Raw genomic sequence first — 56,785 nt, 5'->3', positions numbered from 1 at the left:
ACGACGCGCACGATTGAAGACCAGACACAGTATCGCAAGGCTGAAGAATGGGCTCTTCCGACGTCCAGGGGAGGCGATTGTGAGGACTTTGCCCTTTTGAAAAAGCATGAACTAATCCGATTGGGTCTTGATCCAAGGAAGCTTCTTCTTGCAACGGTGCTGGACACGCGCCGAAATTCACACGCTGTGCTGGTTTATCGGTCAGTGAGCGGGGATTTGGTATTGGATAACCTGACGAACCGGATCAAACCCTGGCGCCAAACTGGATATGTGTTCCTGCGAATGCAGGACCCAAGGCAACCACAGAAATGGGTGGCAATAAACAACAGCGGATAAAAAAGCGCGCCTTGGCGCGCTTTTTCGAGTTCGGTTTGTAATTGGAATATATGAGGCCGGTGGCGATCAGCGTTTCGAGCCACCATTTCCATTGCCGCCGGCATTTCCGTTTCCGTTACCGCCAGCGTTCCCATTTCCGTTGCCGTTCCCATTTCCGTTGCCGTTGCCGTTGCCACTGCCGTCGCCAGATTCGTCGTCATTGGCTCCGTGACCTTGACCGGGGCTAGACCCTTCGCTGCCATTGCCGCCGCCGTTGTTTCCTTTGCCTCCGCCAGTGTCACCGCCGGTATCGCCACCAGTGTCACCACCGGTATCGCCACCAGTGTCACCGCCGGTATCGCCACCAGTATCACCGCCGGTATCGCCACCAGTATCGCCACCAGTATCACCGCCGGTATCGCCACCAGTGTCACCGCCGGTATCGCCACCAGTATCGCCACCAGTATCACCGCCGGTATCGCCACCAGTGTCACCGCCGGTATCGCCACCAGTGTCACCGCCGGTATCGCCACCAGTGTCACCGCCGGTGTCGCCACCAGTGTCACCACCAGGGTTACCGCCGGTGTCACCACTGGGATCGCCGCCGGTGTCACCACCGGGGTTGCCGCCGGTGTCACCACCGGGATTGCCGCCGGTGTCACCACCGGGGTTGCCGCCAGTGTCACCACCGGGGTTGCCGCCGGTGTCACCACCAGGGTTGCCTCCAGTGTCACCACCGGGGTTTCCGCCCGTGTTTCCGCCAGGTGTGCCGCTGGTATCGCCACCAGATGGGGTGCCTCCGCCTCCGAACATTGATGATCCGTCGCCGTCACCACCTTCAAGGGAATTTCCTACCGACGCTGTTGGGAAGTCGACTAGCACAGCAGCGAAACTTGGGCAGGCGTTAGTGGTACGGGCAAGTATGTCTTCAAAATCAGACCGCTTTTGAAGGTAACGGAGCATCCGCGCCTCGACGACACCACACGAACACAGCGTTTCGGTGGATACCGAGTTCTTCGCGGTATTCAGTGTGCATCGTTCGCCGGCTGCGAAGCTGGTCGAAGCAATCGCTGAAATTGACGATGTCGCCAAGATCAGTGGAATAAGACGTGCCCGTGTTTTCATTTTGTACTCCAATCACTCTGTCCAAAATCAAGTCCCTTCCATCGGGCACATGATCGCCTCAAAGAGGCCAAAACATAATCTAGCTTTCGCCATAAAGTTGCCCCAAAGGCAAGGTTGAAAATTCTTAACGATCGTGTGAGGCTTTCAATTTTTCCAACAAAAATGGGCCCTGCGAGACGCGTAGATCTCGAGGGCCTTTGGTGTGAGTTGTCTTCTAATTGAATGAAATCAGAAGATTTTGAGTGGATTGTTGATTGAAGTCAGCTTGATTTTTTTAGCATTCAGGCTGATTTGGCCATCCTTTTTCGTTCATGCGGATCAAGGAAGCGTTTTCTCAGGCGAATGGCATTGGGCGTGACCTCGACCAGCTCGTCGTCGTCGACATAGGCAATGGCTTCTTCGAGCGAAAACTGAATATGGGGCGTCAGTCGTACGGCGTCATCTGAGCCAGACGCCCGGACGTTGGTCAGCTTCTTGCCCTTGAGTGGGTTAACCTCAAGATCGTTGTCGCGGGAATGCTCTCCGATGATCATGCCTTGATAGACATCCGCCTGGGGGCCAAGAAACATGCGTCCGCGTTCTTCGAGGTTCCAAAGTGCATAGGCCACCGCCTGACCATTTTCCATTGAGATCAGAACGCCTGCGCGCCGACCCGGAATCGGACCCTTGTGAGGGGTCCAGCCGTGGAAGACCCTATTTAGAACGCCCGTGCCGCGTGTGTCGGTAAGAAACTCGCCGTGGTATCCGATCAATCCGCGTGATGGAACATGCGCGATGATGCGCGTTTTGCCAACGCCCGCCGGGCGCATCTCGACCAGTTCGCCTTTGCGGGTGCCTGTCACCTTCTCGATTACGGCACCCGAGTATTCATCATCGACATCAATGGTGACTTCTTCGATCGGTTCCAGTCTCTGGCCATCTTCATGACGAAACAGGACCTGCGGGCGGGAAATGCTGAGTTCGAATCCTTCTCGACGCATGTTTTCGATCAGTACGCCCATCTGCAATTCGCCACGACCGGCTACTTCGAAGGCTTCACCGCCGTGGGTGTCGGAAACTTGAATTGCGACGTTGGATTCAGCCTCTTTCATCAGGCGGTCGCGGATCACACGGGACTGAACCTTCTTGCCGTCCCGTCCCGCCAGCGGAGAGTCGTTAATGCCAAACGTTACCGAGATTGTCGGCGGATCGATGGGCTGGGCCGGAAGTGCCTCGGTCACTTGTGGCGAGACCAGAGAGTCGGCGACGGTCGCCTTGCTCATGCCCGCAATTGTGACAATGTCACCAGCTTCGGCTACATTGATCGGTTGTTGGCTGAGGCCGCGAAAGGCGAGGATCTTGGAGGCACGGAAGTTCTCAATGAGCGCACCATTGCGGCTCAGCGCCTTCAGGGTTTCACCGGCCTTGAGTGTACCGCTTTCGACACGACCCGTCAGAATGCGCCCGATGAAGGGATCGTTGCCCAAAGTGGTTGCCAGCATGCGGAACGGCTCGCCCTTGTGCGCCGCCTGTTTCGGAGAGGGAACGTGGTGGATGATCAGATCGAACAGCGCCGACAAATCCTTGCGCGGCCCGTCCAGTTCCACATCTGCCCAGCCAGATCGGCCAGAGGCATACATGGCCGGAAAATCAAGCTGGTCGTCGTCCGCGCCAAGATTCGCAAACAGATCGAAACATTCGTCAAGCGCGCGGTCAGGTTCGGCATCGGGTTTGTCGACTTTGTTCAGAACGACGATCGGGCGCAGCCCGAGCGCAAGCGCCTTGGACGTCACGAACTTGGTCTGCGGCATTGGGCCTTCGGCAGCGTCGACCAACAGCACAACGCCATCGACCATGCTGAGGATACGCTCCACTTCGCCGCCGAAATCGGCGTGGCCAGGGGTGTCAACGATATTGATCCGGGTGCCCTTCCATTCGACCGAGGTCGCCTTGGCGAGGATAGTGATACCGCGCTCGCGCTCCAGATCGTTGCTGTCCATGGCGCGTTCGGCCACGGCCTGATTCTCCCGGAATGCGCCGGATTGTTTGAGCAGCTCGTCGACAAGAGTCGTCTTGCCATGGTCAACGTGAGCAATGATCGCGATATTGCGAAGGTCCATGAGAGGTCAGCCTTTGAACGGAAAGTTGCCGCGCGCATAGCGCGGCAGGACACAAGATACCAGCCCAAACGCGCCGTCATTGGCTTGTGGACTGCGAAAAAAGATGAATCACCAATATTCCGATGATGATCAGGCTTAGTCCAGCAAGGGCGGGCCAATCGAGTTTTTGTCCAAATGCAACGAAGCCGATCAGAGCAATGAGAACGATTCCCAAGCCAGACCAGATAGCATAAACGATTCCCACTGGCATCACCTTGAGAGTCAGCGCCAGCAAATAGAAAGCGATCCCATAGCCGACAACGACCAGAACAGAAGGCCACAGGCGCGTGAACTGCTGACTGGCTTGCAGGGCCGTCGTGCCGATTGTTTCGGCCATCACGGCCAGAAGGAGGATCAGGTAAGCTTTGGGCATCTAAACGAAACCGTTCTCGTCACGTTGGTCAGACGTTGAACACAATGAAGGTTTCCGCCGCAAGAGAAATCGAAGGTGCTGGCACGCACCCTAGGTTAACGCGGGGTCAGGGAAACCGGACTAGCGGCGAATGCCGGCAAGGTGTATCTGACGGGTTATTGGTGAGTTCAAATGTTGATGAGTTTTCAATGACTGCTTTTGCAAAAAAGATCATTTTGATTTCGGCCGTAATAGTGGCGCTTGGGTGGCTTGCAGACGGGGGGTCCGTCGACATAGATGCAGCCAGAAATGTTGAGCGAGTGGCTAGTGTGCCGGTATAGACAGCGCTATCGAGGTCAGGAAAAGGGGCTGAGAGGCCCCTTTTCCACTTGTGAAAGAACCCAGAACGGATTTTAGTTCACGGGTTCGATCACATCGAAGAACAGTTTCAGCTGAGGTTGCAGCCATTGCCACAATTCCGGCGCACCGCGCTTTACCGGATATCCGACCCGGGATTCTAGTTGATCAAAACTGACCTGATATTCGATCCACGTGCCGCCGCCGTTTTGAAGGTTTGCAATAGGGGTTTGAATTCGGTCAACCGCTTTGCCGAACAACGCGTCCTGTGTTTCGGCGTTTTCGAATTCAAGCCAGAGATCGGTAAATTCCTCTTTTTGCGCAGAAGGCAGGAGGCCAAACAGACGTGCGGCCGCGGCCATTTCTTTTTCGGCTTGGGCCGCATGATCAACCTGACCGTGAATAGGGTGGTCTCCGGCATCGATTTCGACAATGTCGTGCAGCAATAGCATGCGCAGAACCCGATCAATCCTAACTTCGGGGTGGGCATATTCTGCCAGCACCCATGCGTAGAGCATGATGTGCCACGAGTGTTCCGCAGAATTTTCGCAACGGGAGTTGTCCAAGAGCCTGGACGCCCTGTTGACCGATTTCAATTGATCAGCGTCCAAGAGAAAGGGCAGACGGCTGGAAAAAGAAGAGGAGTGATCGGGCTGTGAACCGTTCAGCAAATCCATTGCGTGCCGGTAGGCTTCGGGAAACTCGTGACGCAGATAGGCCGCTCGCCCGCCGTTCAGATTCTCCCGTACGATCCCCATGTGGTCGGGCCGCGGGACCGGAGCGCAAAGAACCTGAAACAGCGGCTGGCACCTGTCCAAGCGTTTAGCGAAGCGGGCGTCAAGCGTTTCGTCTGCCTCGAATTCGTTCCAGAGCGACAAGAACACCGCTTTTTGATCCATAGGAAGCAAACCAAACAAAGATTCGGCTGCCGCGCGTTCCTTGATTGCCACAGACTCCCAATCTGTTTCCAAATGAATGGGATGATCGCCAACTTCAACTTCCACAAGATCATGCAAAAGCAACATCCTGATGACCCTGTCTATGGACACCCCGGGTTCTGCAATTGGGGAAAAGACCAAGGCCCACAAGGCAAGGTGCCAACTATGCTCGGCAGAGTTTTCGGGACGAGACAGATCAAGGAGAGCATTCGCGCGTTCGACCGTTTTCAACCTGTCCGCTGCTTTTAGAAAGTCGATCTGCGCGGACAGGCGTTCGGTCATTGCTTTTCCTTGGCTTGCGCCTTGTCTCTGAACTTCGACAGTTTGCCGATCAGAAATTGCCGTGCCTTACGTTCAGCCATGCGTACGCGAATTTCGGTTAGAAACGCCTCTTCGAGAGTTTGGGAAGCCGCCCCCAATACCGCGCTGACCTCCATGAACAGGCGGTCCTCATTGGTTTCATCCATCACTTTCATCGTATCCTCGGCCAGTTTTGCGGCCAGCGTTTCAACGCTCGAAGACATCAGCGGGTATTTTCCGTCAGGCGGCGTTTTACGTAGTCGGACACGTCGGTGATCAACGTGTCCATATGCTGATCCTGGAAAAAGTGATCGGCACCCTCGACTTCGGTATGGGTGATGGTGATCCCTTTTTGCTCATGCAGTTTGTTCACCAGGGAAGTCGTATCTGCGGGAGGCGCCACGCGGTCCGACGTGCCGTTGATGATCAATCCGGAAGACGGGCAGGGGGCCAGGAACGAGAAATCATACATGTTCGCGGGCGGTGAGACGCTGATGAAGCCGGTAATTTCCGGGCGGCGCATCAGGAGTTGCATGCCGATCCACGCGCCGAAAGAGAATCCGGCGACCCAGCAATGTTTCGAATTGTTGTTCATGGACTGAAGATAGTCCAGCGCCGACGCCGCGTCGCTCAATTCTCCGATACCTTGATCATATTCGCCCTGGCTGCGGCCAACGCCCCGGAAATTGAAGCGCAGAACGGTGAACCCCATATTGTAAAAGGCATAGTGCAGGTTGTAGACAACCTTGTTGTTCATGGTTCCGCCAAATTGCGGATGTGGATGCAGCACGATGGCAATCGGTGCGTCTTTTTCCTTTTGCGGGTGGTAACGGCCTTCCAGGCGGCCTTCGGGTCCGGGAAAAATCACCTCGGGCATGTGTGCTTTTGTCCTGTCTGTTTTCATGCGGCGCCGGGATATTCTTGACGGTATTCGTCGGGCACCTTAGAGCGGTTCTAATTGTCGGGCGTTGCATTGCGACGCTGTCAGTGGGAGATACGCACTGGCCGCGAGAAGGTCAATGATTTCGCGCATGTCAGGCTGAGAGGAAAGCAAATGAAACTGTCGACCAAGGGTCGTTACGCGATGGTGGCGCTCGCGGATATTGCACTTCAGCCGGCAGATGCACTTGTTACGCTGGGTGAGATTTCTGACCGCCAGGACATTTCCCTGCCTTACCTCGAACAGTTGTTCGTCAAACTTCGCCGCGCCGATCTTGTCGCCTCCGTTCGCGGTCCGGGTGGGGGATACAGGTTGGCGCGTCCTGCATCGAAAATCCGGATCGTCGAAGTCCTGGCTGCCGTCGACGAAACCGTCGACGCAATGCACAAAGGGGCAGGCGCATCCGGTGCGTCTTCTGGTAGTCGGGCACAATCGCTGACGAACCGCCTGTGGGAGAGCCTGAGCGCGCATGTCTATGTCTTTCTGCACCAGACGCGGTTGTCCGACGTCATCGAAAACGAACTTGCCCCTTGTCCCGCGGTTCCGAGCCTGTTTTCGGTTGTCGATGACTAACTGGCAGTGGCGTGACTTTGGTCAATTCCCGCCGCATTGACTTTGGCTATCCGCGCCCGACATCCTATCTGCTGCTAGAAAAGATGCATCCATGAAACGTGTTTATCTCGACCACAACGCCACAACGCCGCTTCGCCCAGAAGCGCGCGAGGCAATGGTTTCGGCGATGGACGTGTGTGGCAACCCTTCTTCTGTCCATGCGGAAGGTCGCGCTGCGAAAGCATTGGTTGAAAAGGCGCGGGTGCAGGTTGCCGAGGCGGTCGGGTGTCGGCCGCAAGAGGTGGTTTTCACTTCCGGGGCGACCGAAGCAGCGCAAGTTTTGGCCCAACGTCCGCCGGAGTGTGACGTTTTTGTAGACAGCACCGCTCATGATGCTCTTTGGTCGCACTTTGACCTGTCCAACGTTCAGGAGCGGCCTTTCGGCCCCGGACATACATTGGCCATGGGGTTGGCGAATTCCGAGACGGGAATCATTACCGATCCGCTTCCAAAGGTCGAAGGGCAATGGCCTTATGGAGCGCGTCGCGCCGATTGGCTGTTGCTGGATATCACGCAAGCGGTTGGGCGAATTCCGTTTTCCTTTGCTTGGAGTGGCGCCGATATGGCTATCCTATCGGCGCACAAGATTGGCGGGCCTAAGGGAGTAGGGGCGTTGATCCTGCGGCAAGGCCTGGATATCGAACCGATCTTGACGGGCGGAGGTCAGGAGATGGGGCGACGTTCGGGGACAGAAAATGTCATTGGAATTGCCGGTTTCGGTGCCGCAATAGAAACCGCTGTCAGGGAACTTGCCGATGGAACATGGGGGCAAGTCGAAAAACTTAGAAACATTCTAGAAACTTGCCTTGTGGAATCGGCAAAAGAGACTATTTTTGTCGGGAAAGATGAGCGGCGCTTGCCCAACACATCCTGTATAGTTACCCCCGGCTGGAAAGGGGAAACGCAAGTGATGGCATTGGACTTGGCCGGCTTTGCCATTTCGGCGGGCTCGGCGTGTTCCAGTGGCAAGGTCAAGACCAGTCGGGTTTTGGCGGCGTTGGGATACAGCGAGGTCGAATCGGCAAGTGCCATTCGGGTGTCCCTGGGCCCGCAAACGACTGAAGATGAAATAATGCGCTTTGCCGAAACCTGGCTGAAGCTGCACAAGAAATATCGCACCCGCGCGGTGTGAACAGACAAGGAGAGGGCCATGGCGGCTTTGGACCAGACGCAGGTCAAAGATGGTGTCGACCAGGAAACCGTAGATGCGGTGCGCGAGGTCGGAACCTACAAGTACGGTTGGGAAACCGAGATCGAGATGGAATACGCACCCAAGGGTGTAAATCCAGATATCGTGCGTCTGATTTCAAGCAAGAATGACGAGCCGGATTGGATGACCGACTGGCGCCTGGCTGCGTTTGAACGCTGGTCCAAACTGGAAGAACCAACCTGGGCCATGGTCAAATATCCTGAAATTGATTTTCAGGACCAGTATTACTATGCCCGCCCTAAGTCGATGGAAGTAAAGCCCAAATCGCTGGATGACGTTGATCCCAAGCTGCTGGCCACATACGAAAAACTTGGAATTCCTTTGAAAGAACAAATGATTCTTGCGGGTATTGAAGGGGCCGAAAATGCGCCGGCCGAAGGCCGCAAGGTTGCGGTGGATGCCGTTTTCGACTCGGTTTCCGTGGGTACCACTTTTCAGGATGAACTAAAAAAGCATGGAGTGATCTTTTGCTCGATTTCCGAGGCGATCCGTGAACATCCTGAATTGGTGAAGAAATACCTTGGCTCGGTTGTGCCGGTATCAGACAATTTCTATGCGACGCTGAATTCAGCCGTGTTCTCGGACGGCTCGTTCGTCTATGTGCCGCCAGGCGTCCGGTGCCCTATGGAACTGAGCACCTATTTCCGTATCAACGCAGAAAACACCGGCCAGTTCGAGCGCACGCTGATCATCGCGGACAAGGGCTCTTACGTGTCCTATCTGGAAGGCTGCACTGCTCCTCAGCGTGACACCGCACAACTGCATGCTGCAGTTGTAGAGATCATTGTGGAAGAGGACGCCGAAGTAAAATACTCGACCGTTCAAAACTGGTATCCGGGCGACGAGAATGGCAAGGGCGGCATCTACAACTTCGTGACAAAGCGCGCGGATTGTCGGGGCGATCGCTCCAAGGTGATGTGGACGCAGGTGGAAACCGGCAGTGCCGTGACGTGGAAATACCCATCTTGTATCCTTCGCGGCGATGACAGCCAGGGTGAATTCTATTCGATCGCGATCACGAATAACTATCAGCAGGCCGATACCGGAACCAAGATGGTGCATCTCGGCAAGAATACCAAATCGCGCATCGTCTCCAAGGGTATTAGCGCGGGTCATGCCCAGAACACCTATCGCGGGCTTGTTTCGATGCATCCCAAGGCAAAGAACAGCCGGAACTACACGCAGTGCGACAGTTTGCTGATTGGGGGCAAGTGCGGCGCGCACACGGTTCCCTATATCGAAGTTCGTAACAATTCCTCACGCTGCGAGCACGAGGCGACCACATCCAAGGTGGACGACGACCAGTTGTTCTATTGCCGCCAGCGCGGCATGGACGAGGAAGCAGCCGTTGCACTGGTTGTGAACGGTTTCTGCAAGGACGTCCTGCAGGCATTGCCGATGGAGTTTGCCATGGAAGCGCAGCAGCTTGTCGCGATTTCTTTGGAAGGGTCGGTGGGTTAAACGAAGTCTTCGATCCCGACGGCGCCGCTCGCTAGATCAAGGAATGGATGCGTGACACTTCAGCCGCTTCAATCAGAACGCCCGCAGCTCATCCTGCCTCGGGACGAGGCGGATGCGTTGCGGTTGGCCTATGGCGAAGCGGATGTCATCCTTGAATACGGTGCCGGCGGGTCCACGGTTATGGCATCGGAGCTTCCCGGCACCCATATCACGTCGGTTGAAAGTGACCGGGAATGGGCGCGGACCGTGCAGGACTGGATTGATCAAAACCCACCCGCATTGGGAAGCACCGTGCAAATCATCTGGTCGGATATCGGGCCGACGGGCGATTGGGGGCATCCCGTGACGGATGAGGCTTGGAGACGGTTTCCCGGTTATGCGCTGGATGTTTGGACCCGTCCAGGCTTTCGTCACCCCGACGTCGTGTTCGTCGACGGCCGGTTTCGCATTGGCTGCGCCTTGGCAACGGCGTTCAACATCGAACGGCCCGTTACCCTGATCTTTGATGATTACGCGAACCGAAAATGGCACCGACAGGTCGAGGAGTTCCTTGGCGAGCCGGAGGTCATCGGCAGGCTTGGTGTATTTGAAGTCAATCCGACGCCGATCCCGGCAAACCGGTTGAAGAAAATCTTTCATTTCATGACCAAAGCTTGAAGACAGAACGAAAATCACACGCCCCTTGAGTGCGGGCTCGAGACGAGAACGAGGAAAACATGCTTGAAATCAAAAACCTGCACGTGAAACTTGAAGAAGAGGATAAGCAAATCCTCAAAGGCGTCGACCTGACTGTCGAAGCTGGCAAGGTTCACGCGATTATGGGGCCGAATGGGTCGGGTAAGTCTACACTCAGCTATGTTTTGTCGGGGCGCGATGGATATGAAGTAACCGAAGGGTCGGCAACGTTGGGTAGCGAGGACCTTTTGGAACTTGATCCCGAAGAACGCGCTGCGTTGGGTCTGTTCCTGGCCTTTCAGTACCCGGTCGAAATTCCCGGCGTTGGTAACATGACGTTCCTGCGCACGGCTGTTAACGCGCAACGCAAGGCGCGGGGCGAAGAGGAACTATCCGCCGCCGAATTCCTCAAGGTGGTACGCGCCAAGGCCAAGACGCTCAAGATCGACGCCGATATGCTTAAGCGTCCGGTTAATGTGGGCTTTTCGGGCGGTGAGAAGAAGCGCAACGAAATCCTTCAAATGGCCATGCTTGAGCCACGCATGTGCATTCTGGACGAAACCGACTCCGGTCTGGACGTGGACGCGATGAAATTGGTAGCCGAAGGTGTGAATGCGCTGCGGGATGAGGGGCGAGGGTTCCTTGTCATCACTCACTATCAGCGCCTTTTAGATCACATTAAACCCGATGTTGTGCACATCATGGCCGATGGTCGCATTGTCAAGACCGGCGGTCCGGAGCTGGCACTTGAAGTCGAAAATAACGGATATGCCGACATCCTGGCCGAGGTGAACTGATGGCGTTGCCCGAAGTTAAACATTCCGTCACCGTGGCTCGCTTGGCCTCTATGAGCCTTCCCGAAGCGGGGTGCACACAGGAAGCGCGGGTAGATGCGTTGTCCCGTGTGCACGAAATGGGTCTTCCAAGCCGACGGGACGAGTATTGGAAATACACACGTCCTGATACTTTGATTCAAACCGACGCCCCGAAAGCTGCAGTTTTCGTCTCGGACGAAGCAATGATGTTCGACGGGTTCGAACGTCTAAAGATTGTTTTTGTCGATGGCGTATTCGACCCAGAGGCCTCGGATAATCTGGAACTTGAAGGGGTCCGGATCGAGCGGCTGAAAGACATCTGTTGCAAGGACATCCATTGGGCCAAGGAGCTATATGGCGTACTTGAAGCGCGCGGGCAGTCACCCGTTCAGCGTCCTCTGGCAGCGCTCAATACCGCTTTTGCGGCCGACGGAGTTGCCATTCACGTCATTGGCAAGCCATCCAAGCCCATCAGCTTGATTTACACCCATAATTCAGAGGCTTCCGATGTGATTCTGCATCATGTGATCCGGGTGGAATCTGGAGCGGAAGCAACCATTCTGGAAAACGGGCCAGCGGCTTCGCGATTCAACAAATGTATGGAGATCGACATCGCGGACGGTGGCACGCTGCATCACGTTCGGGCGCAGGGGCGCGATCATGAACGCCGGGCGGTGACACATATTTTCACCCGCCTAGGCGAAGGTTCTATCTACAAGTCGTTTACACTGACCGTAAATGGTGTGCTGACCCGCAATGAACAGGTTATTGAGCTGACCGGTGACGATGCTGTCGCGCATATTTCCGGCGCATGCGTGGGCGACGGTGATTTCCACCATGACGACACTGTATTCATCACCCATGACGCCGTAAATTGCAAGAGCCGCCAGGTGTTCAAGAAAGTCCTGCGCAACGGTGCGACCGGGGTGTTTCAAGGCAAGATTCTGGTTAAAGAAGGTGCGCAGAAAACAGATGGCTATCAGATCAGCCAGTCTTTGTTATTGGATGGGGACAGCCAGTTTCTTGCTAAACCCGAGCTGGAAATTTACGCCGATGACGTGGCCTGTTCGCATGGTTCGACATCAGGTGCGATCGACGAAACGGCATTGTTCTATCTGCGGTCTCGCGGCGTTCCACACAAGGAAGCGACCAACATGTTGACGCTGGCCTTTCTAGCCGAGGCAGTCGACGAGATCGAAGACAAGGCATTGGCTGGGGATATCGTCGCACGTCTCGAAGCGTGGTTGGCTCGACGCAGCTAATGCCGGTCACATCTGACATAGTCGCCACCTACCGTGGTCCTGGACGCGTCATGCGTCGCCTCTTGGCTATGGGGCAGCGCGAGGATCGCGCCTTGGCATTTGTGATGGTCTTTTGCGCGGTAGCATTTATCGCGCAAATGCCCGGGCTTGCCCGGAAAGCTCACATGGAAGGGCTGGACCTGAACGCAACTATGGGAGGGGCATTACTGGGCTCAGTCATTCTGTTGCCGTTGCTGTTCTATGGATTGGCCTGGGTGTCACACCTGATTGCGCGACTGTTCGGGGGCGGTGGCACTGGTTATGGCGCGCGACTTGCTCTGTTCTGGGCGCTTTTGGCCTCGACGCCACTCGTACTTCTCAACGGTCTTGTTGCAGGCTTTATCGGACAGGGTGCTGCTTTGAACTTTGTTGGAATTGTTTGGCTGGTAGTATTCATGATGTTTTGGTTGTCTGGTTTGGTGCAAGCCGAGAGGACAACAGAATGAGCATGGGATTCTGGAGCGATCTGGCAAAGAAAACGGTCGTGGACCCGGCGGAGGCTGCCCGAAGATTGTTGGCGCTTGACTTGGGACGCGAGGTGCTGTGGCTCGCTCTGGCACTGGCAATCGTGCTCAACGCGGCCCTTCAGGCGACATCGAATCTAATCCTATCATCCATGGGGGTCGAGGTTCCCGCGCTTGTCGGCTCGGTGATCCCTTATGCCGCCGTAGTTGGCGGCGGTTTGATCGTGACCATTGTGGCATTTCACCAGATCGGTATCCGGATGGGGGGTACCGGGACGTTTAGTGACGTGATGGTTTTGCTTGTTTGGTTGCAGTTTCTCAAGGTCTTGGTTCAGGCCGCAGGAATGATTTTTCTGCTGACCGTCCCGATCCTGTCGGCCTTGCTGTCTGCCGTGGCTTTTCTGGTCGGCATTTACATCACCGTCCATTTTATCGATCAGGCGCATCGGCTGAACTCCCTGGCGGTTGCAACCGGCGTTCTGGTGCTTTCCATCCTGGCGATTGCCGTTTTGGCTATACTTCTTCTATCCCTCGTCGGAGGGCCAATTACGGGTACCCCTGCTTATGTATGACGTTCAAAAGATCCGCGCTGACTTCCCGATCCTATCACGGAAAGTGAACGGCAAGCCGCTGACCTATCTGGACAATGGCGCATCCGCGCAGAAACCTCAGGCTGTGATCGACGCGGTGACGCGCGCTTATGCCGAAGAGTATTCCAACGTCCATCGTGGGCTACACTTTCTATCCAATCTCGCCACCGAGAAATACGAAGCCGTTCGCGGCACGATCTCGCGTTTTCTCAACACGGGAAACGAAGACGAGATCGTAATGAATTCGGGGACAACCGAAGGGATCAACCTGGTCGCGTATGGCTGGGCGATGCCGCGTATGGAACCCGGTGACGAAATTGTCTTAAGTGTCATGGAGCACCATGCGAATATTGTGCCCTGGCATTTCCTGCGAGAACGCCAGGGGGTCGTCCTGAAATGGGTTGATGTAGATGCCGATGGTGGATTGGACCCGCAAGCTGTTATCGATGCGATCGGCCCAAAAACGAAACTGGTTGCGATTACCCAGTGTTCGAACGTGTTGGGTACAGTTGTCGATGTAAAAGCCATCACAAAAGGCGCACACGCCAAGGGTGTTCCGGTTCTCGTTGATGGCAGTCAAGGTGCCGTGCACATGCCAGTGGATGTTCAGGACATCGGTTGTGATTTTTATGCAATCACTGGTCACAAGCTGTACGGGCCGTCCGGATCGGGGGCAATTTTCATCAAGTCCGATCGCATGGCCGAAATGCGCCCGTTTATCGGCGGCGGCGACATGATCAGGGAAGTCTCCAAAGATCAAGTGATCTATAACGATCCGCCGATGAAGTTCGAGGCTGGAACACCCGGAATCGTGCAGACGATCGGTTTAGGGGTCGCGCTGGATTACATGATGGCCTTGGGGATGGAGAATATCGCAGCGCATGAAGCAGACCTGCGGAACTATGCCCTTCAACGTCTTGCCGGCTTGAATTGGTTGCAGGTTCAGGGCACACGGCCAGACAAGGCTGCCATATTCAGTTTCACGCTTGACGGGGCCGGACACGCTCATGATGTTTCGACGATCCTTGACAAGAAAGGGGTCGCCGTAAGGGCAGGGCACCATTGTGCCGGACCACTGATGGATCACCTTGGGGTCACGGCGACATGTCGCGCTAGTTTCGGCCTGTATAATACTCGCGATGAGGTCGATACGTTAATTGAGGCCCTGGAACTCGCGCATGATTTGTTCGCTTGAGTTCCAAACCACTCGCGGATTTTGGTATTGCACACGGGCTGGAACAAGGTTAGCTAACACCGCAGGCACCTGTAGCTCAGCTGGATAGAGCGCTGCCCTCCGAAGGCAGAGGCCAGAGGTTCGAATCCTCTCAGGTGCGCCACTTTTTCACTTAATGTATAGATTTTATTAAATAAAATAAAGATTCGCATTGAAGCCACCAAAGGGATTCAAACCAATCCCGTAACGTTTCCCGCAACACAATTCACAAAATCTGGTGCGCACTCCGGTACTCTCCACTTTACCTCGTCGGCTCATTCTGATTGCTTGCAAAGCAATTCACGGAAAGGGATTTTAATGCGCATTGAAATCAACTCAGAAGAGCGCGCTTGGGAAGTATTGGCAAACCTAGGGTCTGGACCCATTGATTTCAGAGGGGTGTCGTGATTCACGGTTCGAAAACGAGCGGTGAACATGTCTGATCTTTTCTGGCTGACCGACGCCCAGATGGCGCGTCTCCAGCCCTTCTTTCCCAAGTCCCACGGCAAAACTCGCGTCGATGATAGGCGTGTGTTGAGCGGGATTATCTTCATCAATCGCAATGGCTTACGCTGGCGCGATGCGCCCAAGGAATACGGTCCGCACAAGACGCTTTATAACCGTTGGAAGCGCTGGAGCGATAAGGGCATCTTCGCAAAGATGATGATGGGACTGGCAGCCGATCACGGCGAGGAGAAGACCGTGATGATTGATGCGACCTATCTCAAAGCACACCGTACGGCGTCCAGTTCGGGCGTCAAAAAGGGGGGCGTGGCCGTCTGATCGGTCGCACCAAGGGCGGGATGAACACGAAGCTGCACGCCATCTGCGACAGCCTGGGGCGGCCGCTCAACCTGTTCGTCACCGCCGGACAAGTCAGTGACTACATTGGCGCCCGAGCGTTGCTGAGCAGCCTGCCGAAGGTCGATTGGCTACTTGCCGACAGAGGCTATGATGCCGATTGGTTCAGAGAAGCGTTGAAAGACAAAGGGATACGTCCTTGTATCCCGGGTCGAAAGCAACGCAAGAAAACTGTCAAATACGACAAGCGGCGCTACAAGCGACGCAACCGGATCGAGATTATGTTCGGCAGGTTGAAGGATTGGCGGCGCGTCGCAACCCGTTACTACAGATGCCCAAAGGTCTTCCTTTCAGCCATCGCCCTAGCGGCAACCGTCATCTATTGGCTATGAGTCCTGACCCTTGGGCGATCTTCGGATCGCCCCTTTTTCTGTCCAGTGATTGCGACTATCTTGTAGGCTTGGAAAAGGACAAATCTCAACTTGAGCGCTTCAAGGAACTCGCCCGTGAAGTCGAGGCGGATGGAGATGAAGAAACGTTCAAGCGTGCATTGAAAAAGATGCGCGAGGAGCCGAAAGAGAAAAAGCCCGCCAAAGACTGAGCGGACACATGCCTTGGCGTGATAGGGTGAGTATGCTCAGGTTATTTGCAAAGTATACAATCGCCCGCGGTTTACAACCTGTTCAATTTGGAGCGCAGCCTCAACTCCAGACCAAATCTCAAGCTCAACCGCGCCGCCGCACTTGCCAATTGGCGCAGTCTCTGCGCCGAATAAGGGGCAGTGGTCCTGCCCTTGTAGAGATTAGTTAGCATTAGTTCGCCAGCACCGCTTGCTTCGCTTGTTCCGATGACATGTCTAGTATTTCGTAAATTCGAATCTTTGTTTTCGTAAAATCGCATTGAAACCATTTTAATAACACTAAGCTTGATGGGGTTGGGTTGCACATGTTTCACTTTTAGAACCTGGCTGAATAGGCTTATGCCACGCGACGAGAAACTGGAGCTGGGACAAAAATCATCGATGAGGGCGCGCAAACTGCCAAATGCCCAACGTCTTGAAAACCAACATGGAGAAATCAAATGGACAAAAGAACAGGTTTGCTGGCAAGTGTGGCCGCGGTTATGTCGCTTGTTTCAACGCCGGTCATAGCAGCTGACATTGTCATTGGGGTTCCAAACTGGCCCTCGGTGAACGCAACAGCGCACATCCTCAAGGTGGCGATTGAGCAAAACCTGGGTCTTGAAGTTGAACTTCAAAATGGGACCAATCCGATTGTTTTCGAAGCGATGGATTCCGGTGCGATGCATGTGCACCCCGAGGTGTGGATGCCGAACCAGCAAAATCTTCATGACACTTATGTCAAGGGAAATGGTACGGTTGTGATGAACCCGAACGGTGTTGAAGCGTTCCAGGGGATGTGCGTTGACAAAGGAACCGCCGAAAAACACGCGATTTCATCGATCGATGATCTGACGAATCCAGACGTAGCAGCGATATTCGATTCCAACGGTGACGGTCAGGGCGAGATCTGGATTGGCGCTCCCGGTTGGGCTTCGACCAATGTCGAAAAGATCCGGGCAAAGTCGTATGGGTATGACCAGACCATGGAGTTGGTGGAAATCGACGAAACAGTGGCCTATGCCAATCTGGATAATGCCATCAAGGCCGGCGACCCGTGGGTCGGGTTTTGTTATACGCCTCACTACGTCTTTGCGCTGCATGACATGACGGTTTTGGAAGAGCCTGCCTATGATGCTGCGAAATGGAAGGTTGTTCAGCCGACCGACAGCCCGGACTGGTTGGAGGAATCCGAGGCGGCCGTGGCCTGGGATTCTGCGTATCTGCACCTGCACTACGCAAAGTCACTGGAAGAAGAATACCCGGAGGTGGCGAGCCTATTGGCGAACATGGCGTTGGACACGGAAACAGTTTCCGCAATGACCTATGCGCTGGTCATCGACAAGAAAGAACCCCTTGCATACGCCGAAGAATGGGTAAGCGAACACGAAGACCAGGTTCTTGGGTGGATGGCGCAATAGAACGCGCTGGCGCTCAATGAGTCCACACAGGCCGCCAGGGCACAGCCTTGGCGGCTTGCTTTGCATGATAAGGGGCGGAAATGAACGAAACGGTCGTCAAGTTGACAGACGTCTGGAAGATCTTTGGCGCCCGCGCCGAAGAAGCGATGTCTGCAGTCATGAAGGAAGGGATCGGCAAACCCGAAGTCCTTGATCGGTTCAACTGCGTCGTTGGCGTACAAGGAGCGACGTTCGAGGTCTCACGAGGCGAGATATTCTGCATCATGGGATTGTCCGGGTCAGGCAAGTCTACATTGGTGCGGCATGTCAACCGCCTGATCGAGCCTACTGCAGGCAAGATCGAGATCCTGGGCCGCGATGTTTCGCAGATAGGGGAGTCGGAACTGCGCCGTATTCGGGCGCAGCAGATCGGAATGGTCTTCCAACACATGGCACTGATGCCGCATCGGTCAGTTCGGGACAATGTTGCCTATCCGCTCGAAATCAGAAAGGTTTCAAAGTCCAAACGCTGGGCCGTTTCGGATCACGCACTGGGATTGGTGGATCTGACTGGTTACGAAGATCGGCTTCCCAAGGAGTTGTCAGGGGGAATGCAGCAGCGCGTCGGCATTGCTCGTGCGCTCGCGTCGGATCCCGAAATACTATTGATGGACGAACCGTTCTCAGCCCTGGATCCGTTGATCCGATTGCAGTTGCAGGATCAGTTCAAGGCACTTGTGGCGCAACTCAAGAAAACAACCCTGTTTATCACCCATGACCTTGATGAAGCCATCAGGATCGGCCACCGCATTGCGATCATGAAGGATGGGGTCATCGTCCAGATCGGTACGCCAGAGGATATCGTGATGAACCCGGCAGACGACTATGTTCGCGAATTTGTGCAGGGAATATCCAAGCTCAAACTCGTCAAAGCCCATTCAATTATGGAACCTTTGGACAGCTACAATGGATCGATTGATGGGGCACCGCGTGCCGACGAAAGTGCGGACCTGGACCAACTGATTGACTTAGCCGTGAATACGGAAATGCCTGTCGTCATTACCGACGCCGGAGCAGATGTCGGCTTGGTTACAAAACCTCGTCTGCTGCGCGGAATTCAGGGGGGCAAAAATGAGTGATCTGGCGTCTGATATCAAAGTCACCGCAGCATCCGACATCGAAGTCGACCGTGAAGCGCTGGACAGTTCGATCCACGAATTTGCAGAGACCAATGGTGACTACTATGTCGGTGCATTTCACAAGATCCACGATGCGGTCAACCTGTTGCCCAATACGTTCAATCTTTGGGCGGCGGTCTTGGGTCCGTTCTGGGCGGCAAGCCGTGCTATCTGGGGAATGTTCTGGACCTTTCTCATACTCGAGATCATCGCCTGGGTGCAGATTGGTCGGGGTGCTTGGGGCAATCCAGGAGCAGATCTGCTCGGCCGTGCCTCGCGTCAACAGGCTCGTGCCGACGAGTTGCTAGGCCGGGCAGCAGAAGCAACCGAGCAAGCCGACATAGATCGGTTTACCAAGTTGGCGGCAAATATCCAGAAGGCGGCGGACGCCAGTTTCGAGAAAGCGCAAGCAGCCCAATCCGAAGCACTGGGCATCTTGATCTTCGGGCTATTGATGCTCGCGGTCTTCAAACTGACGCAAGGGCTGTACGCGGACAGGGTTTATGAGAAACAATATTCGCGGTGGCGCATTGATCCTGAAGGCACCGAAAGCGGGCGCTCAACCCGGAACACCATACTTGGCGTCGTACTGATTGCGGCGATTGCTCCGCTGATCGTCTACAAATTCACGGTGAACGCATCTTTCGCCATGCTTGACGAGTTTCCGGAAAAAGAGGTTTCGGCCATCTTTCTCGGTCAGGACGGCGGGACCCTGTTTTCAACCCTTGCCACATGGATGGAGGCGCGCATCGACGGCGCTGCTGCAGCTGGAGGAGACGTCTTTGACGGCATCGTAGGTGGAGTTCGCACTGTTCTGGATGCGCTGACGGTCGCCTTGATCGGTTCACCATGGCCGGTGGTCATGCTGGTGATCTGCGTGACGGCATGGCGCGCTGCGGGACCGAGAGTGGCCATATTCACAGCTTCTTCCCTGGCCTATATCGCACTTTTGGGCTACTGGGATGTTGCGATGGAAACCGTGGCCCTTGTAGGCGCGGCGGTGATACTCTGTGTCGTTTTCGGTATCCCGCTGGGGATCTGGTTTGGCAAGTCCAAACGGGCCTATTCGGCGGCCGAACCCGTTTTGGACCTGATGCAAACCCTTCCGGCCTTCGTCTATCTGATCCCGATCATCGCATTTTTTGGTACGGGCAATCCTCCAGGAATTTTGGCGACGATCATTTTTGGCATGCCGCCTGTGATCCGCCTGACGGCATTGGGTATGCGTGGGGTTCCAGACAGTATCAAGGAAGCAGCTGTGGCTTTCGGGGCGTCGAAATGGCAACTCTTGAAGGACGTCGAAATCCCGCTGGCCCTGCCTTCGATCATGACAGGCGTGAACCAGACGATTCTCATGTGCCTATCCATGGTCGTCATCATCTCGCTGATCGGGGGGGGAGGACTTGGAAAAGAGATCCTCGAAGCACTGCAATACGCGGCCAAGGGGCCTGGTCTTTTGGGCGGCTTCGCAATTCTGTTCTGTGCTATGGTTATCGACCGGATTGTTCAGGGCGCCTTCAGACGGGAAGATGAGAAAATCTGATAGAGCAGCAGGGCCTCGGGAACATCTCGGGGTCTTTTTCAGTCAGTGAGGCCTGCGATGACCGACCGTTATGAGAAATCGATGATGGACAATCTCTACTGGTGGGGCGTGCCAACGCTTTTCAGGTGTGCTCACACTGAGCCCGAAGGGCAAGATATCGCGCTGGTTGGGGTTCCACATTCGACCGGAAACGGGACAACCGAGCGGGATCAGCATTTGGGCCCAAGGGCAGTGCGCCATGTTTCAGCAGTTCAACGCAGAGTGCATTCGGTTTTTCAGATCGACCCTTGGGCAAGTGCCCAAATTGCTGATGTGGGCGATGTCCCATTTCCCCGTGCCAATGACAATGAAGACTGCATCGAACGCATCACGGCTTTTTACCAGGATATCGACGCTGCGGGGGCTCGCCCCGTTTCTGTTGGTGGAGATCATTCGATCACTGGCGGCATCGTTCAGGCGTTGGGATGCGGCAAGTTGGCCGGGGGCGAGCCTGTTAGCTTTCTGCACCTTGATGCGCATACAGATGTGTTCACAAAGGTCGACCATTTTCTTGGGGCGCACAAATCTGCCGCGCATTGGGGTGCCTATCTGGCCGATCAGGGGCAGGTGGACCCAAAACGTTCTATGCAGATCGGATTGCGGGGCCACCCACGAAGTCTGGACTGGTTACAGCCGTCATATGACTACGGGTACAACATCGTGACGATGCAAGAGTTTCGACAACGCGGACTGACCGACGTCGTGGCGCAAACCAAAGAAGTCTTAGGCGATCGCCCTGTCTATATCACTTTCGACCTGGATTGCCTCGACCCGACGGTGGCGCCCGCTGTCTCGAATCTGGAGCCCGGAGAAAAAGGCTTTGACATCGATGAAGCCGTAGGAATTCTGCGTGCCGCGCGCGGTTTGAACATCATTGGCGGTGATGTCGTGTGCATGATGCCAACCAAGGACAGCCCAAACAACATCACGGCCCTGACTGCTGCGGCTGTGATGTTCGAGATGATTTCCATGATCGCGGAAAATGTCAGTTCGACTTAGCGCGTCGGGCATCTATCGCCTGTGCCATCACGCAGAGCAATTCGAACATCAATGAAATACCAAGCCACGCAGTGCCACCTTCGGGATCGAAAGGTGGCGAGACTTCAACCAGATCGGCACCCACAATGTTCAGCCCTGACAGTTTGCGAATAACCTGCTGGGCCTGAAAACTGTTAGGCCCGCCGATCTCGGGGGTTCCGGTGCCAGGTGCATAAGTCGGATCCACGAAGTCGATATCGTAAGTGCAATAACAGGGCTCTGTTCCGATGATGCCATTTACCTCGGTCATGACGTCATCAATGCCACGGTCGAATAGCTCTTCGATGCGGATGATGCGAATTCCCTGTGCCTCACCCCATTCGACATCTTCCGTATTATAGGCTGTGCCTCGAATGCCAACCTGAACAAAGCGCTTTGGATCGACCAGCCCCTCTTCAACCGCGCGCCTGAACGGCGTCCCATGCGTGAACTTATGGCCACCGAAGTAGCTGTCGAACAAGTCGGTGTGGCTGTCGAATTGGATTAGCCCCAGCGGACCAGAATTTGCCAAAGCCCGCAAAACCGGAAGCGTTGTCAGATGGTCTCCACCTGCCGTCAGTGGCGCGATGCCATTCCGAACAAATGTGGAATAGAATGACGTAACGCGCTCCAATGTATCTTCGATATCCACGGGGTTTGGGGAAACGTCCCCAAGGTCGGCGCAGTTCACCAAGGAAAACGGGCTGATACCTGTGACAGGGTTCATGGCCCGGATCATGGTCGAATAGTCGCGCAATTGCCGAGGTCCGTGGCGGGCGCCGGGGCGATTGGTGGTTCCTCCGTCCCAGGGTATGCCGACGACGCCCAGTTCAACTTCTTCAAAGCGTTCATGATCCGGTGCCAGATTTGGCAGACGCATGAATGTCGGAACACCCGCAAAACGCGCTAGCTCCATTGCTGAAACCGGTTGAAAGAATGTGTCTGTCATGTTGACTGTTGATCCTCGCGATTTTCCGTTTCATCCGGTCCGTATCATCGATCTTCGCTAAAACAATTGTTATGCGGAAAAGGCTCAGGTCAGAATTCGAAAACATTTCCGGATCTGAGCGTCCTGCTCGGGTGTAAGATACCCTGGATGATGTGCTCTTAGAATCTCGACTGCCCGTTCGCGGGCCTTGGTCCACGCATCCTTTGCACCGTTCATTTCCCATGTCCGTGGTTCATTCCGATCCGCCAGCGAAGGATAAAAATAGTCTCTCTCCATTGCGTCATAGGTTTGCGAACTTCCCAGAAAATGACCGTCACTCAGCACGGATTGGCAAATCGCTTCAAAGCCGAGGTTCTCTTCGGTCACCTCTATTCCGCGAAGGGCGCGATAGGTGTGGGAATGCATCTCGTTATCCAACACGAATGCTTCGAAACTGACCCCCAGCAATGATGCCGTCATCCCCGAGCTTTCATAGATCAGGTTACCCCCAGCCAACGCGGCGGCAAGAGAAGTCATGCCCTTTTCCATCCCGTACTGAGCGTCAATCGCCTTGGCGTCCGTCATTGAGGCTGCAACCCCCGAAAGTAAACCCAGCCAATTGATGATTTGCGCCGAGGCCGCGTTCAGAACCGCGGTCTCACCACCTCCGCCAGCAAAAGCTCCGGTTCGTAGATCGACGATAAATGGCCAGTTCGAGAATACCATCGGGAAACCGGGTGAAATCACATTCACCATCACCAGGCTCGCCAATGTTTCGGCGAGGGATTGAGCAAGAAATCCGGCCAATGTCGCAGGTGCCGTGGCCCCGGCCTGCGCAGCGGTGATGCAGGACATGGGAATATTGTGTTGGATACATTCGTAAACCACGTCAACTGCATCCTCGCCATACCGCAACGGGGAAATGACGGGGCTGATGTGCGCTTTCAGGAATGGACGTTTGGCAAATTCTCCCGGCCCACCGGCGACGATGTCCAGAAGGTCAACGATGGGTGATACGTGTTCTGCCAATGTAAACGACGTAGCGACTGGTTTGGTGGTATTCTTGACCAGCGCATAGACTGTGTTGACGTCCAGGTCGAACGCGTCCGGCACATCGGTTGCTACGCAACATCTGGTGAACCAACTGACATTTTCCATCGTATCCTGCAGACGGGCAAAGTCATGCAAATCAGCCAGCGTCGAGGGGCGATATCGTCGCGTCTCCAGATCAAGCGTCTGTACCGCCGCGCCGCCGGTGCCAAAAAATACACGGTTTCCGCCAACTTCTATTGATCGGCTTTCGTCCCGGCCATGCAATACGAATGTCTTGGCCGCAATTGAGACTGCGTGTTCAACCATCGCACGTGGAAAAAGCAATCTTCTTCGCTGGCCTTCTATTGCCCCCGCAGCCGTCAGATCGTTGCGCAACCTCTCTGGTACTTCCCCCATGCCGAGGGTTTCGAGTAACCGCAGTGCGGCGTTATAGATCAGCGCCACTTCGGCTTCTGCGAGAGGGGTGAATGAACCGCCGGTCTGACCGGGAGGGCAAGGGGCGATCACCGGTTTCGCTGCTCGTTGCGCCATCCGAGCCCTTCGCCCGATTCTTTTGCTAACTTCAGACGACATAACCGCTGCGCTCCCGCGTCAATGCTGGCTGTACACTACAGGCTTCCAGTATCGAGCGGCAAAATGTCAACCAAGCCTTGTGAAATCTAAAACCTAAGTTTCGATTTTTCGAAACTGCCAAATGCCTCGTTGCTGACAAGGCGGCTTTCTTTCCATGAATGTGGTTGCGGAGAGAGGAGCAAACCGGATGAAATCGCGCACAAAGGTTGTGGTTATTGGCGGAGGAATTGCCGGATGTTCGACCCTTTATCACTTGACCCAGGAAGGGTGGAGCGATGTGGTTCTGGTCGAGCGGAATGAACTGACATCCGGCACAACATGGCATTCGGCCGCTCAAGTCACCAATTTCGGTATGAACCAGACGATGATAGGACTGAAGTCGCATTCCATCCGCCTCTATAAGGAACTGGCAGAAGACGCCGACTATCCTATCAATTATCATCACGGTGATGGCGGTATCCGCTTGGCCAACACCGAGGCGCAGATGCAAGGGTATCGCCACTTTACATCGGTGGCCCGTGGAATGGGCGTCGATTTCGAGGTGATCGATGCCAGCGAATGCGCCCGCAGACACCCGTTGATCTCCACCGAAAACCTGATCGGAGGCCTGTGGGATCCGTTGGATGGTGATATCGACCCCGCGCAATTGTGTCAGGCGCTGGCGCGGAGGGCACGAAAAGCGGGCGCCGAGATTTACCGTAATACTCCCGTTGTCGGATTGCTTCAGCACAACGACGAGACTTGGACCGTCCAAACCGAACACGGAAACATTGACTGTGACATTGTCGTCAATGCTTGCGGCTATCGTGTGAACGAAGTGGGTGCGATGATGGGCATTCACCATCCGGTCGCGTCGATGGAGCATCAGTACTTCCTGACCGAAGAAATCCCCGCCATCCGGGACGCCGGTCATAGAATGCCACTGCTACGATGCCCGATCAGCGACTATTATTGCCGTCAGGAAAAGAATGGTTTGCTGGTCGGGTTTTATGAACAGGACTGCAAGACCTGGGGGATGGACGGGATCGATCCGCACTTTGCCAACGCCCTGTGCCCCGACGATTTGGACCGGGTGACAGATGTCTTGGAGGGCGCTTTTGCCCGGATGCCAGCCTTGATGGAAGTTGGAATACACACTGTCGTCAATGGCCCGATTACATACACAATTGATGGGGCGCCGATGGTGGGACCCATTCCGGGAAAGCGAAACGCGTTTTGCATCATTGGCCTTCGCGCCGGGCTGGGCGAAGGAGGTGGGCACGGTTGGCTGTTGGCGCAGCAGATCGTGCATGGTGAAGCGTGTTACGACACATGGTGCATCGATCCGCGAAGATTCACAGGTCACGCCAATGTGGAACTTACCGCGTTGAAAGCCGTAGAAGATTACCGAAACGAATTCAGGTTTCACTTCCCGCATGAACACCGGCCAGCGGGCCGCCCGGCCAAAACCACGCCATTGACCCCCGTTTTGGCCGCGGCCGGTGCCGAATTCACGGTGGTGAACGGATGGGAGCGTGTCGATTACATCAAACCTCATGCCGAATTCAAACCAACGCTGAGTTTCGATTTTGACGAAGCTTTTGATGTTGTCGCATCCGAAGTAAAAAACATTCAGACAAATGTCGGGTTGACCGAGGTCAATGGTTTCAACCGCATCGAAATCATCGGATCAGGCCGCCATGCATTTCTGGACCGGATGTTCTGCGGTGCCGTGGCCAAACGCGATGGTCGGGTCGGGTTGGGATACTTGTTGAACCATCAGGGCAGGATCAAGGCCGAAGCGACTGTCGCCAACCTACCGGCCAGCGACCGAGGGCCTGAACGCGTTTGGTACGGCTCGGCGGCAGCAAGCGAATTTCACGACATGGACTGGCTCAAGCAGCATCTGGAACCTGATGAGGACGTGCAGATTCGAAGCCTTACAAACGACCAAACCATTCTGGTTCTTGCTGGCCCAAACGCCCGAAAAGTTCTGTCGTCCTGTTCGCGCGGCGATTGGTCTGCTCGGGCCTTCCCATGGCTCAGCGTGCGAGAGTGTTTCGTCGGTATCGCACCCGCTACTGTCATGAGCGTCAGTTTTTCAGGTGAGTTGGCATATGAGATCCACGTTCCCAACGCTTCGCTCCATGCGGCATTTCTTGCACTCCAAGATGCAGGTAAGGTTTATGGCCTGCACCTGTTTGGCGCCCGGGCCATCGAATCCATGAGAATTGAGAAAGGCTTCTTTCATTGGAAATCGGACCTTGTCACTGAATATGACCCCTTTGAAACAGGTTTGGAGCGTTTCGTGAATTTGGACAAAGCCTGTTTTGTCGGTCGGGATGCGCTGCTGAACAACCTTCAACAAGGACCGCAAAAACGATTGGTGACCTTGCAAGTTCACGCCGAACAAGCACCGGCCCACCCGGGGGCGTCAGTGATGATTGGTGATGATGTCGTGGGCACGGTTACGTCCGGGGATTGGGGTCATCGAACCGGATTGAACTTGGCATATGCATTTGTCGATGTCGCTTGCCAGGCCCGAGGCAACAGTCTTGAGATTGATATGTGCGGTGTTCGGACCGAAGCAACAGTGATTGCACCCAGCCCTTATGATCCTCTAATGACCAGACTGCGTAGCTGATTTCATGTGGTTCCCGCGCTCGGTATTTAGCCCCTGAGTGTCCGAGCATTGGAGTTATGACGCAGTGCCAATGGGAAGAAATACATATTTGGTATTGCCGCGGCGTAGGTTCTCTGTTTCGATTTTATAGAAAGAGTGGAAATTTCAGGAACACCGCATTTGCCAAAGTCTCTAAGTCTCCGCTGGCTGGAAGTATTCCAGTTGATCGCCAAATCCGGCTCCATTCAAAAAGTGGCGTCCGAAACGAACTTGTCCATCAGTACTGTATCCAATCACTTGCGAAGCCTAGAAAGCGCCCTAGGGGTCGAATTGGTCGACCACAGCCGTCGGCCAATGAGCTTAACCCCCGCAGGAGAGGTTTTTTCACGCTATGTTCGTGAAGGCCTTACTGTACTGAAGCGAGGGGAAGGGGAAATCCGCTCGGGGACCTGGCGCAATGCCACGTCGCTGCGGCTCGCGTTGATTGACGATTTCGACTACCAAGTCGCGCCAGAGTTGTTCAGATTCTTAGCGCAAGCGTTGCCGCGGTGCAGCTTTCGACATTTCACCCGGCCGAGCCACGAGATCATCGCCAAACTGCAGGAGCACAAACTGGACGCCGGAGTGGCAACACTTCCGGTGGGCAAGACCGACGGATTGCTGGAGTATCCATTGTTGCGTGATCCGTTCATCGTAATTCTGCCCAAGAACTTTGTGGGAACTGTGGAGGATGTGTTCACTCCGGATGCCGAATTGCCGTTTTTGCGGTATTCAAGGGACTACACGATTGGCAAGCAGATTGAGGTTCAACTCAACCGCAGCAAGTTCAACCTGCCAAACAGGTTCGAACTCGAATGCAATCAATCGATTGTCGGTCTGGTTGCGGAAGGTAGCGGTTGGGCGATTACCACGGTTGCCAGCTTTCGACGCGCACAGCGCTTTCATGAGAGTGTCAGGACCATGCCATTTCCTGGACGCAACTTTTCACGAACGATCTCCTTGTTCACAACTGACGTCTATCCCAAATCTACGTCCTTGTTGATCCACAAAGTACTTAGTGGTTTGATACAACAGTATTTTTGCGATCCCATTTGTAGAAAGATTCCTTGGCTTGACGGTGATTTTCGGGTGTTGACGGACATGCAGTCCAATTAATCATTTCTGAGCGAGTTGGGCGGTTTCTCTTCGTTTTATGCACCAAACGCAAACTTTGCGACAACCAACGCCGATCCGGAAATAATCTGTTTGGTGTCGAACCACAGCAATGGAACCTGTCGATAATCTCGTTCACAGATGGGCGCAAATCAGGTCTCGGCACTCATTTCGCCAAGGGCGCGGTGTCAAGGCGGGCAATGGTCAGTTATCCTGTTGGGGTCGCATTGCACTGACGGCATCCGAGCCGCGTGAGATGAAAGTCGGCTGAGAATGCCAGACCGGAACTCGAGAATGTGGTAAACTACAAGGGGCCACATGCATACCAGACGCAAAAAAATGGGGGGTGCCATGTCAAATATTCAGACCGCAGTGAGGTGTCCCCAGATCTGTAAAGGCTTGCGACACATGCTTGGGTTGGGGGGCCTGTCGTGAGTGGTGTCATGACAACGCTACCTTTTCAACCCAAGGTGAGGCAATCAAGGATGTCGCGACTCTCGAAGCATATTCCGAATGGGCCAAGGGATTGCTAGGTCCCATGCCAGACGCACAGTATGATTTGAAGGCACTTTCTGAAGATACCGATACCGGCAGAGTGACTGCGGTGGCAGTCTTCAAGGGAACCCAGACGGGTGATGCCGGAAACGGCGCGTCAAAAAAACGTGGCAAGCGGCTATGTCTACGTCTTTGGTTTCGATGGAGAGAAAATCAGCCATATGACCAAAGTATGGAATGAAGGTTTTGTACTCCGTCAGCCTGAGTGGGTCTGAGATCCGTCGATTGAGCTGTGTGCGCCTTGGTCGCGGCAGAAATCAAAACTCGGTCGAATTCCTTGAAATCGGGAAACGAACCGGCATGTCGGTAAGGGCCCCCGGCGTACAGATTACGTTCTTACTGCCTTGGGAATAGACTGGGCGACGCGCCGAACTCGTACCCCCTCATGGAAATCGTAATTAGACTATCAAGACGCGTCGCCTTGTCTGGGTACGAGTCAGGCGTGGCGAAAGTTTGTCTGGTTCATGAAGAATTCAAATTCTCTGATTTCAAAGGAACGCGACGACAATCGGTTTTTGGCCCGATTTCGCCTGTTGAGCGCCGCATTGGCATCGTGGTTCGAACTATGCCAGACTGTTGCGCATTGCATCAATACGCGATGAAATATCGTGGGGCGGCGTGTCAAACTCACCATGAGTTAAAAAAATACGCTGAAACAAATATCGACGCGCCACCCACGTCGGAATCCTGTCATTACGGCAAAATTATGTCTATATCTCCATTGTTGACAATTTGTTTCCGTATTGGAACCTTCGTGAGTAAGGACTTTAGTCAGTTCGACCTATAGTCCATACTCAGCGTGCCTGATATGACTGTCTTGTTGACACTCTCATCACTTGTAACCCGTCATTTCCAGGTATCCTCGGCCCGTGTGGCTGCCGGTAACATAGACCGGGCCTTCCCAATAGGGGAAAGACGTTCCCATCCAAGATGATGGGTTGAGAGCGGTAACCTGAACGTCAAGGCCCTGCTTTTCCAGTTGCAAATACCAGCTGGTCGGGATGGTCCGTCCTGCGACTTGGCTGTTCTGCAGTGGTCTGGCAGACAGAGAACCATCTGGCAAGAATGTTGAACTCCCGTTTGGAGAGATCCAGGTTGCAGCGGTAAAATCGCCATTTTTGCTGCGCAGCCTAAATGCCATGAGCTTGTCTCCGCTGTCAAAGCTCAATGAGAACCAGTCCCATCCCGATTGGTCATCTGCAAGGGGCTGTGAAGACCATTCCCGATCCAGCCAAGCCTGTCCCGTGACCGCAATTTCGCCATCTGGTAGTTTCAGAATGCCGGACGCAGCGTAGGCGGGTTGCGAATAGTAATAGCTGACCTGACCGGATGCCGACTTTGTCGATACCCCGTTCTCACCGTGAAGAATGAGCGGACCTTTTGCTTCGAGGGTCAAATCATAAGCAAATCGGGCGCCACGTGCGAACAATGACAGGGTGTCGAGATTTGGGCCAGCCATTTGCCAGTCGTCGATCCACGCTGAAAAGGGAATGGCAGTGACCCCTGCCTGACCTATGCCGCCACGCGAACGTCTCTCGGCGAACATATGGGCATCGGGTGTGGTGACCGCTGCGTGGCCCAACCACAGTTGGGGGCTTTGCCATCCGTCCGCTTCCCGTGGTTTCAAGGCAGTGCGGAAAAGCGTCCACTGAATGCCATAGTCGCGCCCGTCTTCTCCCGAGAGCGTGGCGGTGACGTACCACCATTCGATGCGAAACGAAGGATGCGCGCCGTGATCGGCGGGAAACGAAAGCTTATACCCACGTCGGGGAGTCTCAAAACCTTCTGCGGTCGCGCCTAGACCTGCAAAACCCTGTGCCAAGACAGGCCAAGGTAGGAGTAGACACAAGACAAGCACTTTAACGTTCATTTGCAAAGACTTTCAACAGATCGGATGGTGGCAGGCGATAAAGTCTGAGCGCGGGGATAACAGCAGCCAATGCAGCGGCCAACAGGGCCATCATCGAAAGCAAGAGCCAATCTGAGGGAAAAAGATACATCGGCAATCTCCAACCAAATGCCTCGACATTGATCACTGTAAGCAGGATCCATGCCAAAAGCAGACCCAAAGGAAGTGCCAGTATGGCCGTCAAGGCAGCAAGAACGACGCTTCGGATCAGTTCCAATCCGGCCAGGTTCTGGCGAGACAGGCCCAATGCCCAAACTGGCGCAACTTGCGGCAGGCGTTGCCCCCAAAGTGTCAACAAGCTTGTCAGGATTGCGAACCCCGCGACGCCGAGGGTAAGGATATTGAGTGCAGCCGTTACGACAAACGTCTTCTCAAAGATTGCGCGGGATTGCTCCTTTAAGGCGGCCTGATGGATAACCGAAGTGTCAGGCAGATCGAACTGTGTGCGAATACTCCGTGCCAACTCGGTAGCGAGTTCAGGAGCGATACGGACGCCAAAACGCCGGTTCGGGGCGTTGGGAAAGCGTTCTTCAAACCGTTCCATAGAGATGATCGCCTGACCGGTCGGGTTGCCATAATCCGAATATACCCCTGCGACTGTTGGAGCCCAGTCAGGGGCGAGTATCAGTGTATCTCCGGGCCAAAGGTTGCCGCGCCGCGCAAGTTGTTCGTTTACCAGTACACCTGTTCCTGTGGCCACCTTGTCCCAAACATCGCGATCAGCAGAAATAAGAGGCCATTTCTGCCGGTATGTCGGGTGATCGATGATGCCATAAAGAAACAGCGGCCCTGTCTCGTGCCGCAACTCGAACCGGCGGATGGGCAGAACCGCATCGGCCCGTGTTGCAAGCCACTCGCCAAGTTCCTGGCCTTGGTTGTCATCCAGAGCAGTTACATACAATTCTGAGGTCAACCGTTGATCCAGCCAGCCGTCGAACGTCAAGCGAAAGCTCGACACCATCGTTCCGACGCCGATATTGGCAGCCAGTGCCAGCAACAGAGCCATCAGCGCCAGCGCCAACCCCGGCAGTTGCGCCTGCAAATCTGCCCAAACCCATTGAGTGATCGGCGTCTTGGCAGTGCGCGCGCATAAAATCAGGACGCGCGACAACGCAAACGGAAGCATCAGCGCAACGCCCAACAGCAAACCAGCCAACAGCACGAATCCTGCCCAAAGGCCATCAAACAAGACAACAGGGGCCACTCCGGCGGCAACCAACGCAGCACCGATAACAGCGCTTCGCGTTTGCGCGTTGCCCGCCCCACGCCAAGCTTGCTCGCCGGGGGCGCTTAGTAGCGGCAATCGTGCCAACTTCCATAATCCTTGAGCGCTTGCAACCAATGTCCCACCAACAGCCATGCCGATCCCCGAGACAACCCATTCGGGACGTAGTGACATCTGCCCTTCAACCGGCGCGTCGTACAGTCCACGCAATGTCGCCGCAACATCCGGCAGAAGTGCACCCGCAAGCCAGTATCCAAGGACCAGGCCCAATCCTCCGCCAGCGAATGAAAGAAATAATAGCTCGGTTGCGACGAGCCCGGTGATCAGCTCCAACGGAACACCCAGCGCGCGCAGGGTACGGATCATTCCACGCCTTTGCGACAGGGCAAGGCCAATGGTGCCGTGAACGATGAACAAACCCACTGCAAAGGATAAAAGACCAAATGCGGTCAGATTCAGGTGAAAACTTTCGGTCAGTTGCGCGGTATCGGTACCTGGGCCGCTGCTGATCCGTTCCAGGTCAGGTGCCAGTTCACTCAACGGCTGCAATCCCATTGGCTGATCAGGCAGGATGACCAATCGCGAGATCTCGTTCACCTTGTTTAGAATCTTTTCGGCGACACCGATATCGGTCAGGATTAGGTCGGGCGGAACTGCCTCGCTGGGGTATACCGGTGGCAAGTGAGGCTGGCGGTTAAGCATTTCAACAATATCAGGGCGCACGAACAACAAGCCAGGTTCTGTCAGCGCTTCAGCCGGGGTTCCAATGGCAGCGTTTTGTTGCGCCTCTTCAATTGCCGCCAGAGCGGGGTAAGAGACAAGGTCGGCGCCCATCACTCTGAAATAGCGATCTTCGACACGCAGATTGCCGTCGAGAACAGCCGCAAGCTGCCAGCCCGCCCGCCGTAATTCGACATAGCGCGAAAGGGGGATAGAGCCGTTCGGCGCACGAAGTTCTTCAAATTGACCCAATGCGAGTTGCCGGTTCGCCGTGGCATAGCTTGCCCGCGCTTCGGCGTTGATGGCCTGAACCGCCGACCAAAGCGCTGTTGCCAGCGCGACACCCAATAGAAGTGTCAGCAATTGCAACTTGTGTCGCCGCCAATGCGACCAAAGCGCCGGGATCGTGGCCCTTATCATTGAAGTTGGCCACCGGCGAGATGCGCGCGCCGGTCCAGTCGTCCGGCAATGCTTGGCGAGTGGGTGGCCAAAAGCAGTGCTGTACCCGTATCGCGAACAAGTTGCAGCATCAGGTCCAGAACGTTCTCGCTGGCGGTTTCGTCCAGATTTCCCGTAGGCTCGTCCGCAAGCAGTAGTTTGGGTCGCGCCGCAAGGGCACGCCCGATCGCCACCCGCTGCTGTTGACCACCCGACAACTGCTCGGGATAACGCTGCGGCAGGTTGGTAAGGCCAAGCCGCTCTGTCAGCTCAGCCAGCCACGTTTTGTCCAACCGGTCAGAAAGCCGGGCTTGGAAAGACAAATTCTGTTCGACAGTCAGCGACGGAATGAGGTTGAATTGCTGAAACACCAAGGCCACGGTATTGCGGCGCATCTGCGCGCGACCACGGTCTGACAACGACGAAAGGGGGATCCCCGCCAAGGTAATTTCGCCACTATCGAGTTTGTCCAGCGTGGCCACCAGGTTCAGTAGAGTGCTCTTTCCGCTTCCGCTTTCACCGGTCAAGGCAAGGGTCTGACCTGCATCCATTTGAAACGAAACATCTTTCAGAACAGGGCGCCCGCCGGGGTAGGATTTTCTTACCTTGTCTACATTTAGCAGCATCATCGCTCCGGTTTCGTGTTGGTTGAGAATGTGTTCCTCGGCAACCGCATGTCCAGCGTTGATCCCGCCTTTGAACAATTCGCCGCAACATGACCATTGATGCAAGTGTCGGCCAGGGGTTGTTCCTCTATCAACGCCGGGTCATTCTTGAACTGAGTTTGACCAGGTAGCGAGGAGACCAAGCATGACATTGTCGCAACAAATTTTGTGGGGCAGTGTCTATCTGATGATTTGCTTCCTCATCGAGATCGGCCTTTTGACCTGGTGCACGGTTCTGATCCGAAGCGTGCACGAAAAATGTTGCAATCGCGGATTGGTCGTGCGAACCGCCGCGCCGATCGTGGTTGCATTGGCCACCATCGTCGCGATTCACACAATTCAGGTCTGGATCTGGGCCATTGTCTGGGTTTGGAGCGATATCCTCCCAGACTGGAACACCGCTCTCTACTTTTCATTGGTCACCTTCACCACCCTGGGCTATGGCGACATTGTGCTGGGCGAAGAGCTGAGGATTTTCGGGTCCTTTGCAGCGGTGACAGGATTGCTGGCTTTTGGGTTGTCTACCGCGTTCCTCGTGGCCCTCATGACCCGGTTGTTCGAGGACCGGTTCCTGTCTTAGAGGATTGGTGCGAAAAGGCGGGCAATCGGTGCCCCGTACCGGATATAAATCGGTTGATCCTCCAGCCTTTTTGTCAATTCATAACTGGAATTGAAATCGTCTTTCAGCATCTCGGCGATAGAGTGTGCGGCACGGTGATCAAAAAACAGGGCCATTGCTTCGAAATTCAACCTGAATGACCGGTTGTCGAGATTTGTCGTACCGACCGCGGCCAAAGTATCATCGACCACGAATACCTTTTGATGCATAAAACCGTCGTCATACCGAAAGATGCGTACGCCACAGTCGCGGATCTCATCGAAATAGGCGAATGCGGCAAGCCAAGGGATCCTGTGGTCGGCCACTTCGGGAACCAGAATGCGCACATCGACACCTCGCATGGCCGCATGTTTGAGCGCGGTCATGATGTCGATATCGGGAACGAAGTACGGCGAGGCAATCCACAGCCGTTCACGTGCTTCAGTGATTGCTGCGAAGAACATCATCGCACCGGTCTCGGTGCGGTCGCCGGGGCCGGTCGCCACGATCAGCGCATTCATGTCCTCGGGTGCGGCAGGGGTCGCCCATGTTAACAGATCGATCAGGTCTTCGTTTCGCGCCCAGTGCCAATCCTCGGCAAAAACCAACTGCAATTGCAGGGCGATGGGGCCGCGGACACGCAGATGAGTATCCCGCCAAGGGCCGAAATCGGTCTCTTGCCCCAGATATTCCACACCCACATTGTGGCCGCCAATGAACCCTGTGTGGCCATCAATCACGACGGTTTTGCGATGGTTACGATAATTGAGCTGAAACCGGAAATTCGGTCCGCGTTGATCGCGCGGATCAGCAACGTCGATCCCTGCCTTTCGAAGCTTGTCGAAATATCTGCGGGGCAGGCCATAACTTCCGACAGCATCCGTCAGGAAACGGACATGCACCCCCCGCCGGTGCGCAGCGATCAGTTTTTCCTGCAACTCCAGCCCAAGCTCGTCGTCTCTCACGATATAGAACTGAATCAGAACGTATTTTTCTGCGGCGTCGATCGCCTTGAAGATTGCCTGAAAGGTATCTTCCCCGTCAATCAACAGATCGGCGCCATTGCCGCGGGACACCGGCATATGGGCCAGGTCCTCGAAGGGTCGAGGGTTGATGGACATTTCCCTGGGGTCGGGGCTGCTCGCCTCGGCAAAGGCCTTGAGGCCGGCGACAACCCGTTCACTTTCGCGGCGAGCAATGCGGTAGCCCCGAAACCGGTGATGTCCCAGAAACATGTAAAGTGGCAAGCCGGCGAACGGGAAGGACAGAAGGAAAACCACCCAACCCACCGCGCCTTGTGGCGTTCGTGCGGTTTGTGCTGCGCGCACAGCGCAATATACGGCCAAGGCGTAAGCCGCAAAAACGGTGGCAGAGACGATGGCGGTCCACATTGTAATCCGGTCGTTTCAGTAACTTAACAAGGTCAGTGTATTCCTGATCAAGGTCTGAGGCCACAGCAATGATTTTTGAGCCTGAGAGGTTTGTCCGCATGTTTGCCCAGTTTGCAAGTGAAACTCAAAGCCTGCTTCGCAACTCTGCTACCGTTGCCCGAATTGTTTCGCGTATGGGGCCGAAACGCGGCTTATCGCGCAAAGTCGTGCACCAGCTTTCCGGGGGACTGCGCCCCGCCGCCCGTCGCCATGTCAACGCCTGCAGGACCGAAACAGCAGGTTGGGGAAGGCGGTCGGGCACTTCATACCCCGAAAGCGTCGCCCAGACGCCTGTCCACAACCTTGCGACCGACCATGGGTTGTAACCGCCGCCGCCAAGAACAAGTAGGCGATCGGTTAATTCGTTCAGTGCAGTTACGGATCGCCAGTGCGAATTATTGGACAGGGTAAGCCGCGACAGGGGGTCCTCGAATACGGCATCTGCCCCGCACTGCAACACAATTGCATTCGGTTTGAAAGCCGAAATTGCCGGTAGGATCAGGTTGTCTAGGACCAAAGAAAACTCGTCATCGTTAAAACCTTTTGGTACAGGCAAGTTAAATGCTGTGCCGCCGGTATCATCGTTGAGACCGCCGGTGAATGGCCAGCGCCTTTCTTCGTGAACCGAAATAAGCCGGACATTTTCGGAACCGGCAAAAGCGTCTTGAACTCCGTCACAGTGATGTGCATCGATGTCAACGTAAGCGATGCGTTCCAATCCTGTAGCCAGTAACCTCAGGATCGCAAGAACCGGATCGTTGAGATAGCAAAAGCCTCCAGCCCGGTCGGGAAATCCATGATGGGTGCCGCCTGCCGGATTGAAGACGGCGCCTCTCTCAGCGATCAGTTCCGCCCCCAGCATCGACCCACCGGCAGCCGTGGCGGGGCGCCGGTACATCTCGGGAAAAACCGGGTTCGACATTGTGCCCAATGCATGGCGTTTACGTACGTTGTCGCTTACATATTGCTGGCGTTCCGCATCTTGCAGCGCGGCAATATATTCCGGCGTGTGAAACAGGGTAAGCGCGGCGGGTTTTGCCCTCGGGCTCGTCAAGTATTGCGCTTGGGGCAACCACCCCAAGACCCGGCACAAGTCTATGACCGTCGACACTCTCGGGATGGCCAGCGGGTGGTTTCGTCCATAGGTCGAGTGGCGATAAATTTCCGCCCCTATGAACAGAGAGTCATTCACCGTCGGGGCCGTTATCAACCAATTGACCATCCAGCGACATTAGGATCGCAACAGGCCGCAGCGAAGGTACATGACTAAAGACGATCAGGATGCAGACCGTCAGCGGAACACTCAGAAATGCCCCGATCAGCCCCCAAACCGTTGTCCAGAATGTCAGTGCCAGAATGACCAGAAATGTTGACATGTTCAGTGATCGACCCAGCATTGCCGGGTCCAGGAAATTGCCGATCAGGAACTGCAGTGTTCCGCACCCGAACACGATGATCAGAAACGGTGTGACGGATTCGAACTGCACCAGCGAGGCCAGCGCCGGAAAGATCACCGCGATGATCGAGCCAATTGACGGAATGAAGTTCAGTGCAAAAGTTAAAACGGCCCATGTCTCCGCGTACTCCAACTTGAGAACCTTGAATACCGCATAGCTGATCAGGGCGGTCACGGCGCTGATGAAGGTCTTGACACCCAGGTATTTCTGTAAACTCAAGGAAATCGCATCCATGACCGAAGCCATGTCATCACCAAGCTTTGGGCTTCCAGCCGCAAGTCGGATCTTTTTGCGAAAGGCTAACCGCTCGGCCATCAGGAAGGCGACATAAAGGCTGATCAGAAAGAACTGGTTCAACAGCGAGGTCGCGCTGCCCAGCGCCGTACGGGCCACCAGCGCCATGTCGATGTTGATCAAGTTGTCCCGCACGAAATTTGTCACATCGTTGCCGACGAAACCGGTGATCCGACCGACAGCCACATCAAACTGGTTTTCGTACGTGCCCAGAGTGCGCGCGAACTGTGTGGCCTGGCTGCCAAGGACGTAGACGATTAGGAACAATCCTGCCAGGACGACGGTGATGCCTGAAAGATTTGCCAGCCATACCGGAATGTGAACCCAGGAAACAACTCTGTCGCTGACTGCGATGATCAGGACGTTTACCAACAAAGCCAGCGCCAACGGGATCAGAAACGCCGATCCCGCGTAAAGTGCGAAGACGATCAGCGTCAGGACGATCAGCGTGTCCCTAACCGCAGGCAGGCTGAACCGTATGGACGAAAGGGTGTTGTCGTGTTTGTCCGTCATGTAACTGAAACCCTTGTCGGCCCACTGTTTTGCCCATTCTAAGGGATGTTGCCCATTCTGATACCAGAGTGCAACGTTCCGGATGCCTTGGCAGGGCTGGCAATTCCGGGGTTCAGGCCGCGTGAAAGCCGGGCTAGGGTTTGGTTATGACGGTTTCCTCGAATCTCGCCATCCCACGGCCTGTGCGCGCCCTATGGCTCGCCGGCAAGAGATTTGTCGCAAAGAATGGCTTTGTCATGAGCAGTCATGTTGCGATGTCGCTAATGATGGCGCTGTTTCCGTTTGTGCTGTTCACCGTTGCCCTCGCCGGGAGCCTTTCACAGAATTATATGACCGACGAGTTGATCGAGTTGATGTTCGGGGCCTGGCCTAAAGAGGTGGCTGATCCGATCGAAGCGGAGCTACGCGCCGTGTTGCGCGGCGCAAGCTCGGGTGTCATGACCATTGGCGGCGTTTTGACCATCTATTTTGCGTCAAACGGCGTAAATGCCGTGCGTATCGCGCTGACGCAAGCCTATCACGATGTGGATACGCGCGCGTTTTGGAAATCACGTCTGTTATGCGTGGCACTGGTTATCGGGGGAGGAGCGGCTGTTCTGGGTGCTGCAGCCTTTGAGGTCGTTTTGCCCGCCTACACCAAGCTGGTGACCGAGCGGTTGCCGGGCGAAGCGGTGGAATGGCTGTCCGTCGACCGGCTTGGCTGGATTTTCACCGTTGCGATGCCGGTCGGCATGGTACTCGCCTTTCATGCCTTGTTGCCACCTCACCGCCACAGCTTGATGCAAATCCTGCCCGGAGTGGGGCTGACAATTTTGCTCTGGGCGGCAGGCGGTTGGGGGTTTTCCTTTTATGTCGCGCAGTTCGCCACCTACAGCGCGACTTATGCGGGACTGGCCGGGGCTATGGCAGCATTGATTTTCCTGTACCTTTGCGCTGCCATTCTAATCCTTGGCGCCGAATTCAATGGTGCCCTGATGGATCTGAGCGCTGCACCACGGCGTTAAGTGTGTTATCAGTTCCAAGCCCGAGATCAATGCGCCACATAGCCGTCACAAAAAGGACCTCAAAAAGCCAAATTAGTTTATCAAAAAGAATATGGGTCCGAGTGGACCTGGTTTGTTATTAGGTGATCCATGTTCGAGAAAGAACCTTTGGGCCGGCACGCCCAACTCTTTTCCCTACTCAGATACAATGACTTGTCGGAAAAACCTGAGGCACCATCGGCCGAAGATATGGTCAATGCGGTCAATCAATACCGGCCCAATAAGCCAGATTTAACGAAAAATTCACAAGATAACGACAAAAACCCGTTTCACGCAGTCTGATCGCTAACCGCGAAACCCTGTTGCCACGACAAACTTCTCGGAACTGTCCGAGCGGGAAGAAGGTGGTTTGACATTCGCGACCTTCTCGAACTTCTGCTTGAGCAATTTCTGCAGATCACCCTCGGCTCCACCAGCCAACACCTTGGCGACAAATGTGCCGCCTTCCTCGAGAACGTCGAACGCGAAATGAGCGGCAGTTTCACACAGTGCGATGATCCGCAAATGGTCGGTTTGCTTATGTCCGGACGAGGCGGCAGCCATGTCGGACATGACCACATCCGCTTTGCCGCCCAACCACTCCTTCACCTGTTCATCCGCATCATCGGCCATGAAATCCAATTGATGAATCTCGGCACCCGCGATCGGTTCAACTTCCTGTAGGTCAATACCCAGAACTGTCCCGATCTTTTTGCCGGATTTTTCGCCCAGTGCGTTTACGCGTTTGACGGCGACCTGACACCATCCGCCTGGCGCACAACCAAGGTCGACAACGCGCGCACCCGGTACAAGAAATCGGAACTTGTCGTCCAGTTCCAGGATTTTGAAGGCCGCGCGACCTCGGTATCCTTCGGCCTGCGCCCGTTTGACGTAGGGATCGTTCAACTGGCGCTGCAACCAGCGGGTTGAACTGAGCTTGCGCCCGCGTGCCGTCTTGACCTTGACCTTCAGATCGCGTTGGCCCCGGCCAGAGGTGTTCTTTCCGCTCGGCGTCTTTGCCATTTGACCGATCTCCTGAAACTGTCCGGTCAATATCGGCAAGACGCCCCTGTATCAAGTAAGGGGTGTGACTTTATCTACCAGCGCCAGATCTGACCAAGGTGTCGAAACGCCAAATCCGAGCCAACCGAGACAATTTAGTGCTTGAGAAAGAACTGCGAGGTTATTCTCATTTGGAGAGGTGAAAGATCGTAGCAACTCCAGGGCATCTGCAGCTTGATCTTTCGGTACGCAAATCGGAACACCTCCAAATGACAGCGCATAGTGCGGTAGTAATACCGTGGTATGAAAGCCGGGGCAAAAAACATCAAACCCGGCGGCTTCCAATACGCAAATCGTAGTCGCAACGGTCGCCATACGATAGGCGCTGGCTACACGCACGAGTTTCATAGTTGTTTCTTAGAACGGCCCATCTTCCAGCACGCCATCCGCGCTCATCTGTGCATAAAGCAGCCCTTCCCGCAGTCCACGATCTGCGACCGACAGCCGGTCAGTGGGCCAACAGCGCAACAACGCCTGCAAAATGGCCGAACCCGACATGATCAGCGCCTGCCGGTCCTCGCCAATGCGGGGATCGCGGCGGCGACCTTCCGGACCGAGATCAAGGTAGCCGCGAATGACCTTGTCGATTTGATCCGATGTCATACGAAGGCCATCCACCTTAGTTCGGTCATATCGCTTGAGGCCAAGATGCGAAGCCGCAACCGTCGTCACGGTTCCGCTGGTTCCGACGATCTGAAACCCCGCCCGCGCTTGTACGTCTTTGTAAGGGGCAAAATCGGCGAGGTTTTCTTCAAAAAACCAGCTCATCAGCGCAAAACGGGCGGCGTCGTCCTCAACATCGTGAAACTGGTCGCGCAGGGTGGCGACACCCAGCGGCACGCTGATCCAATCCACTACCTTGGCGGCGGGAAAGGGGCTTTCGGGTGGATGAAATCCAGCATGCAGTCTCATGATCGCCGCAGGCCGGTCGCGGCGTGGAACCGAAGAGATATCGATCCAGACCAACTCGGTTGATCCGCCTCCGATATCGACCACCAAAAGTTGCTCAGTCTTGGTCGACACCAGCGGCGCGCAGGAGATCACGGCGAGCCGGGCTTCCTCCTCGGGTTGGATGATTTCAAGTGTCAATCCGGTCTCGCGCTTGACTTGACGGATGAATTCCCGCGAGTTCTTGGCACGACGGCAGGCTTCGGTCGCCACCAACCGCATCCGGTTGACCTTGTTGCGTTTGAGCTTTTGCTGGCAGATGCGAAGGGCCTGAACCGTGCGGGACATCGATGAACGCGACAACCTACCTGTCCGTTCCAGCCCGGCGCCCAGTTGAACAGACTTTGAGAAACTGTCCACCACATGAAAACCGCTGCCCTTGGGTTGGGCAATCAGCATGCGGCAACTATTTGTACCCAGATCCAGCGCGGCATACAGCGCATCAGGATCGGGCCTGCTAGGCGCGGGGCTTTCGACCGCTTTCGGGAACGCGCCCGCACCTTTGGGACGCTTGGGCGCCATGACTACACGCCCTCCGATTTCGAGTTACCTCGACCATATGGCGGGCCTTGGCGCGGCGCAAGCGGCTCATGAAGGTCATGAGAATTTTGATACGCGGCAGCGGTAGAATCCCTACAGGCTCCTACCGTATCCTTGGGTATGCGAAAAGGTCGCTGCAAATGCTGCAGGTGTCGAAATCCGACCGACTTTGGCGCAGATTGGAGTTTAGAACCGCCTCACCAGGTCAGGAGGAATCATTCGGTATGCCCGAAGTTACCATCGTTTATTGGCGCGACATCCCCGCCCAAGTCATCGTGGGGAAGGGGCGGCGCGGAGCTAAAAAGCAACTGGCCGAGCGCTTCGAGCAGGCGATCGATCGTGCCGCGATGAAGGTCGGAGCACAGGATACCGATGCCTATCTTGCGGAATGGCGCAAAGCCGCCCCGTTCGAGGTCGAAGGCGATCCGGTTGACGTTGCCGAGGCCGAGGCCAGGCGTCTGGAAGCTGAATACGATCAGGACCGGATCAAGACCCTGATTGCAAATGACGGTTGGGCATAAGCCCGAAACTCTTTATGGGAGGCCAAGATGGCTTTGCTGAACTTCAAGAAACGTGATGTGGCCGAGAAAGCCCCGGTAAACCCGACCGTCGAAGCCTTTTTGCAGGGCTATTCGATTGAGGTGATGCCGAGGACCGCTGAAAAGGTCGAGGATTTCCGCGCGCTGTTGCCCCAGGGCACTCGCGTCTATATCGCCCATATCGAGGGTACTCCGATTGCCGAAATGGTCAAGACCGCCAAAAGGATCGCGGCCGAAGGCTATCCGGTTATGCCCCACTTCCCGGCCCGCATCATCAAGGATGCGGCGACGCTGGAAAACTGGATTTCAATGTATCAGGGCGAGGCCGGCGTTGATCAGGCATTGTTGCTGGCTGGCGGTGTCGAAAAGCCCCATGGTGAATTCGACAGCTCGACGCAGTTGATGGAAACCGGCCTGTTTGACAAAGCTGGTTTCAAGCGCCTGCACGTTGCCGGACACCCCGAAGGAAACAAGGACATCGACCCCGACGGTTCACGCAAGAACGTCGACGCGGCGCTGCAGTGGAAACAGCAGTTCAGCGAGCGCACCGACGCCGAAATGGCGTTGGCGACCCAGTTCGCCTTTGACCCCAAGCCGATCATCGCCTGGGCAAACGCACTGAAAGAGGCAGGTGTCAACCTGCCGATCCACATCGGCATTGCAGGTCCCGCTAAGCTGCAAACGCTGATCAAGTTCGCCATCGCCTGCGGTGTTGGCCCGTCACTAAAGGTGCTTCAGAAGCGCGCCATGGACGTGTCCAAGCTGCTGCTGCCTTACGAGCCCAACGACGTGATCACCGCACTGGCCGAGCACAAGGCAGCCAATCCGGATTTCAACATCACCAACGTGCACTTCTTCCCGCTTGGCGGCATCAAGACCAACGCCAACTGGGCCATTGAAAACGGCGGCGCTTCGGCAAAGCCCGCAAACTCCTAAGGATCGGACATGACCCGTACAGTCGTAGAATCAAAAACAAAAACAGCCATCCTGGGTTTCGACGAACCGTTCTGCGTGATCGGTGAGCGGATCAACCCCACCGGCCGCAAGAAACTGGCTGCCGAACTGGAAGCGGGCGATTTTTCGACCGTTGAAAAAGACGCGCTGGCGCAAGTTGCCGCCGGGGCCACGGTGCTCGATATCAATGCGGGTGTGGTATACAACTCGAACCCCAACCCGAACGAGACGGAACCGCCGCTGATGACCCGGATCGTCGAGCTGGTTCAGGGCCTGGTCGACGTTCCGCTCTGCATCGACTCGTCGGTGCCCGGCGCGCTAGAGGCCGGGCTTGCGGCCGCCGAAGGCCGTCCGTTGCTGAACTCGGTCACTGGCGAGGAAGAGCGTCTGGAACTGGTTCTGCCGCTGGTCAAGAAATACAACGTGCCGGTTGTTGCGATCTCCAACGACGACACCGGTATCTCGGAAAACCCGGACGTGCGTTTCGACGTGGCCAAGAAGATCGTTCAGCGTGCCGCGGATTTCGGCATTCCTGCACACGACATTGTCGTGGACCCGCTGGTCATGCCAATCGGCGCGATGGCAACCGCAGGCCAACAGGTATTTGCACTGGTCCGCCGCCTGCGCGAAGAATTGGGCGTAAACACCACTTGTGGCGCCTCAAACATCTCGTTCGGTCTTCCCAACCGTCACGGCATCAACAATGCCTTCCTGCCGATGGCAATGGGTGCCGGCATGACCTCAGCGATCATGAACCCGGTCGCATTGCCAATTACGCAAAAGGCAATTGCCGCCAAGAAAGAAGAAGTTGCCGCCGCTGGCATCATCCTTCCCGAAGGCATGGATGACGAAACCTTTGTCACGATGTTTGGCCTGGGTTCGACACTGCCGCGCGCGGGCAAGGAGATGGAGGCCATCCGCGCCGCAAATCTGCTGACCAACAACGACCCGCACGGTTCCGAATGGATCCGGTTCAACAAGGCGCCTGACGCTGCAGGTTCCGAAGGTGAAGGCCGTGGCCGTCGTGGTGGCGGTGGCCGCCGCCGCCGGGCATAATCCAAGTCAAGTTTGAAAAAGAAGGTCGGGCCATTTGCCCGGCCTTTTCGTTTGCTGTCACGAACTTTTGAAAAGCCTAGGTTGACGTTCCAGTACTGGAAGTTGGCAAAAGCGAGGTGAATCAGCAAAAGCGGATACTTGGAATGAACAAAAACATGCTGGGCTTGACTGGCTTGCTCGTAGTCGGGGCAGGGGCCTTGTATTTTTCAATGTCTGGCGGAAAGCCTGCGGCAATTGGCGAGTCCTCAGGTGGAACCGTTGCGCTTGCGCAAGTGTCGGTACCCGCCGATCTCACCGAAAAGGCCTTGGTGGGAAAAGTCGCCTTCGAAGCCAAATGCGCTATGTGCCATGGCGTGAATGCTGCAGGTGTTGATGGATCGGGACCGCCACTGGTTCACAAGATCTATGAACCGGGCCACCATTCCGACCAGGCTTTCTTTGTGGCTGTCGCGAACGGCGTCCGCTCGCATCATTGGCGGTTTGGAAACATGCCTCCGGTCGATGGCCTGACGCACGGTGACGTCAAAGGGATCGTTTCCTATGTTAGGGAACTGCAACGGGAAAACGGTATCTGATCACGGCGGAAATACTGACGAGCCGGAAGATGAATTTGAAAGGGAGAAACAATGAAACGGGTTTTGCTGTTACCTGCTCTGGCGGCTCTCATTGGCTGGCAAGCCGGTGAAACAAATGCGGGCGGTTCGCATTCGGGCGGACATGGGCACGGTGGCCACCACGATGCAGTCAACATTGGGACGCCAGGAAAAGCGGCTGACGTCGACCGTACCGTAAATATCGCGATGAGTGAAATGAGGTTCGAACCTAATAACCTTTCGATCAAATCCGGCGAAACCGTTCGGTTTGTTGTCACCAACACCGGCGAATTTGTGCATGAATTCAACATTGGGACGGCCGCGATGCACCAGGCCCATATGTCGGAAATGCTGGAAATGATGGAAACAGGCGCCTTGGAGGCAGACAGGATCAATCACGACGTGATGCGTACAACCGGCATGGCCCATGACGACGGGAACAGCCTTTTATTGGAACCCGGTGAGACAGCAGAACTGATCTGGACTTTTTCCGGTGATGCCGATCTGGAACTGTCCTGCAACGTACCGGGCCACCGGGAAGGCGGCATGCGCGGTACCCTCAAAATGGGACACCACGACCATTCGTAACGGCCGGTGCCGCGGAAATCAGGATTGGGTCGCGAATTGCAAAAGTCTGTCTGGCAAACAATCCTACCCGTGTCCCTGCTGGGCATTCTCGCGCTGGTGGGGATATTCCTGGTTTTTCTGCTGGATGCGAAACGAGCGCCGACAGGCGACATCGCGAAGGGCGCACCGCTTTACGCCGAGTTCTGTGCCCCGTGTCACGGGGCGAATTTGAAAGGCGAGGCAGACTGGCAGACACCCAACGATGATGGGAGCCTGCGTGCGCCCCCCCACGACCACACAGGTCATACGTGGCACCACGGCGATGGGATGCTGTTCGACTATGTCAAAAAGGGTGGACAGGCGATCCTGAAAGAAATGGGCATCAAAGGGGTGAAAAGTGCAATGCCGGGTTTTGGCGATACGCTGACGGATACCGACATAGCGAACGTTCTGATGTTCATCAAATCTAACTGGTCGGACAAGGAACGCGACTACCAAAAACTCCGTACACAAGAAGAGGAACTTTCGACCTCTGGCAAGTGAGGTTCTTTCCTCTACGCCGAAATGACAGGGTTTTTGTCCGCGGCGCTATTGACCTTCCAGTAACTGGAACTCTTATCTGTTTCACCAGCAAAGCCACTGGTGATGAATATGACTCGAAACATTCGCCTCCTAATAAACGGAATGAATTGCGCGTCGTGCGTCAGGCGCGTCGAAAATGCCCTGACTGAGCTTCCCGGCGTTCATTCCGCCTCGATCAATCTCGCAAACGCTTCGGCGCAGGTCGAATATGACGACGCCGTGTTTGTCGGTGATCTGGTGGCTGGCTTGAACAGCGCTGGTTATCCGGCAATAACGGACGAAACCACGTTAGAAATCAGCGGCATGTCCTGCGCTTCCTGCGTCGGGCGTGTAGAAAGCGCCTTGAAGGCCGGCGACGGTATATTGGATGCGTCGGTCAATCTTGCCAACGAAACCGCAACCATTCGCTACGCGGTCGGGGCGACGACTCCGGCGGCAATCGCAGAAATCTCCTCGTCCGCCGGATACCCGGCGTCAGTACGCGCGGGCCAAACTGCTGCAGTCGATCAGCAAAAACAGGATGAAATCCGGATATTGGCGCAGCGCACCTTGCTGGCAGCCGTCCTCGCCTTGCCTGTTTTCCTGATCGAGATGGGAAGCCACATTATTCCCGGTCTACATCACCTGATCGCAAATACGATCGGACATCAGAACAGCTACTACCTGCAGTTCTTGTTGACATCCATGGTGTTGTTTGGCCCCGGCTTTCAGTTTTATGCCAAAGGCTTCCCGGCGCTTGTTAGACGCGCTCCCGACATGAATTCTCTGGTCGCGCTGGGAACATCGGCGGCTTATGGTTTTTCTGTCGTGGCGACCTTTGCTCCGGGTATACTTCCCAGAGGAACCGCAAACGTCTATTTCGAATCCGCTGCAGTAATCGTGGTTCTGATCCTCTTTGGCCGGTTTCTCGAAGCGCGCGCAAAAGGTCGGACCGGTGACGCAATACGCAAGCTGGTTGGCCTACAGCCCAAAACCGCACTGGTCGAAGAGAACGGTGAAGCAGTCGAGCGCGCTATCGAGGATATTGGCGTCGGGGACGTGATCCGTGTTCGTCCTGGTGAAAAAATCGCTGTGGATGGGCATGTGTTGACGGGTTCGTCCTATGTTGACGAAAGCATGATTTCCGGTGAGCCGGTGCCGGTCGAAAAGAAGAAGGGAACGATGGTTGTCGCCGGCACCGTGAACGGCAATGGCACCCTGACATTTCGGGCCGAGAAAGTCGGCTCGGACACTATGCTTGCTCAAATCATCAATCTGGTGCAGCAGGCGCAAGGGGCAAAACTGCCCATTCAGAGCGCGGTGGACAGGATAACCGCCTGGTTCGTTCCCGCAGTTTTGGCCGCTGCGGCCCTGACAGTCACGGTCTGGCTGTTATTCGGACCCGATCCGGCGCTAAGCCTGGCCCTTGTGACCGGTGTCGCGGTGCTGATCATCGCCTGTCCCTGTGCGATGGGGCTGGCCACGCCGACCTCGATCATGGTCGGGACCGGACGAGCTGCAGAAATGGGCGTCCTGTTCCGCCGGGGCGACGCGCTACAACTTCTCAAGGATGTCGGCATTGTGGCCTTTGACAAGACCGGAACATTGACCCAGGGCCGCCCGGAACTGACCGACCTGATAACGGTACAAGGGTTCTCAGAACAAGAGATTCTGGGCCTTGTCGCCTCGGTCGAGGCCAAGTCGGAGCATCCCGTCGCCGAAGCCATTGTGCGCGCGGCCGAAACACAAAAAGCCCCCATGACGGCCATGGACAGCTTCACGGCGATCCCGGGCTATGGCGTTCGCGCCTGTGTCGAAGGGCGCGATGTTCTTGTCGGTGCCGATCGCCTCATGTCACGCGAAAACGTGGATCTCGGGACTCTGGCCGACTTGCGTTCGGATCTTGCCAGCAAGGGAAAATCCCCTTTCTACGCTTCAGTCGATGGCCGTATTGCTGCCGTTCTGGCAGTGGCCGACCCGATCAAATCGACGACACCAGATGTTCTTCGCTCCCTTCACGCAATGGGGTTGAAGACCGCCATGATCACCGGTGACAACGCGGGTACTGCTCAGGCCATAGCCGATGTTCTGGGCATCGATCACGTGGTGGCCGAGGTTTTGCCAGAAGGAAAGGTAGCTGCACTGGAAGGTTTGAGAACCAGTGGCGACAAACTGGCGTTCATTGGTGACGGGATCAACGATGCCCCCGCGCTGGCCGCGGCCGACGTGGGCATCGCGGTTGGAACTGGCACCGATGTGGCAATCGAAGCTGCTGACGTTGTGCTGATTTCCGGCGATTTGATCGGTTCGGTCAACGCCTTCGACATAAGCCGGAAAACTATGCGTAACATCCATCAGAACCTGTTCTGGGCCTTTGGGTATAACGTCGTGCTGATCCCCGTGGCCGCAGGTATTCTCTACCCCTTTGGTGGACCGCTCTTGTCGCCGATGTTGGCCGCTGGCGCGATGGCTCTGTCCAGTGTCTTTGTTCTGTCCAACGCATTGCGGCTCAGATGGGTTCGACCTGCGACGGGCAGGGGTGCTGCAACCGAAAAGAACGGCAAGACGGCGTTACACGCCGCACCAGCGGAATAACGAGGAGAGACCATGAATATCGGTGATGTTGCGACCCGCTCCGGGCTTCCGGCAAAAACGATCCGCTACTACGAAGACATCGGGCTGATTTCTCCTAAGCGCGGACAAAACGGATACCGCCGTTTTTGCGAGACGGACCTTCACAAACTCGCGTTCATCGGCCGTGCCCGGTCTTTGGGCTTCACCATCGAGAACTGTCGCCACCTGCTGGCGCTTTACGAGGACAAGGACCGCGCCAGCGCAGATGTAAAACGAATTGCCAAGCGCAACCTGAAAGAGATTGCCGAAAAGATCGCGGGCCTGAAAGCGATGGAGGCTACTCTCTCGCATCTGATCGCCGAATGCGCCGGCGATGACCGCCCTGATTGCCCAATTCTCGAAGACCTCGGGCGAAGCCGATCTGCATTGTTCGAGTGAGCGCTTGAGCAAAGTCATGGAAAGAAGCCGAGAAGCCGGAGTATTGGGCAACAGGTACCCGGCAAGAGAACCCCGAAAGGCCGATTATCCGGAAAGGACCCGACATGCCAACAATGAACCGCCGTGCTTTTGTTGCCGGAATTTGTGTTTTTCCAATTGCCCATGCAGGTCAGGCGCTGGCTCTGGCCCCAACGACCGTGCACGTTCTGAAGGACCCCAATTGCGGCTGTTGCGGCGCGTGGATCGGGATCATGAAACGGGAAGGTTTCTCGGTAAGCGTCGAAGACGCGTCATGGGACGACCTTTATGCATACAAGATCGCGAACGGCATCCCTGATCAGATGACGTCCTGCCACACTGCGACTGTTGATGGGTATGTGATCGAAGGGCACGTACCGCCCGAAGATATCCGGCGACTCCTTGCTGACCGCCCCGACGCCATCGGTCTTTCGGTTCCGGGAATGCCCTATGGCTCGCCAGGAATGGGGCCTGAAGGTGAGCGTGAAGCCTATGATGTGTATCTGGTCCACCGTGACGGGCGCACGCAAATCTTCACCAGCTACCCCGCAGCCTGAGGCTTTCACAAATACCAGAACATGCGGAGTGGCCGTCCTCGCGGCCGCTTTCGGGATACCCGGAAACGCAGTGCGCCTCTAGTCCAGCCAACAATTCAACGAATATCGCAAAATGGCGGAGAGACAGGGATTCGAACCCTGGGTGGGCTTGCACCCACAACGGTTTTCGAGACCGCCCCGTTCGACCACTCCGGCACCTCTCCGCGGGGGTCTGTGAGGGGGGGATTTAGTAGTGATCGCGCAGGGGTGCAAGCGGAAATTTCTGCTTTTTGGTCAGAGACGGTTTTTCCATTGCTCATGGTTGGATTTCACATAGGCTAGGAGGCATGAAATCAGTGTTTCGCCTTTGTGCCCCGTTGTTGGTGTTTGTCGCCGTGTTGGCGATGTCAGCACCAGTTTCCGTTCGTGCCGCTGATCGGGACAGGATCGAAGCATTCCTGACGACTACTGGATTCGACGTGGCACTTGACAGCATCGCCCTTGCGTCATCATCGGCTCCCGAAATGCTTGGCGTCGACGCGGGTTCATTTGGGACCCAGTGGGAAGAACTCACCGAAGAAGTGTTCGACACCGGGATTATGCACGAGACCGCGGTGCAAATCCTGGAACAGACGCTTTCCAACGATGCACTCAACCACGCGGTCGAGTTTTATGCCTCGGATCTTGGGCAAAGGCTGGTCGAAGCAGAAAATGCATCGCACATGATAGAAGATGACGAGGTCAAAGAACTGGAAGGGCAAGCGATTGTTGCCGATCTGGTCAAGCAGGGCGCGCGGCGTGTGGAAAGCCTCAAGCGGATGAACCGCGCGGTCGATACCAGCGACACCGCCTTGCGCGCACTGCAGGAAATCCAGCTCAGGTTCCTGTTGGCTGCCAGTGCCGCAGGCGTGATTGACCTGGCGCTCGATGCCGATGAGCTTCTGGCCATGCTGAAACGGAACGAAGGGGCCATGCGCAGCGCGCTGCAACTCTCCGCCTTGGCCGGAGCGGCTTATACCTACAAGGATTTCTCCGACACCGAAGTCGACATCTATGTCGAGGCGCTTGAACAACCGCTTATGCAGGAGGTGTATGAACTCCTGAATGCCGTGCAATACGAAATCATGGCAGGCCGGTTTGAGGTGTTGGCCGCGCGGATGGCGGATCTTCAACCTGCACAGGATATCTGATGCGTTTAATTGCAGCTCTGTTCTTTCTCCTGTCCTTCGTTTCTGCCGCCTGTGCCGCGGACGAAAACCTGGACAGGCTTGCAGAAGCCCTCAGGCTGAACGAGGTGGTCGCGATCCTTCGTGAAGAAGGGCTGGCATATGGTCAAAGCCTCGACGAAGAGATGCTCGGCGGCGAGGGTGGCTTGCCGTTTCAGCAACAGGTGAACAAGACCTATTCCATCGAGAAGATGGCCAACGATCTGAAAAACGCGCTGGGTCGCAACATGACGGCCGAGCATCTCGTGCAGGCGACCGTGTTCTTCGACAGTGATCTCGGCCAAAAAATCATCGCACTGGAGAATTCGGCCCGCCGCGCCTATCTTGATCCCGCCATCGAGGACTATGCGCGCTCAATCTATGAAGACCTGGACGACAATGATCCTCGGCTCCGGTTGATCCGTGAATATATCAGGGTAAATGATCTGATAGAGCAAAACGTGCGCGGTTCGTTCAGTTCGGATCTGCATTTTTTTCGCGGTTTTGCCGAAGGGCAGGATGCACCGGTAGACGACGGCGCCATATTGTCGGAATTGTTGGAACAGCAAGACGATGCGATAGAAGAGACAACCGTGTGGCTCTACGGATTCCTGCTGATGGCCTACCAGCCGCTCACCGACGCGCAAATTCGCGAAAACATCGCCTTTTCACAGACCAATGCTGGTCGCGCTCTGAATGAGGCTTTCTTTTCCGGGTTCGCGGACATGTATGATCGTATTTCCTTTGATCTGGGAATGGCCGTGGCACGCGCCATGATGGCAACAGAACTCTAGTTCCGAAATTCGGTTGACAATCATCTGAAATGCTCCGATAAGCGCGCATCCCGGCCGGATCGCCCGCGCCGGGTATCGTTATTATTTGGCCCGGGACAACTCCCCAAGGGTCTCAATCCGCCCGGCAAGGGCGCGCTGTTCGAGGTGGCAAGAGCCATGAACACCCAGGCAACTGGGGACCACAGAACGCGGCAACGAAAAGGAAAGACGCATGTTTGCGGTCCTCAAGACTGGCGGCAAGCAGTACAAGGTTCAGGCGGGCGATGTGCTCCGCGTTGAGAAACTGGCTGCTGACGCAGGTGAAAAAGTTCAATTCAACGACGTTTTGATGCTGGGTGGTGACGCGCCGGTCGTCGGTGCGCCTTTTGTCGAAGGTGCAGCCGTTCAGGCCGAAGTGATCGAACAGGTCAAAGGTGACAAGGTCATCAATTTCGTCAAACGCCGTCGTAAGCACAGTTCCAAGCGAACCAAGGGCCACCGTCAAAAGCTGACTCTTGTCAAGATCATCGACATCCTCGCATCGGGCGCGGACAAATCGGGCGTCAAGGCCGCGACCGGTTCTGTGCCTGCAGGCGCTGCGGCACCCGCAGCCAAGCCCGCCGGGAAAGCTGCGGCACCGGCCGCTACCGCTGCCGACGACCTGACTCAGCTGACTGGTGTAGGCCCCGCCGCCGCCAAGAAGCTGGCCGATGCTGGCATCGACAGCTTTGCTGCTCTGGCCGCCTTGTCGGACGAGCAGATTGCTGCTATCGAGACGGTCAAAGTGAAACCCGAATGGGTTGAGCAAGCCAAAGAGCTGGCTAAAGGCTAAGGAGAGAGAGAATGGCACATAAAAAAGCTGGCGGTTCCTCCCGTAACGGTCGCGACTCTGCAGGTCGTCGCCTTGGCGTGAAACTTTATGGCGGTCAGGCCGCTGTCGCAGGCAACATCATCGTGCGCCAGCGCGGCACCAAGTTCTGGCCGGGCGAAGGCGTCGGTATCGGCAAGGATCACACCATCTTTGCAACCGTCGACGGCGCCGTGAAGTTCCACAAGGGGCTCAAGAACCGCACCTTTATTTCGGTCCTGCCAGTGGCGGAGGCCGCAGAGTAAGCCGAGACCCAAGAAGGTTAAGAGAAAATTCATGGGGGACCGGCAGAACATGCCGGTCCCCTTTCTCGTTTTCACCAACTGTTGAAGAACAAACCCGATGCCTGTCGCAACGACCAGTTTCCTGATTTTTGCCGCCTCCCAGGTCGGCACACCGGGTCCGGCCAACATGGCCCTGCTCGGGACAGGTGCGCGCTATGGGTTTCGGGCGGCCTTGCCCTTTGTTGCGGGGGTGGTGGTGGGCAAACAGCTGATCATCTGGCCGGTCGGTTTCGGGCTAATGGAATTGGCAGGGCAGGCGCCGGGCGTTTTCACCGTGCTGAAATACGCCTCTGCAGCCTATATTTTCTGGCTTGCCTGGAAAATCGCCAATCTTAGGCTTGCTCCGGGTCAGGCACAGGATACCGCGCCGGGTTTTTGGGCCGGGTTGGTGGTTCATCCACTTAATCCCAAGGCCTGGGCGATGATCGTGGCCGGGTTTACCGGCTTTGTCGCTGTAGGAACGTCATCGTTCGAGGCCACGCTTACGATCGCTCTCTGCCTGTTGAGCAGCCAATTGCTGCTACATCCGATCTGGACGCTTGCCGGGGATCGGATCGCCCATACGGTTGCAGGAACCGGGTCCGAGAAATATCTGATGAGGATGTTGGCGGGACTGACCGTCGCATCTGTCTTGTTTGTGTTGTTCGGAGGAGGAGCGCACATATGAAACTTGAAACAATAATAAATCAGCCGGTCATTGAAACCGAGCGGTTCGATCTGCGCCCGTTACGCCGGTCGGATATGGGGTTGATCGAGCACTATACCAGTGACGAGCGTGTGGCGCGCATGACAACCTCCATCCCGCACCCGGTACCGCCGGGTTCGGTCGAGGCGTTCGTCACCCGCGCCATGGCCGATGACCGCACCGAAGACGTCTGGACGATGGACGCAACCAAGGATGGAGGGCCGGAACTGATCGGCCTGATCTCTCTTGAAAAGATGGATCGCAATCAGTCCGAGGTTGGATATTGGGTCGCGCCGATCTACTGGAACACAGGCGTCGCCTCTATGGCCGTCGAAGCGCTGGTTAATGAGAATCCGCTGGGCAACCGCACGATGTTTGCCAGCGTGTTTCAAGACAACCCCGCCTCGGCGCGTGTCTTGACACATTGCGGTTTCCAGTATCTAGGCGATGCCGAAACCTTTTCGCTGGCACGCAATGCGAATGTGCCCACTTGGACGTATAGCCGAAAACTCTGACATGTGCCCGATTGGGCCTTTGCACTAGGAAGACACTATGAAATTTCTCGATCTCGCAAAGGTCTATATCCGGTCCGGGGCCGGAGGCGGCGGTTGCGTCAGCTTCCGGCGCGAAAAGTTCATCGAGTTCGGCGGCCCGGATGGCGGTGACGGCGGCAAAGGAGGCTCTGTCTGGGTAGAAGCGGTCGAAGGGCTGAACACTCTGATCGACTTTCGTTATCAACAGCATTTTTTTGCCAAGAACGGACAACCGGGGCGCGGCCGTCAACAAACCGGCAAGGATGGCGATGATATCGTTCTGCGCGTTCCGGTCGGCACCGAGATTCTGGATGAGGATCAGGAAACCGTTCTGGCTGACCTGACCGAAGTTGGTGAGCGCGTGCTTCTGGCACGCGGCGGGAATGGTGGGTTCGGTAACCTGCATTTCAAATCGGCCACCAATCAGGCGCCGCGTCGGGCAAACCCCGGACAAGACGGTATTGATCGCACGATCTGGCTGCGGCTCAAACTGATTGCCGACGTCGGGCTGCTGGGAATGCCGAATGCCGGCAAGTCGACGTTTTTGGCGGCAACATCGAACGCGCGCCCAAAGATCGCCGACTATCCCTTTACCACGCTGCACCCCAATCTCGGCGTTGTCGGTGTCGACAATGTGGAATTTGTCGTGGCCGACATCCCCGGCCTGATCGAAGGTGCGCATGAAGGGCGCGGTATTGGGGATCGGTTCCTGGGTCATGTCGAACGCTGCGCCGTTCTGTTGCATTTGGTTGATGGCACTTCGGAATCGGTGGCCGATGACTATCGCACGATTATTCATGAGCTCGAGGCTTATGGCGGTCATCTCGCTGAAAAGCCACGCATTACCGTGCTGAACAAGATCGATGCGCTGGACGAAGAAGAACTTGATCTGGCGAAAAGCGCGCTGGAAGAAGCCGTTGGCGGCCCTGTTATGACCATGTCAGGTGTCGCCCGCCAAGGCGTGACCGAGGTGCTGCGCGCGCTGCGCACGCAGATCGACGCCGACCGCTTGCGCCACAAACCCGCCGAGGAGGCGCAGCCTTGGCAACCCTGACGTCGGCCAAACGGATTGTCGTCAAGATCGGGTCGGCCTTGCTGGTCGACCGTTACACCGGGTTGCTGCGCGGCGATTGGCTGGTTTCCCTGGCCAGCGACGTGGCATGGCTCAAGGGGCAGGGCACGGACGTCATCCTTGTCTCGTCGGGGTCCATCGCACTTGGGCGCGGTGTTCTGAAACTTCCTGCAACAACCTTGCCTTTGGAACAGTCTCAAGCCGCTGCAGCCGTCGGGCAAATCCGTCTCGCCCGCGCTTATGAAGAGGCGCTGGATCCGCATGGCATCACCACGGCTCAGGTGTTGGTTACACTCGAAGACAGCGAAGATCGCCGTCGCTATCTGAATTCCCGCGCAACACTGGAAACACTTCTCAGCCTCGGGGCCGTTCCCATCGTGAACGAAAACGACACCGTGGCGACTGACGAAATCCGCTATGGCGATAACGACCGGCTGGCGGCGCAGATCGCCGTAACCGTCGGGGCCGATCAGTTGATCCTGTTGTCGGATGTGGACGGGTTCTATTCCGCCAATCCGAACCACGATCCATCTGCCCTGCGTTTCGACGTGATCGAAAAAATCACGCCCGAGATCGAGGCGATGGCAGGAGACGCAGGATCAGGTCTGTCCAAGGGCGGCATGAAGACCAAGTTGATGGCCGCAAAAATGGCCATTGCGGCGGGGTGCGATATGGCGATTACAGAAGGATCGCCCCTCAACCCTCTGACAACGTTGGAAAATGGAGCGAACTGCACTTGGTTCAAAGCGACACTTGATCCGCATGCGGCGCGAAAACGCTGGATTGCGGCGATGAAGCCGCGAGGCGAAATCATCGTGGATAGTGGCGCCGCCAGGGCACTGGCAAACGGCAAGAGCCTGTTGCCTGCCGGGATCGTCGAGGTTTGCGGCGATTTCGGTCGCGGTGATCCAGTTGCCATTCTGGATGCCGATGCCCGTTGGTTGGGTCAGGGACTCAGCCGCTATACGGCGCAAGAAGCGGACGCGATCAAGCGGCGTAAAACCTCGGAAATCGAAGGTATTCTTGGATATCCGGGTCGGGCGGCGCTTGTTCACCGGGACGATATGGCTCTCTGAAGCGCAGTTTTGTAAGATGTAGAAGAAAGGCCTTGGCTATGAAAGATCTGGACAACATACCCGCTGTGATGGCCGAGATCGGTGTCCGCGCCAAAGATGCCTCGAAAGAGCTTGCCTTTGCGACTGCCGAACGCAAACATGCCGCGCTGATTGCAGCGGCAGATGCTGTTTGGGCCAATCGCGACAAGATCATCAAGGCCAATCTGAAAGACCTGGAATTTGGGCGCGACAAGGGCCTGAACCCTGCGATGATGGACCGGCTGATGCTGGATGAGGCGCGCATTCAGGGGATGGTGGACGGGCTGCGCACGGTGGCCGATCAGGCCGATCCTGTTGGGGAAGTTCTGGCGGAATGGGAAATGCCGACCGGCCTGAACATCCAGCGCGTGCGCACGCCCTTGGGGGTGATCGGCGTGATTTATGAAAGCCGCCCGAACGTTACCGCGGATGCCGGCGCGCTGTGCCTGAAATCCGGCAACGCGGTGATATTGCGCGGAGGGTCCGAAAGCTTCCACTCGTCGGGGGCGATTCACGCCTGTCTGGTTGAAGGACTGAAGGCCGCGAACCTGCCCGAAGATGCCATCCAGCTGGTGCCGACCCGCGACCGGGCGGCGGTTCAGGAATTGCTGACCATGACCGACCATATCGATGTCATCGTGCCGCGCGGTGGCAAGGGGCTGGTTGGGCTTGTGCAGCGCGAAGCGCGCGTGCCCGTTTTTGCCCATCTCGAAGGGATCGTTCACATCTATATCGACAAGGCCGCTGATCCGGTAAAGACCATCGATGTGGTTCTGAACGCCAAGACCCGCCGAACCGGTATCTGTGGCGCGGCGGAATGCCTGCTCGTGCATCAGGATGTCGTGGACTCGATTGGCAAGGATGTCGTCGCAGCACTTCTTGCCGCAGGTGTCGAGGTTCATGCCGAGGGCGCTTTGGCTACCGACGGTACCGTTGCCGCGACCGAGGCCGACTGGGGCAAGGAATTCCTCGACAGCATCATCGCTGCACGCACCGTGGCGGATGTTGACGCGGCCATTGACCATATCCGTCAGTACGGCTCGAACCACACTGATTGCATCATGACCGAAGATGCCGCCACGGCGGCAAGGTTCTTCGAGCGCCTGGACAGTGCCATTCTGATGCACAACGCGTCGACTCAGTTCGCCGATGGCGGCGAATTCGGGATGGGGGCCGAGATTGGCATCGCGACCGGCAAGATGCATGCGCGTGGCCCGGTCGGCGCAGCGCAACTGACAAGTTTCAAATATCTGGTGCGCGGAAACGGAACCACCCGCGCCTGACGCTCCGTCAAAGAAAGACCAGTCAGAATCGGATTGAGGCGCGGGTCGATGTCGTTTCGGCCCGC

Annotated in this window: 55 protein-coding genes, 2 tRNA genes and 2 pseudogenes (1 of these 59 cut by a window edge); 40 read left to right on the top strand and 19 right to left on the bottom strand. The window is 55.9% G+C overall.

Annotated elements, in window-relative coordinates; translation table 11 throughout:
* Window positions 1-336: the 3' portion of a transglutaminase-like cysteine peptidase gene (locus AC2FMY_RS06135; RefSeq protein ID WP_480750972.1), read on the top strand. Its footprint begins 219 nt before the window's first position; only the last 336 of its 555 coding nucleotides appear in the window; the start codon falls outside the window, past its left edge; the stop codon is at window positions 334-336.
* A gap of 66 nt (window positions 337-402) precedes the next feature.
* On the opposite strand, the gene AC2FMY_RS06130 is transcribed toward AC2FMY_RS06135, so the two are convergent.
* The 7 genes and pseudogenes from AC2FMY_RS06130 to AC2FMY_RS06100 form a co-directional block, all read right to left on the bottom strand.
* Complete coding sequence (locus AC2FMY_RS06130; RefSeq protein ID WP_496745102.1) at window positions 403-1,440, bottom strand: hypothetical protein; 1,038 nt, start codon at window positions 1,438-1,440, stop codon at window positions 403-405.
* A 281-nt stretch (window positions 1,441-1,721) separates the two neighbouring features.
* Window positions 1,722-3,539, bottom strand: a complete 1,818-nt coding sequence (gene typA / locus AC2FMY_RS06125) for a translational GTPase TypA (protein WP_496745104.1) — start codon at window positions 3,537-3,539, stop codon at window positions 1,722-1,724.
* A 76-nt stretch (window positions 3,540-3,615) separates the two neighbouring features.
* A complete protein-coding gene (locus AC2FMY_RS06120; RefSeq protein WP_496745105.1) occupies window positions 3,616-3,951 on the bottom strand; it encodes a DMT family transporter in 336 nt (111 codons plus the stop codon).
* Window positions 3,952-4,343: 392 nt separating this feature from the next.
* Window positions 4,344-4,964: an HD domain-containing protein gene (locus tag AC2FMY_RS06115; protein WP_496745131.1), complete on the bottom strand. Its 621-nt coding sequence runs from the start codon at window positions 4,962-4,964 to the stop codon at window positions 4,344-4,346.
* A 75-nt stretch (window positions 4,965-5,039) separates the two neighbouring features.
* A pseudogene (locus AC2FMY_RS06110) lies at window positions 5,040-5,507 on the bottom strand (HD domain-containing protein); the annotation flags it as partial.
* Window positions 5,504-5,749 (bottom strand): hypothetical protein, encoded by a 246-nt coding sequence (locus tag AC2FMY_RS06105; RefSeq protein WP_480750980.1) that lies wholly within the window; start codon window positions 5,747-5,749, stop codon window positions 5,504-5,506. The pseudogene AC2FMY_RS06110 and the gene AC2FMY_RS06105, both read right to left, overlap by 4 nt.
* Window positions 5,749-6,402 carry an alpha/beta hydrolase gene (locus AC2FMY_RS06100; RefSeq protein ID WP_480750982.1) on the bottom strand — a complete coding sequence of 218 codons (654 nt, stop codon included), beginning with the start codon at window positions 6,400-6,402 and terminating at the stop codon, window positions 5,749-5,751. The genes AC2FMY_RS06105 and AC2FMY_RS06100 overlap by 1 nt, the downstream gene beginning before the upstream one ends.
* Before the next feature lie 177 nt (window positions 6,403-6,579).
* On the opposite strand from AC2FMY_RS06100, the gene iscR reads away from it, so the two are divergent.
* The 17 genes and pseudogenes from iscR to AC2FMY_RS06015 all read left to right on the top strand — a co-directional run bounded on the left by iscR (window position 6,580) and on the right by AC2FMY_RS06015 (window position 21,385).
* Window positions 6,580-7,038 carry a Fe-S cluster assembly transcriptional regulator IscR gene (iscR, locus tag AC2FMY_RS06095; RefSeq protein ID WP_480750984.1) on the top strand — a complete coding sequence of 153 codons (459 nt, stop codon included), beginning with the start codon at window positions 6,580-6,582 and terminating at the stop codon, window positions 7,036-7,038.
* 91 nt (window positions 7,039-7,129) lie between these two features.
* The gene (locus AC2FMY_RS06090; protein WP_496807135.1) at window positions 7,130-8,209 is read left to right on the top strand and encodes a cysteine desulfurase family protein; all 1,080 of its coding nucleotides are present in this window, start codon (window positions 7,130-7,132) and stop codon (window positions 8,207-8,209) included.
* Between the two features lie 18 nt (window positions 8,210-8,227).
* Window positions 8,228-9,748: a Fe-S cluster assembly protein SufB gene (gene sufB, locus AC2FMY_RS06085; protein ID WP_480750986.1), complete on the top strand. Its 1,521-nt coding sequence runs from the start codon at window positions 8,228-8,230 to the stop codon at window positions 9,746-9,748.
* Window positions 9,749-9,799: 51 nt separating this feature from the next.
* Complete coding sequence (locus tag AC2FMY_RS06080; protein WP_496745110.1) at window positions 9,800-10,405, top strand: hypothetical protein; 606 nt, start codon at window positions 9,800-9,802, stop codon at window positions 10,403-10,405.
* 59 nt (window positions 10,406-10,464) lie between these two features.
* Window positions 10,465-11,220: a Fe-S cluster assembly ATPase SufC gene (gene sufC / locus AC2FMY_RS06075; RefSeq protein WP_496745112.1), complete on the top strand. Its 756-nt coding sequence runs from the start codon at window positions 10,465-10,467 to the stop codon at window positions 11,218-11,220.
* Entirely contained in the window at window positions 11,220-12,500 is a 1,281-nt protein-coding gene (gene sufD, locus AC2FMY_RS06070; RefSeq protein WP_496745113.1) for a Fe-S cluster assembly protein SufD, read from the top strand. Before sufC ends, sufD begins: the two co-directional genes overlap by 1 nt.
* Complete coding sequence (locus AC2FMY_RS06065; RefSeq protein WP_496745115.1) at window positions 12,500-12,985, top strand: YIP1 family protein; 486 nt, start codon at window positions 12,500-12,502, stop codon at window positions 12,983-12,985. The genes sufD and AC2FMY_RS06065 overlap by 1 nt, the downstream gene beginning before the upstream one ends.
* Window positions 12,982-13,575, top strand: a complete 594-nt coding sequence (locus AC2FMY_RS06060) for a YIP1 family protein (protein WP_480750994.1) — start codon at window positions 12,982-12,984, stop codon at window positions 13,573-13,575. Before AC2FMY_RS06065 ends, AC2FMY_RS06060 begins: the two co-directional genes overlap by 4 nt.
* Entirely contained in the window at window positions 13,568-14,788 is a 1,221-nt protein-coding gene (locus AC2FMY_RS06055) for a cysteine desulfurase (protein WP_496807134.1), read from the top strand. Before AC2FMY_RS06060 ends, AC2FMY_RS06055 begins: the two co-directional genes overlap by 8 nt.
* Window positions 14,789-14,853: 65 nt before the next feature.
* Window positions 14,854-14,930, top strand: a tRNA-Arg gene (locus tag AC2FMY_RS06050).
* A gap of 311 nt (window positions 14,931-15,241) precedes the next feature.
* Window positions 15,242-15,999, top strand: a protein-coding gene (locus AC2FMY_RS06045; RefSeq protein ID WP_496745133.1) for an IS5 family transposase whose coding sequence is annotated in 2 segments (ribosomal slippage) — window positions 15,242-15,557 and window positions 15,557-15,999 — 759 coding nt in all. Because the reading frame shifts where the segments join, the coding sequence is not laid out codon by codon here.
* 68 nt (window positions 16,000-16,067) lie between these two features.
* On the top strand, window positions 16,068-16,208 hold the full coding sequence (locus AC2FMY_RS06040; protein WP_480751326.1) for a hypothetical protein: 141 nt from the start codon (window positions 16,068-16,070) through the stop codon (window positions 16,206-16,208).
* 66 nt (window positions 16,209-16,274) lie between these two features.
* Window positions 16,275-16,382, top strand: a pseudogene (locus AC2FMY_RS06035) (IS6 family transposase); the annotation flags it as partial.
* Between the two features lie 305 nt (window positions 16,383-16,687).
* Window positions 16,688-17,647: an ABC transporter substrate-binding protein gene (locus AC2FMY_RS06030; RefSeq protein ID WP_480751327.1), complete on the top strand. Its 960-nt coding sequence runs from the start codon at window positions 16,688-16,690 to the stop codon at window positions 17,645-17,647.
* A gap of 80 nt (window positions 17,648-17,727) precedes the next feature.
* Window positions 17,728-18,765, top strand: coding sequence for a quaternary amine ABC transporter ATP-binding protein (locus AC2FMY_RS06025; RefSeq protein WP_480751328.1), 1,038 nt, complete (start codon window positions 17,728-17,730; stop codon window positions 18,763-18,765).
* Window positions 18,758-20,347, top strand: coding sequence for an ABC transporter permease (locus tag AC2FMY_RS06020; protein WP_480751330.1), 1,590 nt, complete (start codon window positions 18,758-18,760; stop codon window positions 20,345-20,347). The genes AC2FMY_RS06025 and AC2FMY_RS06020 overlap by 8 nt, the downstream gene beginning before the upstream one ends.
* 57 nt (window positions 20,348-20,404) lie before the next feature.
* A complete protein-coding gene (locus tag AC2FMY_RS06015) occupies window positions 20,405-21,385 on the top strand; it encodes an arginase family protein (protein WP_480751331.1) in 981 nt (326 codons plus the stop codon).
* Here the strand turns inward: AC2FMY_RS06015 and speB are convergent.
* Window positions 21,372-22,352 carry an agmatinase gene (speB, locus tag AC2FMY_RS06010; protein WP_480751333.1) on the bottom strand — a complete coding sequence of 327 codons (981 nt, stop codon included), beginning with the start codon at window positions 22,350-22,352 and terminating at the stop codon, window positions 21,372-21,374. The two genes, AC2FMY_RS06015 and speB, sit on opposite strands and share 14 nt — an antisense overlap.
* Window positions 22,353-22,436: 84 nt before the next feature.
* Complete coding sequence (locus AC2FMY_RS06005) at window positions 22,437-23,957, bottom strand: trimethylamine methyltransferase family protein (protein WP_496745121.1); 1,521 nt, start codon at window positions 23,955-23,957, stop codon at window positions 22,437-22,439.
* Between the two features lie 187 nt (window positions 23,958-24,144).
* On the opposite strand from AC2FMY_RS06005, the gene AC2FMY_RS06000 reads away from it, so the two are divergent.
* The gene (locus tag AC2FMY_RS06000) at window positions 24,145-26,580 is read left to right on the top strand and encodes a GcvT family protein (protein WP_496745123.1); all 2,436 of its coding nucleotides are present in this window, start codon (window positions 24,145-24,147) and stop codon (window positions 26,578-26,580) included.
* 135 nt (window positions 26,581-26,715) lie between these two features.
* Window positions 26,716-27,714 (top strand): LysR family transcriptional regulator, encoded by a 999-nt coding sequence (locus tag AC2FMY_RS05995; protein WP_480751337.1) that lies wholly within the window; start codon window positions 26,716-26,718, stop codon window positions 27,712-27,714.
* 1,384 nt (window positions 27,715-29,098) lie between these two features.
* On the opposite strand, the gene AC2FMY_RS05990 is transcribed toward AC2FMY_RS05995, so the two are convergent.
* Genes AC2FMY_RS05990 through AC2FMY_RS05980 form a run of 3 tightly spaced genes read right to left on the bottom strand, consistent with a single transcriptional unit; the run spans window position 29,099 to window position 33,184 of the window.
* Window positions 29,099-30,136, bottom strand: a complete 1,038-nt coding sequence (locus AC2FMY_RS05990; protein WP_496807133.1) for a lipocalin-like domain-containing protein — start codon at window positions 30,134-30,136, stop codon at window positions 29,099-29,101.
* Window positions 30,126-32,540, bottom strand: coding sequence for an FtsX-like permease family protein (locus tag AC2FMY_RS05985; protein WP_496807132.1), 2,415 nt, complete (start codon window positions 32,538-32,540; stop codon window positions 30,126-30,128). Before AC2FMY_RS05985 ends, AC2FMY_RS05990 begins: the two co-directional genes overlap by 11 nt.
* Window positions 32,537-33,184, bottom strand: coding sequence for an ABC transporter ATP-binding protein (locus AC2FMY_RS05980; protein ID WP_480751342.1), 648 nt, complete (start codon window positions 33,182-33,184; stop codon window positions 32,537-32,539). Before AC2FMY_RS05980 ends, AC2FMY_RS05985 begins: the two co-directional genes overlap by 4 nt.
* Window positions 33,185-33,368: 184 nt before the next feature.
* Here AC2FMY_RS05980 and AC2FMY_RS05975 point away from each other — a divergent pair, with 184 nt between their 5' ends.
* Entirely contained in the window at window positions 33,369-33,803 is a 435-nt protein-coding gene (locus AC2FMY_RS05975) for an ion channel (RefSeq protein WP_480751343.1), read from the top strand.
* Here the strand turns inward: AC2FMY_RS05975 and cls are convergent.
* From cls to AC2FMY_RS05960, 3 genes are all read right to left on the bottom strand, one after another.
* On the bottom strand, window positions 33,800-35,212 hold the full coding sequence (cls, locus tag AC2FMY_RS05970) for a cardiolipin synthase (protein ID WP_496807131.1): 1,413 nt from the start codon (window positions 35,210-35,212) through the stop codon (window positions 33,800-33,802). The genes AC2FMY_RS05975 and cls overlap by 4 nt on opposite strands.
* A 124-nt stretch (window positions 35,213-35,336) precedes the next feature.
* Window positions 35,337-36,473 carry an acetoin utilization protein AcuC gene (locus AC2FMY_RS05965; protein WP_496807130.1) on the bottom strand — a complete coding sequence of 379 codons (1,137 nt, stop codon included), beginning with the start codon at window positions 36,471-36,473 and terminating at the stop codon, window positions 35,337-35,339.
* On the bottom strand, window positions 36,436-37,515 hold the full coding sequence (locus AC2FMY_RS05960; protein ID WP_496807129.1) for an AI-2E family transporter: 1,080 nt from the start codon (window positions 37,513-37,515) through the stop codon (window positions 36,436-36,438). The genes AC2FMY_RS05965 and AC2FMY_RS05960 overlap by 38 nt, the downstream gene beginning before the upstream one ends.
* Before the next feature lie 146 nt (window positions 37,516-37,661).
* Between AC2FMY_RS05960 and AC2FMY_RS05955 the strand changes: the two genes are divergently transcribed.
* The gene (locus tag AC2FMY_RS05955; protein ID WP_496747799.1) at window positions 37,662-38,519 is read left to right on the top strand and encodes a YihY/virulence factor BrkB family protein; all 858 of its coding nucleotides are present in this window, start codon (window positions 37,662-37,664) and stop codon (window positions 38,517-38,519) included.
* A 324-nt stretch (window positions 38,520-38,843) separates the two neighbouring features.
* On the opposite strand, the gene AC2FMY_RS05950 is transcribed toward AC2FMY_RS05955, so the two are convergent.
* From AC2FMY_RS05950 to AC2FMY_RS05940, 3 genes are read right to left on the bottom strand one after another with little or no spacing between them, the layout of a single operon-like run.
* Window positions 38,844-39,560, bottom strand: a complete 717-nt coding sequence (locus AC2FMY_RS05950; protein ID WP_480751351.1) for an RlmE family RNA methyltransferase — start codon at window positions 39,558-39,560, stop codon at window positions 38,844-38,846.
* Between the two features lie 51 nt (window positions 39,561-39,611).
* Complete coding sequence (locus tag AC2FMY_RS05945) at window positions 39,612-39,947, bottom strand: hypothetical protein (RefSeq protein ID WP_496747801.1); 336 nt, start codon at window positions 39,945-39,947, stop codon at window positions 39,612-39,614.
* Window positions 39,948-39,956: 9 nt separating this feature from the next.
* Window positions 39,957-41,069, bottom strand: coding sequence for a Ppx/GppA phosphatase family protein (locus AC2FMY_RS05940; RefSeq protein ID WP_480751353.1), 1,113 nt, complete (start codon window positions 41,067-41,069; stop codon window positions 39,957-39,959).
* 242 nt (window positions 41,070-41,311) lie between these two features.
* On the opposite strand from AC2FMY_RS05940, the gene AC2FMY_RS05935 reads away from it, so the two are divergent.
* The 9 genes from AC2FMY_RS05935 (at window position 41,312) to AC2FMY_RS05895 (ending at window position 48,944) form a co-directional block, all read left to right on the top strand.
* Window positions 41,312-41,608, top strand: a complete 297-nt coding sequence (locus tag AC2FMY_RS05935) for a virulence factor (protein ID WP_480751354.1) — start codon at window positions 41,312-41,314, stop codon at window positions 41,606-41,608.
* Window positions 41,609-41,635: 27 nt separating this feature from the next.
* Window positions 41,636-42,562: a methylenetetrahydrofolate reductase gene (locus AC2FMY_RS05930; protein ID WP_496807128.1), complete on the top strand. Its 927-nt coding sequence runs from the start codon at window positions 41,636-41,638 to the stop codon at window positions 42,560-42,562.
* A 9-nt stretch (window positions 42,563-42,571) separates the two neighbouring features.
* Window positions 42,572-43,636: a dihydropteroate synthase gene (locus AC2FMY_RS05925; protein WP_480751356.1), complete on the top strand. Its 1,065-nt coding sequence runs from the start codon at window positions 42,572-42,574 to the stop codon at window positions 43,634-43,636.
* A 143-nt stretch (window positions 43,637-43,779) separates the two neighbouring features.
* Complete coding sequence (locus AC2FMY_RS05920) at window positions 43,780-44,211, top strand: c-type cytochrome (protein ID WP_496747806.1); 432 nt, start codon at window positions 43,780-43,782, stop codon at window positions 44,209-44,211.
* Window positions 44,212-44,262: 51 nt separating this feature from the next.
* Window positions 44,263-44,817, top strand: a complete 555-nt coding sequence (locus AC2FMY_RS05915; RefSeq protein ID WP_496747808.1) for a cupredoxin domain-containing protein — start codon at window positions 44,263-44,265, stop codon at window positions 44,815-44,817.
* A gap of 69 nt (window positions 44,818-44,886) precedes the next feature.
* A complete protein-coding gene (locus tag AC2FMY_RS05910) occupies window positions 44,887-45,339 on the top strand; it encodes a c-type cytochrome (protein WP_496807127.1) in 453 nt (150 codons plus the stop codon).
* A gap of 102 nt (window positions 45,340-45,441) precedes the next feature.
* On the top strand, window positions 45,442-47,952 hold the full coding sequence (locus tag AC2FMY_RS05905; RefSeq protein WP_496747812.1) for a heavy metal translocating P-type ATPase: 2,511 nt from the start codon (window positions 45,442-45,444) through the stop codon (window positions 47,950-47,952).
* Between the two features lie 12 nt (window positions 47,953-47,964).
* Entirely contained in the window at window positions 47,965-48,369 is a 405-nt protein-coding gene (gene cueR, locus AC2FMY_RS05900) for a Cu(I)-responsive transcriptional regulator (RefSeq protein ID WP_496747815.1), read from the top strand.
* 113 nt (window positions 48,370-48,482) lie between these two features.
* Entirely contained in the window at window positions 48,483-48,944 is a 462-nt protein-coding gene (locus AC2FMY_RS05895) for a DUF411 domain-containing protein (RefSeq protein ID WP_496807126.1), read from the top strand.
* A 113-nt stretch (window positions 48,945-49,057) separates the two neighbouring features.
* Here the strand turns inward: AC2FMY_RS05895 and AC2FMY_RS05890 are convergent.
* Window positions 49,058-49,147, bottom strand: a tRNA-Ser gene (locus AC2FMY_RS05890).
* Window positions 49,148-49,270: 123 nt separating this feature from the next.
* Between AC2FMY_RS05890 and AC2FMY_RS05885 the strand changes: the two genes are divergently transcribed.
* The 9 genes from AC2FMY_RS05885 to AC2FMY_RS05845 all read left to right on the top strand — a co-directional run bounded on the left by AC2FMY_RS05885 (window position 49,271) and on the right by AC2FMY_RS05845 (window position 56,720).
* Entirely contained in the window at window positions 49,271-50,113 is an 843-nt protein-coding gene (locus tag AC2FMY_RS05885) for a DUF2059 domain-containing protein (RefSeq protein ID WP_496747818.1), read from the top strand.
* The gene (locus AC2FMY_RS05880; protein WP_496747819.1) at window positions 50,113-50,922 is read left to right on the top strand and encodes a DUF2059 domain-containing protein; all 810 of its coding nucleotides are present in this window, start codon (window positions 50,113-50,115) and stop codon (window positions 50,920-50,922) included. Before AC2FMY_RS05885 ends, AC2FMY_RS05880 begins: the two co-directional genes overlap by 1 nt.
* Before the next feature lie 211 nt (window positions 50,923-51,133).
* Window positions 51,134-51,733 (top strand): 50S ribosomal protein L21, encoded by a 600-nt coding sequence (locus AC2FMY_RS05875; protein ID WP_496747822.1) that lies wholly within the window; start codon window positions 51,134-51,136, stop codon window positions 51,731-51,733.
* A gap of 11 nt (window positions 51,734-51,744) precedes the next feature.
* Window positions 51,745-52,014 (top strand): 50S ribosomal protein L27, encoded by a 270-nt coding sequence (gene rpmA, locus AC2FMY_RS05870; RefSeq protein ID WP_480751372.1) that lies wholly within the window; start codon window positions 51,745-51,747, stop codon window positions 52,012-52,014.
* Window positions 52,015-52,111: 97 nt separating this feature from the next.
* Window positions 52,112-52,720: a LysE family translocator gene (locus tag AC2FMY_RS05865; RefSeq protein WP_496747825.1), complete on the top strand. Its 609-nt coding sequence runs from the start codon at window positions 52,112-52,114 to the stop codon at window positions 52,718-52,720.
* On the top strand, window positions 52,717-53,253 hold the full coding sequence (locus AC2FMY_RS05860; protein WP_480751376.1) for a GNAT family N-acetyltransferase: 537 nt from the start codon (window positions 52,717-52,719) through the stop codon (window positions 53,251-53,253). The genes AC2FMY_RS05865 and AC2FMY_RS05860 overlap by 4 nt, the downstream gene beginning before the upstream one ends.
* A 37-nt stretch (window positions 53,254-53,290) precedes the next feature.
* A complete protein-coding gene (gene obgE / locus AC2FMY_RS05855) occupies window positions 53,291-54,325 on the top strand; it encodes a GTPase ObgE (protein ID WP_480751377.1) in 1,035 nt (344 codons plus the stop codon).
* Entirely contained in the window at window positions 54,313-55,419 is a 1,107-nt protein-coding gene (gene proB / locus AC2FMY_RS05850; protein ID WP_480751379.1) for a glutamate 5-kinase, read from the top strand. The genes obgE and proB overlap by 13 nt, the downstream gene beginning before the upstream one ends.
* Window positions 55,420-55,457: 38 nt before the next feature.
* On the top strand, window positions 55,458-56,720 hold the full coding sequence (locus tag AC2FMY_RS05845; RefSeq protein ID WP_496748193.1) for a glutamate-5-semialdehyde dehydrogenase: 1,263 nt from the start codon (window positions 55,458-55,460) through the stop codon (window positions 56,718-56,720).
* Window positions 56,721-56,785 lie beyond the last annotated feature (65 nt).

The sequence above is a fragment of the Ruegeria sp. YKSE079 genome, from assembly GCF_059612845.1.
This window is presented reverse-complemented; position numbering and strand designations above follow the sequence as displayed.

Excerpts from the sequence above, each read along its gene's own strand:
- obgE (WP_480751377.1), top strand. The coding sequence starts at position 53,291 with ATGAAATTTCTCGATCTCGCAAAGGTCTATATCCGGTCCGGGGCCGGA.
- AC2FMY_RS05860 (WP_480751376.1), top strand. The coding sequence starts at position 52,717 with ATGAAACTTGAAACAATAATAAATCAGCCGGTCATTGAAACCGAGCGG.
- AC2FMY_RS06130 (WP_496745102.1), bottom strand. The coding sequence starts at position 1,440 with ATGAAAACACGGGCACGTCTTATTCCACTGATCTTGGCGACATCGTCA.
- AC2FMY_RS05980 (WP_480751342.1), bottom strand. The coding sequence starts at position 33,184 with ATGCTGCTAAATGTAGACAAGGTAAGAAAATCCTACCCCGGCGGGCGC.
- AC2FMY_RS05945 (WP_496747801.1), bottom strand. The coding sequence starts at position 39,947 with ATGAAACTCGTGCGTGTAGCCAGCGCCTATCGTATGGCGACCGTTGCG.
- AC2FMY_RS05865 (WP_496747825.1), top strand. The coding sequence starts at position 52,112 with ATGCCTGTCGCAACGACCAGTTTCCTGATTTTTGCCGCCTCCCAGGTC.
- AC2FMY_RS06020 (WP_480751330.1), top strand. The coding sequence starts at position 18,758 with ATGAGTGATCTGGCGTCTGATATCAAAGTCACCGCAGCATCCGACATC.
- AC2FMY_RS06090 (WP_496807135.1), top strand. The coding sequence starts at position 7,130 with ATGAAACGTGTTTATCTCGACCACAACGCCACAACGCCGCTTCGCCCA.
- AC2FMY_RS05895 (WP_496807126.1), top strand. The coding sequence starts at position 48,483 with ATGAACCGCCGTGCTTTTGTTGCCGGAATTTGTGTTTTTCCAATTGCC.
- AC2FMY_RS05885 (WP_496747818.1), top strand. The coding sequence starts at position 49,271 with ATGAAATCAGTGTTTCGCCTTTGTGCCCCGTTGTTGGTGTTTGTCGCC.
- AC2FMY_RS05875 (WP_496747822.1), top strand. The coding sequence starts at position 51,134 with ATGTTTGCGGTCCTCAAGACTGGCGGCAAGCAGTACAAGGTTCAGGCG.
- AC2FMY_RS05940 (WP_480751353.1), bottom strand. The coding sequence starts at position 41,069 with ATGGCGCCCAAGCGTCCCAAAGGTGCGGGCGCGTTCCCGAAAGCGGTC.
- sufD (WP_496745113.1), top strand. The coding sequence starts at position 11,220 with ATGGCGTTGCCCGAAGTTAAACATTCCGTCACCGTGGCTCGCTTGGCC.
- AC2FMY_RS06120 (WP_496745105.1), bottom strand. The coding sequence starts at position 3,951 with ATGCCCAAAGCTTACCTGATCCTCCTTCTGGCCGTGATGGCCGAAACA.
- AC2FMY_RS06025 (WP_480751328.1), top strand. The coding sequence starts at position 17,728 with ATGAACGAAACGGTCGTCAAGTTGACAGACGTCTGGAAGATCTTTGGC.
- AC2FMY_RS05925 (WP_480751356.1), top strand. The coding sequence starts at position 42,572 with ATGACCCGTACAGTCGTAGAATCAAAAACAAAAACAGCCATCCTGGGT.
- AC2FMY_RS05915 (WP_496747808.1), top strand. The coding sequence starts at position 44,263 with ATGAAACGGGTTTTGCTGTTACCTGCTCTGGCGGCTCTCATTGGCTGG.
- AC2FMY_RS05905 (WP_496747812.1), top strand. The coding sequence starts at position 45,442 with ATGAATATGACTCGAAACATTCGCCTCCTAATAAACGGAATGAATTGC.
- AC2FMY_RS05965 (WP_496807130.1), bottom strand. The coding sequence starts at position 36,473 with ATGGTCAATTGGTTGATAACGGCCCCGACGGTGAATGACTCTCTGTTC.
- AC2FMY_RS06000 (WP_496745123.1), top strand. The coding sequence starts at position 24,145 with ATGAAATCGCGCACAAAGGTTGTGGTTATTGGCGGAGGAATTGCCGGA.
- AC2FMY_RS06005 (WP_496745121.1), bottom strand. The coding sequence starts at position 23,957 with ATGTCGTCTGAAGTTAGCAAAAGAATCGGGCGAAGGGCTCGGATGGCG.
- sufC (WP_496745112.1), top strand. The coding sequence starts at position 10,465 with ATGCTTGAAATCAAAAACCTGCACGTGAAACTTGAAGAAGAGGATAAG.
- AC2FMY_RS06105 (WP_480750980.1), bottom strand. The coding sequence starts at position 5,749 with ATGTCTTCGAGCGTTGAAACGCTGGCCGCAAAACTGGCCGAGGATACG.
- typA (WP_496745104.1), bottom strand. The coding sequence starts at position 3,539 with ATGGACCTTCGCAATATCGCGATCATTGCTCACGTTGACCATGGCAAG.
- AC2FMY_RS05930 (WP_496807128.1), top strand. The coding sequence starts at position 41,636 with ATGGCTTTGCTGAACTTCAAGAAACGTGATGTGGCCGAGAAAGCCCCG.
- AC2FMY_RS06060 (WP_480750994.1), top strand. The coding sequence starts at position 12,982 with ATGAGCATGGGATTCTGGAGCGATCTGGCAAAGAAAACGGTCGTGGAC.
- AC2FMY_RS06015 (WP_480751331.1), top strand. The coding sequence starts at position 20,405 with ATGACCGACCGTTATGAGAAATCGATGATGGACAATCTCTACTGGTGG.
- AC2FMY_RS06100 (WP_480750982.1), bottom strand. The coding sequence starts at position 6,402 with ATGCCCGAGGTGATTTTTCCCGGACCCGAAGGCCGCCTGGAAGGCCGT.
- cueR (WP_496747815.1), top strand. The coding sequence starts at position 47,965 with ATGAATATCGGTGATGTTGCGACCCGCTCCGGGCTTCCGGCAAAAACG.
- rpmA (WP_480751372.1), top strand. The coding sequence starts at position 51,745 with ATGGCACATAAAAAAGCTGGCGGTTCCTCCCGTAACGGTCGCGACTCT.
- AC2FMY_RS06055 (WP_496807134.1), top strand. The coding sequence starts at position 13,568 with ATGTATGACGTTCAAAAGATCCGCGCTGACTTCCCGATCCTATCACGG.
- AC2FMY_RS06065 (WP_496745115.1), top strand. The coding sequence starts at position 12,500 with ATGCCGGTCACATCTGACATAGTCGCCACCTACCGTGGTCCTGGACGC.
- AC2FMY_RS05935 (WP_480751354.1), top strand. The coding sequence starts at position 41,312 with ATGCCCGAAGTTACCATCGTTTATTGGCGCGACATCCCCGCCCAAGTC.
- speB (WP_480751333.1), bottom strand. The coding sequence starts at position 22,352 with ATGACAGACACATTCTTTCAACCGGTTTCAGCAATGGAGCTAGCGCGT.
- sufB (WP_480750986.1), top strand. The coding sequence starts at position 8,228 with ATGGCGGCTTTGGACCAGACGCAGGTCAAAGATGGTGTCGACCAGGAA.
- AC2FMY_RS05985 (WP_496807132.1), bottom strand. The coding sequence starts at position 32,540 with ATGATAAGGGCCACGATCCCGGCGCTTTGGTCGCATTGGCGGCGACAC.
- AC2FMY_RS05845 (WP_496748193.1), top strand. The coding sequence starts at position 55,458 with ATGAAAGATCTGGACAACATACCCGCTGTGATGGCCGAGATCGGTGTC.
- AC2FMY_RS05990 (WP_496807133.1), bottom strand. The coding sequence starts at position 30,136 with ATGAACGTTAAAGTGCTTGTCTTGTGTCTACTCCTACCTTGGCCTGTC.
- AC2FMY_RS05950 (WP_480751351.1), bottom strand. The coding sequence starts at position 39,560 with ATGGCAAAGACGCCGAGCGGAAAGAACACCTCTGGCCGGGGCCAACGC.
- cls (WP_496807131.1), bottom strand. The coding sequence starts at position 35,212 with ATGTGGACCGCCATCGTCTCTGCCACCGTTTTTGCGGCTTACGCCTTG.
- AC2FMY_RS05960 (WP_496807129.1), bottom strand. The coding sequence starts at position 37,515 with ATGACGGACAAACACGACAACACCCTTTCGTCCATACGGTTCAGCCTG.
- iscR (WP_480750984.1), top strand. The coding sequence starts at position 6,580 with ATGAAACTGTCGACCAAGGGTCGTTACGCGATGGTGGCGCTCGCGGAT.
- AC2FMY_RS05975 (WP_480751343.1), top strand. The coding sequence starts at position 33,369 with ATGACATTGTCGCAACAAATTTTGTGGGGCAGTGTCTATCTGATGATT.
- AC2FMY_RS06115 (WP_496745131.1), bottom strand. The coding sequence starts at position 4,964 with ATGGATTTGCTGAACGGTTCACAGCCCGATCACTCCTCTTCTTTTTCC.
- AC2FMY_RS05955 (WP_496747799.1), top strand. The coding sequence starts at position 37,662 with ATGACGGTTTCCTCGAATCTCGCCATCCCACGGCCTGTGCGCGCCCTA.
- AC2FMY_RS06030 (WP_480751327.1), top strand. The coding sequence starts at position 16,688 with ATGGACAAAAGAACAGGTTTGCTGGCAAGTGTGGCCGCGGTTATGTCG.
- AC2FMY_RS05880 (WP_496747819.1), top strand. The coding sequence starts at position 50,113 with ATGCGTTTAATTGCAGCTCTGTTCTTTCTCCTGTCCTTCGTTTCTGCC.
- AC2FMY_RS05920 (WP_496747806.1), top strand. The coding sequence starts at position 43,780 with ATGAACAAAAACATGCTGGGCTTGACTGGCTTGCTCGTAGTCGGGGCA.